Consider the following 56,167-nt stretch of genomic DNA (forward strand, 5'->3'; position numbering starts at 1 on the left):
TTGGCGCATCGGGACAAATCAATAAACACCTAAGTGCCCATATTGATTATTCTTATGCGAAAGGACCTGTCATAGAGAAGCCATACATGATCGATGCAGGGCTTCGTTATCAATGGTGATATATTTTTGATTGAAATATTTGAAAATATTACTAGCTGTTTTATACGTAAAGACTTGGATTTTATCTGAAAGTTAGAACTTGCCGAGAGATGGGGTTGCCCGTTCGTAGAGATGAGAATATTTCTTGGACCGCGTACAAGCGCAGGAGTAACCCCATGGTAAGTTTGGACCAGAGGGTGTCAGAAACCTCGACATGCCTGGGCTCTGCCACCTTGGCGGCCTAAAGTCGATCAGCCGGTACTTCGACTGGCTGGTCGGCCACCGTTTTTAATCAAAGCGAGAGTAAGAATTCTTGTCCTGAAGCGGCTGTATAACCTATTCAACGAAAAAAAAGAATATCAACGGCTCGACCGGATGAGCTACCAGCGTTTCTACCGGCCAAGCCAGACAGTCAATATCCCCAACCATACCACAATCTGGACCTTAGAAAACCAGATTGGCGAAGTCGGTGCTGAGTCGTTGACAGTTTCTCATTGAGGGGCTATATCGCACGCTGCGGTCGGAATCATCGACGCTAGTGCCTATGCCAAAGCAGCTCAGAAACAGAGATAAGAAGGATGTGTTCGATCAGGGCACAAGTCCCACCGATTAGAAACCCGCCAAGCGGCGTCTGAAGGGCCTGGTTACAACCTGAAGCGATTGGAATTTTTCCGAAAAACCAGAATCGTGGCCTTCTGAGCCCGAAAATGGGTAGGGACCACGGCTTTAAGCGGCGGCCCGTCGCAAAATACGAAGTGAACGCGATCTACGCGCGTGCTCGATCAAAACCGGAGAACCTCGTGCAGCAGCTCCCTGCCCACCGCAAAGTTAGCGCCACCCAAGGCTGGCGCTGGTTCATCAACGCCTTGCAAATCGTGCGTCAGCAACCGTTGGCCTGGGGAGCAATGACTCTGTTCTATCTGTTGATCCTGGGTGCACTCAGCGTGATACCAGTGTTCGGTGATCTGGTCAGCGCACTGATCACCCCGCTGTTCGCCGCCGGCTTTGTGTTGGCCGCTGACAAATCCGAGCGTGGCAATAAGCTGGAGTTGTCTGATCTGTTCACCGCCTTCGGGCAGATACCGGGGCCGCTATTGTTACTGGGTGCGATGATCTCCGGCCTGATGCTGATTTTGATCGTGTTTGCCGTGGCGATGGGTGTATCCGGCGCCCTGATAGGCGGCCTGTTTGGCAAGGCGCTCGGGACGACCGCATCGGTCACCGCAAGTGGTGGAGGCGTCGTTAGTCTGGGCGTACTGGCTCTTATCGGGGGAGTATTGGTGGGCATGGCCTACTGGTTTGCGCCGACGTTGATTACGTTGAATTGCATCACTCCCTGGCAGGGGCTGTGCCTCAGTTTGAAGGCTTGCCTAAGCAACTGGCTGCCGCTCTTGGTAGTTAGCTTAGTGTTGGGCGTTAGCTGCCTGGTAGCGTTGCTACCGCTAGGTTTGGGGCTGCTGCTATGGATTCCGGTGGCCTTTGTTACCGTTTATACCGGCTGGCGAGACGTGTTCGCTGAGCGGCAGTAAGTCGCTTATATGGTTCACAAGTAAGCGTCCGCCCGCCTTCTCAAACAGCTTAATTGTAACGACTTGCATACCTGCTTTCCAGGCGATTTCCGGCCAGGAATCATTGCAAGCAACCTGCCAGGCCAGCATTAGCTGCAACTGAGACTGCATTTCACCGCACAGGACTGCATTCCATTGCGGCTGGCCAGGATTATCTGAAACTATCCCGGCTGGCTTCGATTAAGTGTGAATGTGTAGTGGTCTAATAAATCCGGACACCAACTTAGGTGGTACAGTCACCACCTCAACCAAGGTGATCCATGAGCAGAGCACGTCGTACTTTCAGCCCCGAATTCAAACTTGAAGCCGCCCGCCTCGTTCTCGAGCAAGGCCACTCCGTTCGCCAGGCCTGCCAGGCCATTGGCGTTGGCGAAACGGTTCTGCGTCGCTGGATTGCGCAACTGCAGCAGGAGACGCAAGGCATCACGCCACGCAGCAAAGCCTTGACGCCCGATCAACAGCGCATTCAGGAGTCGGAGGCCCGCGTCCGGCGGCTGGAGCTGGAGAAGTCGCTGTTATTAATCCGGCAGTAATAATCCGTACAGATTGTATACTTCCGGCATGGAAAAAATCGATGTGCGCAAGCTTGAACTGGCCGCCCGTGAGCAGCTGAGGCGTACCGCTATCCGGATGTACAAGCGAGGCCGGTCTCAAGCCAGTATTGCCGAAGAACTCGGGCTGCGCCGCCCCACCATTTCCGCCTGGGTGGTGCGTGAGGCAGCACTAGGTGCGCAGGGATTCAAAGAACAGAAGCGCGGTCGCGCCGAAGGCACCGGCCGTCGGCTGACCGAGGCGCAGGAAGCCCGGATCAAGCAGGACATCGTGGATCGCACGCCAGACCAGATGAAGCTGAGGTTTGCCCTGTGGAGTGCTCAGGCGGTCAAGGCTGTAATCAAGCAGATGTTTCTGATCGATCTGCCGATCCGTACTGTCCGTCTGTACTTGGCCCGCTGGGGCTTTACGCCGCAGCGCCCGCTCAAACGCGCTTATGAGCAGCGACCGGCAGCAGTCGAGAAATGGCTCAAGGAGGAATACCCGGCTATCGTCGCGCGTGCCAAAGCGGAAATGGCTGAAATCAGCTGGGGCGACGAATCGGCGGTGTCGAGTGTTGAGCACTTTCCGCGTGGCTACGCCCCAAAAGGCCAAACCCCAGTTCTGGTGTTATCCCAATCGAAAAGAGCGCGCATCAACTTGATTTCGGCCATTACCAACCAAGGCAAGATGCGCTTCATGCTGTACCGGGAGACCTTGACGGCCCGGGTGCTGATCAAGTTTCTGATGCGGCTGATCCGTGATGCTGGCGGCAAGAAGGTGTTCTTGATCCTCGACAACTTGCGCGTGCATCACAGCAAGCTGGTGCAAGCATGGTTGGAGGAGGAAGAGAACAAGAAGGCGATTGAGTTGTTCTTCCTGCCCAGCTACTCACCGGAACTGAACCCGGATGAATACTTGAACGGCGACCTGAAGGCCAGAATGAGCGCAGGTGAGCCGGTTCGATCAGACGGTCAACTTCAAGGGAAAGTGCTGTCCCATTTACGCTCATTGCAGAAGCAGCCGGCCAGAATCCGGTCGTACTTCCGGCATGAAAAAATCCGCTACGCGGCATGAGCTTTCTGTACGGTATTTGACTGCCGGATTAATAAAAAAGGCTACGGCGCTCTTAATGTCCGACGACGTCAAACTTACGCGTTGGTAGACCAGTTAAGCGAGCAAGCGCCTGTTGATGTGGTCTGTGGCCTATTTGGCATCAGTCGTTCCGCTTTCTATGACTGGAAGCGCCGCCCTCGGCGCGTCGATGTCGCCAGGCTCAAACTCCGCAGCACATTACGCGAACTGTTCGTTGCAAGCCGGGAGTCGGCAGGCAGCTGCTCGCTTGTCACCTTGCTGGCCCAGGCGGGATGGAAGGCGGGACGCTATCTCGTCAGAAAGCTGATGCGGGAATGCCATCTGCGCAGCAAGCAACCCGGGCACAGCAAGCGAGTGTTGAGCGAGGAGAAACCCGACATTCCAAACCGCCTGAATCGGCAGTTTTATCCGGATGCGCCGAATCAAATCTGGTGCGGCGACATCACGTATATCTGGGCCGGTGGCCGTTGGTGTTACCTGGCGGTAGTGCTGGATTTGTTCGCTCGCCGGGTGGTGGGCTGGGCGATGAGCGAGAGACCAGATGCAGACCTAGTCATTCGCGCGCTTGAGCATGCCTATGAACAACGTGGCCGCCCCCATCGGGTGCTGTTTCACTCCGATCAGGGCAGCCAATATGGCAGCGTGAAATTCCGTCAGCGGCTTTGGCGTTATCAGATGGAGCAAAGTATGAGCCGTCGGGGCAATTGCTGGGACAACTCCCCGATGGAGCGGCTGTTTCGGAGTGTGAAGACTGAGAGGATGCCAGAGGCAGGTTACGGGTCACTGACGGCCGCGCGACGGGACGTCGGCGACTATCTGATGAACTGGTACAACTGGCGGCGTCCCCATCGTCACAATGCTGGTTTGCCGCCGGCAGTCCGGGAAGCGCAACTTAACAAACTGTCCGGGAATGGTTGACCACTACAGGAGGCGTCCATACCATCTAACAAAATTCAGTTTTACGTCTGAGGCAAGTCGGCCAGCGCAGCATCAAGATTTTTGTTAGCCACTCTAATTACTGGCATTTATCCCTGTATACAACGGCTACCGGCAGAGTCTGGTCCTCCATGGTCAGGACCAGAGGGGCTGTCGTTGGCGTGCTTCTCTTTTTCATGTTGACATACCAGCAATAGTCAGGGCGACCTTCTTTGATACTGACCGTTACAGACTCCCCTTTCATGTAACGATAGGCTACCCCCCCAGCAGCCTTCCCCTGAGGGGCAGCAGACGTGGTTATATTGCGACTCGATATTTCAATGCTCCCTTTATCGTATTTTTCATCGCCGCTCATTGGGTCAGACATGACCAGATCAAATTCATTCGACAGAGGAGCAGGATAACGGTAATGCGGGTTAGAAAAATACTCAAGATTGTGGGTCGTAGCATTCTGTTTAAAGGCCCCTTTTATATATTCTGCCCGAACCCCTCCAGGGAAGACAATCGTGTCGTGGCCCTTTTTTTGAATATCTTGTGGAGCCGTGGTATCTGGTAGGTGATGGAGGCTTCCGTTGTTTACGGTTTTATTTGCAGGGTCAAAAATTATCAGACCCTGATTGATACCACCTGGAGCATCAATGATAAAACCAACGCCTCCTCCGGCAACACCATAACCTTTACCAAAAATATAATATGCATTATATCCTGTATTAACGAGTCCAGAATTATGATTGCTGATGCCACTGAATGCCAGTAGCTCCCCATCATACTTCCAGGGATAAATTCCCTCAACAAAGATATCGCTAACGTCTCTGCCCTTACCGGCACTGCCGCCACGGAACTGTGGCCTGCTGTCGGTTCGCCAGTAAATATTGGTTGTATTCAGTTTTCCGTCGTTAAAGCGTCGCCCGTCTATCTCGCTCAGATCCGTGCAGGTGCTGAGCGTTGTGCTTAGCCAGTCTTTGTACCAGAACTGATTGACATAACTGCTGGCGGAAACATGTCCCTGTTGTATCAGCCTGTTTAGCCAGGACGGCACAGTGCCTCTGGATGGCTGACACTCCACCGGATACTGTTCAGGCTTAAGGCTGTCTTCCGCTACTGTTCCGCCAGCGACAAAACACAATGCGAAGCCACAGAGCATTTTTATACACTTACTTTTCATTTATCACCTCATCTCATGAATAAACTGAACATTCAAGCAGTGACCCCATTCCCAGGGCCCTCAGAGACAAAATTTTGGCGACTTCCCGCTTACAACCCCATATTGACCCTAGCCTATCAAGTCCGGCAGATGCAAGATGTTCGACAAGACGACGCTGGCGAGCTTGGTCTGTCCCACTCCCCATGGACAGAGGGTTAAGCGCTAAGCTCTGAGCGGCGGCGTTCGAACTCAACCGGGGTCAGATACCCCAGGGTCGAATGACGTCGTTGGTGATTGTAAAAACGGATGTAATCAAACACATCTGTACGCGCCTCCTCGTAGCTCCGGTAGTGGGTCAGATAAACACGTTCCGATTTCAGTGAACGGAAGAAGCTCTCCATCGCTGCATTATCCCAGCAGTTCCCGGCGCGGGAGTGGCTCGGTACTATCCCATGCCGTTTCAGCAACGCCTGGTAGTCAAAGGCACAGTACTGACTCCCGCGGTCCGAATGCAGAATTACCTCTCCTGAAGGCTGGCGACGCGCCACTGCCATCGTCAGGGCAGCATGCACCAGTTCTTGCTGCATTCGATGATGCATGGCCCAGCCCACTATCGCCCGGGAGTACAGGTCGAGTACCACCGCCAAGTACAGCCACCCTTCACCGGTTCGGATGGGCACCTCGAAAAACCCCGGGGTGCCCTCAGCTGGTAAAATTATACCGTCCAGACTCTTGCCGAGCTTGAGCCCGATGAAACCACGCAACGCCATCAAGAAAGACCTGTTCGCCGCCGACCACCACCGGCAGAAGATCGACCACCTGGGCGACCCTCTGGTCGAGATCGAGAAGCACATCAACTTTGCCGCCTTGGCGGCCGAGGTCGATCGGGTCGCGCCTCGGCCAGTCAGCCAGCAGGGCGGCCGCCCGCCGTTTCCGACCGAAACGATGGTGCGGATTCTGGTCCTCAAGCGGCTGTACAACCTGTCCGATGAACAAATGGAGTATCAACTGCTCGACCGGATGAGTTATCAGCGTTTCTGTGGGCTGGGCCAGGCGGTCAACATCCCTGACCGCACCACGATTTGGACCTTCGAGAATCGGATCGGCGAAACCGGGGCCCGTGCACTGTTCGATGGCGTGTCAGCACAATTGCTCAAGCAAGGCTATATCGCGCGCGGCGGCCAAATCATCGACGCGACGTTGGTGCCAGCGCCGAAGCAGCACAACAGCAGCGACGAGAAGATGCTGCTCGATCAGGGCGCAACGCCGGCCGATTGGAAACCCGCGAAGCGGCGCCAGAAGGACCAGGATGCCAGCTGGACCAAAAAGCACGGCAAATCCTACTTTGGCTACAAACTGTCGGTGAACGTCGACAACAAATACAAGCTGATCCGCAAGTTCAAAACTGATACGGCCAGTACGCATGACAGCCAGCATTTCGACAACGTCTTCGATACCAGCAATACAAGCCGGGATGTTTACGCCGACCGAGGCTATCCGTCCGAGGCCCGTGGAGCGCAGCTTGCCCAAGACAGATTTCGGAATCGGATTCAGCGAAAGGGGCACGCCAACAAGCCGCTGTCCGAGTGCCAGCAGCAGCGCAACCACCGCATCGCCAAGGTTCGTGCCCGTGTCGAACACGTGTTCGCCATGATTGATCAGATGGGAGGCAAGTTGGTCCGCACAATTGGCCAACCGCGCGCGAACTTTGCGCTGACGATGATGGCGACCTGTTACAACCTAAAGCGCTTGGTGTTCCTCCGGAAAGCCGGAATCGTGGCCTTCTGACGCCCGAAATGGGCTGAATCGCTGCGTTGAGCGGTGATCCGTTGCAGAAAACGATCCGAATATGGCCGCAAGCGTCATGCTGTTGTTAGGCTTGCTGAAAAGCTTGGGTTATTCGAGATGCCCGGATATAGGTCATGTCCGACACCCAGCGCTGATTGATGTCGCCGCCAGCAGCAAAGTGTCGCTGCAGCAAATTGGGCGCCACGGGTAGAAGGTGTTGACCACCGCTCGCGGGTCTCCAACGTTTACGCGCTCTAACCCTGATACCGTTTCGCCGCATCAAGTCCGCGATGCGATGTCGCCCGCAGACGAAGCCCTGTGCAAGAAGTTCGGCATGGATACGCCGATGGCCATAAATACCGTTGACCTCGGCATGCACCAGCCGGATTTCGCGCAGTAGTTGTCGGTTCGCCATCTCTCGCGCCGAAGGTGGGCGGTGTAGCCACGCATAGTAGCCACTGCGGGACACACGAAACAGTTGGCACATCGGGGCTACCGGGTAGCGGCCCGACAGAGCGTGAATCGCGCGGAATTTCACTTCGTGGGTTGCGAGAAGATGGCAAGCGCCTTTTTTAGGACATCGCGCTCCATGGTAACGCGGGCCAGCTCATCCCGCAGTCGCTTGAGCTCGGCGGCTTCACCGGTCTGTTTGCCTCGGCCAGGGAAGGCATCTGGTCCGGCGTCTTGGAGCTGACGCTTCCACTTGCCCAGCAGCGACTCGGTAATGTCGAAGGCTTGGGCAACATGCCGTAACGGGGTGCCGGCAAGTACCTGCTCAACCGCTTCGCGCTTGAGGGCCTCCGGGAAAGTACGTCTGGTCTTGGTCATGAACACTGCTCCTTGGTGGGGATTATCCACCTTAAGTTAGTGTCCACGGGGAATGGGACAGACCAAGTTGCTGATGCTGGCATCCGGACCGCAGTCGTGTCGCGAGCAGGCGCAAGCGGTATTCGACGCGATCAGCCGTCGCACCATCTGGGTGTCGGAGCAGCCGGGCGACGCCAGCCGGCTGAAGCTGGCTTTGAACAGCTGGGCGTTGGCCTTGACCCACGGCGCGGCGGAAAGTCTGGCGCTGGCGCGCGGCTTGGGCCTGGATCCGGCGCTGGTGCTGGACGCGGTGGCCGGCGGCCCGCTTGACAGTCTCTATTTGCAAGCCAAGGGCAAGGCGATGCTGGCTGGCGATTACACGGTCAGCTTCACCGTGGACAACGCGGCTAAGGATGCGGAGCTGATCCTGGCGGCGGCGGCCGAGGCCGGGGTGGAGCTGGATTGTGCGGCGGCGGGCCTGCGGCGCTTCCAGCGCGCGATGGACGCCGGCCACGGCGACAAGGACATGGCGGCGTCCTTCCTGGTCTGAGTGTGAAAAGCCGCCGGGGCTGACGGCGCGGCGGCGACGCTCAGTTGTCTCCATCGTCGGCCTCTTCGTCCACATGATCGAGCCGGCTGGTGTCGCGCTGCTCGATCTTCTGCTTCAGCGGGTCCGCTTTGACCGCCGACTGCTGCAACCTGGCTGCCGAGCGACGGTTCCGGCAGGCCGTCGATGCGTACCGGATCCTCCTTGATCGCGGTGGAGGTCGGCTCGGTGATGTTTTGGGGGCGCCGACCTCTTTGTCCTTTCCCGCCGGACCAGCCCGGGCGGCGAAGGGGCCAGGCATGCGGTGTGCCGGCCCTGTTGGCATCCCGTCGCGCGGGCAGTTTTCCCCGCGGGGGACTTTCGTTCTGGTTGAAATAATTCAATTTCAACTGTTTCAATCATTTCGTTCAAGTGCTATGCTGTTGGCCATCTGCTGTCGGCGCATGGTTTTGTCAAACGTCTCTTGCCGAGAGCGACACTGCGGCGAGCCGCTTTGGGCGCCCTGCATCCGGCAGAAAACGGCCGATGCCGCAAAAGATCGTGAACAGGCTCTAAGAGCCGCTAACAAAACCTCGCAGAGAACCTGAGCCAAGGCGCGCCGACGCAGGCAGTACCAGTCGTACGACAAGGAGGCGCAACGCAGGATCAGGGGTTTTGTTAGCGGGTCTAAGCGCCTGCAATCGTCGAGGTGACCATGAGCATTTCCCAAGCCTCTCAGCAATCATCTGTCGGCCTTGTCGCCGGGCGCGCCTTGCTGGCGCTGTTGTTCCTGGTCGCCGGCCTGCTCAAGCTGGCCAATTTCGCCGGCGTCGCAGGCAGGCTGGCCGCGATGGGCCTGCCTTTCGCGTCGCTGTTCACCGTCGCGGCCATCTGTCTCGAGATAGGTTGCGGCAGCGCGCTGGCATACGGCTGGCGCGTGTCCTGGGCCGCGCGCCTGCTCGCCTTGTTCCTGATTCCCGCCACCGTGATGTTCCACGCCTTCTGGTCGGCGGAGTCTCCGGCCGAGTTCAGCAATCAGCTGAATCATTTCCTGAAGAATCTCGCGCTGATCGGCGCCTTGTGGTTCGTCGCGTCGAGTTCCGCGGCGCAGGCGAGCCGTTCCGCCGACGCGGGGGTGCGGCCGATGTGAAACGCGCGCTGCGGCGCCGGCTTCCGCGCGGTCTCCGCCGAGCGGTTCCGTTAGCTTTCAGGAGGGACGCATGATGAAAGTCGATCATATCCACCACGTGGCCTACCGATGCCGCGACGCCAGGGAGACCGTACTGTGGTACCGGCGGATGCTGAACATGGATTTCGTGCTGGCGGTGGCGGGGGACGCGGTGCCGTCTACCGGAGAGAACGATCCGTACATCCATGTCTTTCTCGACGCCGGCGACGGCAATATGCTGGCCTTTTTCGAGTTGCCGGGCCGCCCGGCGAGCGCGCCGGATCAGCACACGCCAAATTGGGTCCAGCACATCGCTTTCAGGGTCCGGGACCGCGCCGAATTGATCGCGTGCAAGGCGCATCTGCAAAGCAACGGTGTCGATGTGCTCGGCGTGGTCGACCACCGGATGTTCCACTCGATCTACTTCTTCGATCCGAGCGGCCATCGAATTGAATTGACGTGCCCGGATGCCAAGGAGGCGGAAATTCTCACGCGGCTGGATGCCGTCAAATGGGAAATGCTGGACGAGTGGTCCCGGACCCGGCGAGCGCCCGGCCATGCCGACTTCCTGTACCAGCGCGGCTTCGAGGACGCGATTGAATGAAGCGCGTCCGGCGCGGCGGAGCTTACGACGGCGCCAGCCTGTCGGCCGGCAATTCCCCGCGCTGCTCCAATAGCGGGTAGGCGGTGCCGGTCAGGTAGGAGTCTATCCGCTTGAGCACGCGCAGTGTCTCCAGATACAGATTGCTGCTTTCCAGATCGCCGGTATGGCCGGCCCGGATCTGATTGAACTGGCGCTCGGCGGCGTTCATCTCCATTTCGCGCATGCCGGCCTTCTCTTTCAGCAGCTGATGCGCCGAGCTCGCGTCGCCGAACATCAGGATGGTGACCGCCAGGTGCAGATGGCCCAGCAGCCGGCCCAGCGCCTCGTCGATATCGGACAGCTCGTCTTCCGACAGCGTCAGCTGCTGCTTCAGCAACCGGTTGGCGCTGGCCATCAGATTGCGGTCCACCATTTCGCTGATATGCTGGAGCACGCTGGCGAAATGGAGGATTTCGCCGATCCGCTGCAGCTTTTCCTGATCGAGGGAGTAGGGGCTGAGCGCCGCCAGATAGCGCTGGACGGCGCCGTGCAGCTGGCTCAGCTGATGGTCCATCGCGCGCACCTGGCCCACCATATTGCGGTCCTCCTCGCGGAAGACGGCCTGGGAGTTGCGCAGCATCAGCGTCAGCATGTCGGCCATCCGCAGCACCTCGCGCGCCGCATTGGTCAGCGCCAGCGTCGGCCTGCCCAGCATGGCCGGGTCCAGATACATCGGCCGGGACGGCTCGTCCTGCGCGGCGTGGGCCGGCAGCCATTTGACCAGCTGCCTGGACAGCGCCGGCAGCAGGCCGACGAACAGCGCCGACATCGCCAGATTGAACAGCAGGTGGAAATGCGCCGCCAGGCGGCCCGGGTCCGGATCGACGCTGAGAATGGCGTGCTGGATGTCGCCGAGAAAGGGCAGCGCCAGCGCGCAGCCGGCCAGCCGGTTCAGCAGATTGCCTATCGGCATGCGCAGCTGGGCCGGGTCGTCGCGATTGCCCTCCAGCACCGGATTGAGCGCGCTGCCGAGATTGGCGCCGAGCACCATGGCGACGGTGATGGTCGGCGACAGCACGCCGGCGCCGGCCAGCGACATGATGAACAGCATCGACGCGACGCTGGAGTGGGCGGCCAGCGAGAACAGCGCCGCGATCAGCAGATTCAGCGCCGGATCGCTGGTGATGCCTCCCAGCAGCGTTCTGAGCGTGCGCGAGGCCTCGATCGGCTGCACCGTCTCCAGTATCAGGTGCAGGGCCAGCAACATCAGGCCCAGGCCTATGCCCACCCGTCCCAGATCCCGGGTGCGGGTGCGCGCGCTGCGCCGGAAGGCGGTGACGCCGACCAGGATCAAGATCGGGAAGACCAGGGTGATGTTGAACGACAGAGCCTGCACGATCAGCGTCGTGCCGACATTGGCGCCCAGCATGACGGCCAGCGACGGGGCCAGGTCGACGATGCCGCCGGCGGTGAAGGCGCTCAGCATCAGCGCGGTGGCGGTGCTGCTTTGCAACAGGGTGGTAATGCCGAGGCCGGACAGAAATGCCCGCAGCGGATTGCGCAGGCTTCTGCCGAGAAACTGGCGCAGCTGGCTGCCGAATACGCGCAGGATTCCGGTATGCACCATGTGGATGCCCCACATCAGCAGGGCAACCTCGCCAAACAGATCGATGAGTATCTGCGTTGCCATATGGCTTGGCCTCTTTGTTTATCAAAGGCTCTCAGGTCGATGGGACCTGTGGCGGCGGTGGCGGATAATCGATGTCGATTCGGCGCTTGTCCGCCAAGGCAAAGATAATGGGCCCGGTGACCGATGTCGGGGGTGATCTCGCAAGCGGCCCTGTTCTTTGCGAGGGGGGCAAAATATTCGCCTCTGTTTTTGTATCATAAGCTGAAAAGCGCAAACTTCCATAAGAGCGCTTGTCGCCGCAATTTGTGATTTCAAATCGGGGGGCTGCGCGAATATATTCGTCTCTCATCGGCTTGCGCCGGATAAAGTCCGCCGCATTCGGGAAAAAAGAAGGGGCCGTCGGCCCCTTCTTTATATTGGCGCTATCGGTGTGGCCGAATCGGGCCGGATCAGTGGCTCAGCATGAACGGCGGCGCCGCGACCAGATTGGAGGCGTTGCCGCCGACGCTGCATTGCGCCACCTGCTGCGCCTGCAGCTTCAGCTGGTACATCAGGCCCAATGCCTTGTCCAGCATCGCCGGCTGGCCGTTGAACGTCTTGTTCAGGCTGTTCAGCAGCAACAGATAGGCGTCGTAGAAGCGCTGGGCGGCCAGCGAGGCCGGCGTGCCGGGGATGTAGTCGCTGACCGCCGCGTTGGCCAGGAAGTTGTAGATGCGTTCGCTGTCCAGCGGCACCGGCTCGCCGCGGTAGGACCAGCCGGAAACGGCTTCCGGATCGCGTTTCAACGTGCGACCGTGGTAGATCTCGCCGAACTTGAAATAGTGGGCGTAGCTGCCGTCGTCGTCGGTCGGCAGCGCGAGCTTGGCGAAGTCTATGCCCTCGCCCTGCAGCACGATGGTCTCTATCGCCTGGGCGGCGCTTTTCAGATCGACGATATAGCCGTTGGCCGGCGCGGTCTTGACCGGCGGAAACCATTTGCCGATATCGATCTGCTGCTCCTGGCGCGGATGGGCGAACAGTTCCGGGTCCAGTTCGACGGCCACGGCCAGCGCCGCCAGCACCGCCTGGTAGAACTTGCCTATCGAGGCGAACTCGCCGGGCACGTCCGGCGTCGGCTCCGATACCGTCTCGCCGGGCAGGATCTCCCCTTCTCGGGTGAACGGGCGCTCGATGGCCATCAGCACGTTCTTCAGCTGAGGTTTGGACAACGCCGCCAGCGTGACCTGCAGGTCGTTGTCTATCTTGGCCGGCAGCGGCCCCGGATAGCTCAGCGACTTGCCTATCGCGACGATGTCGGGGTTGCGGCCCAAGGCGATCAGGATATTGGCCGCCAGCGTCATGTGCAGCATTTCCTCGGTCACCACCGACTGGATCAGCGCCGCCGCGGCGCCGTTGCTGCCGGGCGCGATGGAAAACAGCGCGGTCAGATACGGCGGGATGGTGGCGAACTCCAGCTCGACCGCCGTGGTCAGCGCCTTTTTCAGCTCGGCGCTACAGGGATTGCTCTTCAGCTGGTCGATGACGCTTTGCTTGATGCGAAACATATGCTTGCCTTTCTCGAATGGGATGGGGGCGCGGCTCAGCGTTTGCCGCCCTTGGCGAAGTCGACGGCGTGGGCGCCCTGCAGCGCGTCGGTCCTGGCGCCGCCGCCGCGGGTCGGGCAGCGCTTGCCGAACATTTCCAGCATGCTTTTCGGCCGCCCCTGCTGTTGCAGCACCTGGTCGAAGTAGTCCACCAGCGCGCGCCGCTTGCTGCTGGACAGGTCGCGGGTGACCGGCATCTGGTCGGGATCGTCGTCGGGCTTGTCGAGCACGAATTTCAGGATGAAGGCGTTGGCGTCGGCCTGTTCACGTTGCGAGAAGTCGAACAGGCCCTGGCTCATCACCGGGTACAGATTGGCGTACTGCTGCAGGATGGGCTGGACGTCGCTCCAGTCGACCGGCGACGGTGCCGTGTAGCTGGAACGCACGACGATGGCGTACTGGTCGAATGTCTGCTGCACCGTCGGTTGGGGGGTGGTCAAGCCTCCGGCGAAGTTGTAGCTGTAGTTGAACAGCTGGCCGTCCAGATAGCCGCGCGGATAGCCCAGCGCCTTGGGGCCGGCGATGGTCAGGTCGATCCGGCCGTAGCCGTCGGTGCGCGGAGAAGCCTGTGTGAAGTGGATCTGCTCCTGCGGCAGATTGGTGGTCGGCGGCGCGGCCTTCGGCGTGGTCTGCGGCGGGTTGTCGGTCGGGCAGTCGCCGCTGTCCACCTGCGGCTTGGTCCAGGTCTCGACCAGCGTCACTTCGCCATTGGCCAGCGGCACGCCGTATTGCGCGACGAAGACGGTGGAAGTCAGCGTGTTGGCGTCGACACTGGCGTCGGGGTAGCCGCCGTTCGGGTCCAGGCGCAGCGCGAACTGATCGGCGCGCACTTCCCAGCCGTACTCGCCCTCGCAGCACAGCAGCAGCGCAAGGCCGTCGCCGCTGTCGTTGGCCGCGGTGACCAGCGCCAGCGGCAGAGAGTTGATCGTCGGCATCACCGCGTCCGAAATCGGCACCGCGACGATGCCGCTGCGGCTCAGCAGGCCGGCGTTGGAGATATCGATCGTGGCCAGCGGCCGGTACTGGGTCGGCTGCAGATAGGGGCTGTCCGGCAGGGTCCGCGGAGGTTTGCTCGGCGGATCGGGCGGAAGCAGCTGGGCGATGATGAACGGTTGTTGCCAGTATTGCTGGGTGTCGCCCTGCGTCGGCGCCTGCGCATTGGCGCTGCCGCTGCCGCATGTGACGTCGACCAGGTAGGAGGTTTCCAGCGTGGCGCCGGGCTGGTAGCGCAGCGGCAGCGCGTTGCTGAGGTCGGCATACAGGGTGCGGTCGACCAATTGGGCGCTGAACCAGCCGACATTGGGGATGTAGTCCTGCTGGTAGGACTGCGCCGGCAGCAGGCTGGCGGCCGGAATGAAGCGCCGGCCCAGCACGAAGGATTGCGGCTCGGTCGGGTAGGCGGGGCCGATGGCGCCCAGCAACAGACCGTAGGAGAAGAAGCTTTCACCGAGCCTGTCGTCATAGCCGTAGGTGGTCAGCCGCAGCGACAGCGTGTCGTTCTGCTGTTCGCAGATGGCCTTCAGCGCCTGCAGCAGCGGGCTGGCCACGCCGTCCAGATTCCATTCGACGCCGGTCAGCTGGGTCTGCCAGATCGCCGAGGCCGCCCTGTCGCCGCTGCTGTTGCCCACGCGGTTGAACCACAGGTCGCGGAAGGGGTTGGGCGCGTAGGCGCCGCGCATCAGGACCTGTCCGTTCGGGGCCTGCAGCGTGATGATCTGCCCGTAGATACAGGAGGCCAGCTGCCAGTCCGGGTCCAGGTCCACCATCTTGCCCGATGGCTGGTCGCCGGCGTTGCCGACGGTCAGGCCGATCGCGGCATCCTGCGCGTAGCGGGTGATCTCCTGGCCGTCCGGACCCAGCGCCGACTGCACCACGCAGTTTTTCAGGCTGAAGATGCCGGTGCCGAACGGATTCCACCAGCCGTTCCATTCGATCTCCTGGCTGTTGCCCGGCATCTCGACTTTGTTCGGCGCATAGGTCGGTTGCTGGAAATGCGGTTCGAAAGTGGAGATGTCGAAATGCCGCGGATCGTTGTTGACGGTGGAGACGTCCGATTGGAACAGGCCGGAAAACGCGAGGCGGGGGTACTGAAGATAGCTCATGCAACCGCTCCTTGGTCAGTTTGCAACAGTGTGGACAGGCACGTTGAACTGCGGGAACCGCTGGTGGTGCTTGGAATGGCGCGTCGGGTGACACCTGCACGAGATGTGGATCGCGAACGCGCGGGAACGGGCATGGAATATCCGTTGCAAGTCGTTCGTCATTTTGTTTGCTTTTCAATCTGGCAGAGGGCATACCCGATTGCAATGGCAAATCGGGGCGCTAAGGGAAAGCACCGAGTCGATCGCGGCGCCGGCTGCGAGGGGAGGGGACGGCGGCGGGACGGCGCCCGCCGCCTGTAGGCTAAGGCTGGCGGCGGTGCACGTCGTGGGTGACGAAGGGGTGGTCGGGCGACGGCATCCGCAGCCACTCCGGGTGGGACAGGCTGTCGCGGATGTCGGCCAGGCCGGCGGCCCAGTGCTCGCGCATCGTGCGGGCGCCGAACTGGTAGTCCTTGTAATGGCCCTCGCAGGGCTTGTCCTGGTAGATCAGGTGCACCACATTGAACAGCCGGTCGCAGGCCTGCTCGGCGGCGCGGCGATAGGCCGGCGAGTCGCGCGCCGCTTCCGGCACCAGTGCCAGCGCCTCGCGCAGCAGCAGGCGGAACTGCTGCGTCTCCCGCATATAGTCGGTGATCATCCGCGTGCGGCTGGAGAACTGGATGTCCTTCTGCCTGAGCGCGACGCGGGACAGATCCTCTGGCAGCGCGCCGCCGGCGTTCCACAGGTCCACCTGGAACACCAGCGCGTGCTTGCGCGGCCGCGCGGTCAGCACCTGCTGCAACGGCGTGTTGGACACCATGCCGCCGTCCCAGTAGTGCTCGCCGTCTATCTCCACCGCCGGAAAGCCCGGCGGCAGCGCGCCGGAAGCCATGAAGTGCTCGGCGCGCAGCCGTCTGCGCGTGTTGTCGAAGTAGACGAAGTTGCCGCTTTTGACATTGACGGCGCCGACCGACACCCGCATCTCGCCGCTGTCGTTCAGCCGATCGAAATCGACCAGCCGCTCCAGCGTGCTCTTCAGCGGCGAGGTGTCGTAGAAGCTGGCGGCGCCGGAGGCCAGCGGATGGCGCGGCACGAAGAAGCCGTTCTGGCCTTCGATCAGCGCGCGCCAGGCCTCCAGGCCGTTCAGCCAGCCCAGCAGCGGCGGCGGCAGCGTCTCTGCGTCGTCGAGCAGATTGTGCGGCGACGGCGGCAGCAGCGGCTGGCGGCTGATGGTCTGCCAGAATTGCTCCAGCCGCTCTGCGCGCTTGTCCGGCGGGTTGCCGGCGATGACGGCGGCGTTCAGCGCGCCTATCGAAATGCCGGCCACCCAGTTCGGGTGCAGCCGCTTCTCAGCCAGGCCCTGGTAGACGCCGGCCTGGTAGGCGCCCAGCGCGCCGCCGCCCTGCAGCACCAGCGCCACCACCTGGTAGCGGTGGTCCGGCGGCAGGGCCGGACTGCGGTAGGGGCCGGCGTCGGCATGGCAGGCCGAGTTCAGTTTGTCCGATGCCATGCGCGCCCCTTACTGCATGAACCAGCCGTGGCTGACGACGAAGGACTGGCCGGTCAGCGCGGCGCTGGGGAAGGCGGCCAGGAACAGCGCGGTCTGGGCGACATCGTCGACGGTGGTGAACACGCCGTCGACGGTATTGCCCAGCATCACGCGCTTGATCACTTCGTCCTCGCTGATGCCCAGCTCCTTCGCCTGCTCCGGAATCTGCTTGTCGACCAGCGGCGTGCGCACGAAACCGGGGCAGATCACGTGCGAGCGCACATTGTACGGCGCGCCTTCCTTGGCCAGCACGCGGGCCAGGCCCAGCAGCGCGTGCTTGGCGGCGACGTAGGCCGATTTCAGCGGCGAGGCCTCGTGCGAGTGCACCGAGCCCATATAGATCACCACGCCGCCGCGCTTGTCCTTGTACATGTGCTGCAGCGCGGCCTTGGTGGTCAGGAAGGCGCCGTCGACATGGATGGCCTGCATCTTCTTCCAGTCGGCGAAGCTGTAGTTGACGATGGGATTGACGATCTGGATGCCGGCGTTGGATATCAGGATGTCCAGATGGCCGAAGGCGTCCACCACCTGCTGGGTGCCCTGGTTGACGGCGGCCTCGTCGGTGACGTCCATCGCCACGCCTATGGCCTTGCCGCCGGCGGAGGCGATTTCGTCGGCGGCCTTGCGGGCGGCGTCGAGATTGATGTCGGCGATGGCCACCGCCGCGCCGGCGGCGGCGTAGACCCGGGCGATTTCCTTGCCGATGCCGCTGGCGGCGCCGGTGATCAGGGCGACTTTTCCATTCAATTGCATGGCGCTTCTCCTGTCGTTTCTTTCAAGGGAACAACTGGCGAACGGCGGACGGCGCGGAGCCGCCGCCGGTCTATCGGATGCATTCGGTACGAGGCCGGGAGGCGGGAGGAGTTCCCGCGGCGATGACGTTGTATTGTAGCTCGGCCGCCCGGCTACGTCCGGCCGGACTCGGCCAGTCAGCGGCAGAGCGCGGCGAGGCCATCGCGATCGCCGATCGGTGGCCGGCGTCTAGCCGGCCGGGCGCGGCTCCGGTAGGCTGGGCGGTCAAGCCGCGCGCGGCGGCCGGCTGCCGCCCGGCCTCAACTCGACAAGGAAACGCATCATGCAAATGCCGAAACTGGGAGTGGGCACCTTCCGCCTGAAGGACCGGCAGGCCGAGGACTCGGTGTCCATGGGCCTGGAGCTGGGCTATCGCCACATCGACACCGCGCAGATCTACCGCAACGAGGCCGACGTCGGCCGCGCGATCGCCAAAAGCGGCGTGCCGCGCGACGCGCTGTACGTCACCACCAAGATCTGGACCGACCAGTTCGGGCCCGGCCGCCTGATCCCCAGTCTGCGCGAGAGCCTGGACAAGCTGGGGCTGGACAGCGTGGACATGACGCTGATCCACTGGCCGTCGCCCAAGGACGAAGTGCCGATGGCGATCTATATGACGCAGCTGGCCGAGGCCAGGCAGCTGGGACTGACGCGCGAGATCGGCGTGTCCAACTTCACCGTCGCCCATCTGAAGCAGGCGGTGGACGCCGTCGGCGCCGACGCCATCGGCACCCATCAGCTGGAAGTGCATCCGTATCTGCAGAACCTGAAGGTCCGCGCCTTCTGCCGCGAGCACGGCATCGCGCTGACCGGCTACATGCCGCTGGCCTACGGCCGGGTGGTGGGCGATCCGACGCTGCGGGACATCGGCGCCAAGCACGGCGCGACGGCGGCACAGGTCGCGCTGGCCTGGCAGCTGCAGCAGGGCATCGCGGTGATTCCGTCGTCGACCCGGCGCGAGAATCTGGCGGCCAATCTGGGCGCGCTGTCCCTGCGGCTGGACGACGGGGACATGGCGCGGATCGCCGGTCTGGAGGACGGCGGCCGCATCGCCGACCCGGACTTCGCGCCGGCCTGGGACGTCTGAGCCATCCGCCGCCGCGCGGGTTACAATGCGGTTTTGTCGCCCGCGTGGGAAACAGCATGAACGAAGAGTTGAAGATCGAGGACCTGGTGGTCGGCGACGGCAAGGAGGCGGTACGCGGCGCGCTGATCACCACCCACTACACCGGCTGGCTGGAGGACGGCAGCAAGTTCGACTCCTCCGTGGACAAGGGCCGGCCGTTCCAGTGCGTGATCGGCACCGGCCGCGTGATCAAGGGCTGGGACCTGGGACTGATGGGCATGAAGGTGGGCGGTAGGCGCAAGCTGTCGGTGCCGGCGCATCTGGCCTATGGCGAGCGTCAGATCGGCGACCGCATCCCGGCCCATTCCAATCTGCTGTTCGAGATCGAATTGCTGGAGGTGTTGACGCGGGATTGAGCGGTGGACGGGGGCCGGACGGACCGGGCCGCGGCGGCGTGGCGCAGGGTGGATCAGCGGTAAAAATATCTCATATGAATAGTCTTGCTTGTGAATTCACTGATAATGAATTATTTTTATGCTTTTAGCATCTTTGTGTCATCGTAGTCCAGGCCTGCTCTGTCGTATGTCCCGCGCCGGCGTTTACATACTTTGCGGCTTCGGGTTTATCGGAGAGTGAAATGATTGACGATATCCGCTACCTCATCGTCTTTGCCAAGATTGCCGAAGTGGGATCGATGTCCGGCGCCGCGGAGGCGCTTGGCATCACCACCGCCACCATCAGCCAGCATCTGACCAAGCTGGAAAAGAACCTCGACACGGCGCTGCTGTACCGCAACACCCGCAAACAGGCCCTGACGCCGGATGGCGAAAACCTGCTGGAGACGGCCAGGGCGATGCTGGACCTGTACGAGAAGGGCATCATAGGTTTCAAGCAGCGCTCGACGCTGATGACCAGCAGCCTGCGCATCTCGATTCCGGCGATGTTCATCAACAGCAGCTTCATGGACGAGGTGGCGCGTTTCATCGGCGAGAATCCGGACATCCAGCTGAGCATCGTATGCAGCGACAACCGCCAGGACATCATCGGCGAAAACATCGATGTGGCGTTCCGCATCGGCGACATGCCGGACAGCTCGCTGAAGTCCAAGCCCATTTTTTCCTTCCCGCGCAGAGTGGTGGCCTCGCCGGAATTTCTCGCGCGCCACGGGCCGATCCGGCATCCGCGCGATCTGGCCGCGGTGCCGTGGATAGGCCTGACGATGCGGGCCGACAACCGCCATTTCCGCCACCCGTCCGGCGAGGAATGCGGCATCCGCTACACGCCGTGCACCCGGGTGGACAATGTCGCCGCCGCCTATCAGCTGGCCCTGCGCGGCGTCGGCCTGGCCGCCCCGCCGGAATTCATGGTTGAGCGCGACGTCGCCGACGGCGCGCTGGAATGGGTCTTGCCGGAATGGTCGCAGGAGCCGATGCGGGTGTACGCGGTATGGCCGTCCAATGTGTCCAGCAGCAGCGTCGCCTACCGGCTGATCCACGTCATCTGCAACGCCTTGCAGCACGTCAGGGCGATGGCGGCCTGACGGCGCCGGGCCGGTCCCGGGAGGGACCGCCCGGCCGGTTCTCAGTGCAGATACTGCCGTATCTGCAGGTAGATCAGGTAGCCGGCCGACAGGATCAGCATGCCGCCCATCAGCATATTGAAGGCCCGTATCCGCGTCCGGGTGTTCAGCAGCACCGAGACCCGGTCCCCCAGCACCGCCCAGGCGGCCAGCGACAGGTAGCAGATCAGGAAGTAGATGACGACGAAGGCGATCAGCGGCTTGTGGCTGCTGGGGCTGGAGAACAGCACGACGCCGGAGGCGCAGGAGATCCAGGCCTTGGGGTTTAGCCACTGCAGCAGGAAGCCCTGGCTGAAGGTTGGGATGGCCCGCTTGTCCAGCGAGATTTCCGGCGACGACATCGCGATCTTGTAGCCGACGTAGATGATGAAGGCCGAGCCGGCCAGCTCCAGATACATCAGAAAGCTCGGGTAGGCGCTGATCATCTGCTGGAACCAGAAGCCGACGAAGATCAGCAGCAGCGTGAAGCCTATGGTGGCGCCGGAAACGAAGGGGATGGTGCGGCGCACGCCGTGATTGGCGCCGGAGGAGACGATCACCATGTTCACCGGGCCCGGGGAAATGGACATCGTCAGCGAGAACACCATCATCGCGATTAGCAGGTTGATCATTGTTTCTTTGTCCTATGGTTGTGCGGAATCCGTATCGATCGAATATCCATTTAACATGAAAATCGGCGGCAAGGAACTAGCCGGCCGGCGCCAGATGCTTGTCCAGGCGGCTGAAGTGCTTTTCCAGCGGCGGGCGGCTGACGGGCGCCGCGCGTTTTTCCGGATCGAGCTGGCGGCCCAGTCCGAGGAAGCCGGTGATCAGCGTGTGTTCGCCCAGGCCCAGCTTTTCGCGCAGCGCCGGGTTGTAGGCCCACTCGCCGGTGCGCCAGAAGCAGTGGTAGCCGAGCGCCTCGGCGGCGACGACCATGTTCTGGATCGACGCGCCGGCCGACAGCACCTGCTCGATCTCCGGCACCGGAGCGGTCCGGTTCACGTCGAGCAGGCAGATGACGATGTGCGGCGTCGCCAGCAGCTTGCGCTCGGCCTTGTCCCGGTAGGACGCCGCGCTCAGGCCGCTGTCCTCCGGGCGGGAGGAGGCGATCAGCTCGATCAGCATCGCCTTGTGCTCGGGATGGCAGACGATGAAGCGCCAGGGGCGCAGCCGCTTGTGGTCCGGCGCGGTCAGCGCGCACTGGAAGATGTCCTGCAGATCGGACGGCGGGATTTCGCCGTCTATCAGCGGTTGGGATTTGCGTTGCAATATCGTGTTGACGAGGCTCACCGGCGTTCTCCTGTGGTGGTCAGTCGGGGATGATCACGTGGGCGTCGCCGAGCAGCAGCGACGAGCAGGACAGCACATGGCCCTTTTCCAGCACGTGTTTTTGGGGGTGAAGCTCGCCGCTGGCCAGCTGTACCCGGCAGGAGCCGCACAGGCCTCTGCGGCAGGAGCTGGGTATCGGCAACAGCATCTCCTCGATGTTTTCCAGTATCGATTTGTCCGGGTCGGCGTCGCCGACGTAGTCGGTGCCGCGGAAGGTGACCCGCAGCGACAGGGACGGGGGTGTGGCGTTCATTGGCGGTTCTCGATCAGGAAGCAGGCGGCGCTGCGGTCGGCGAGCGCGCGCATGGCGGGCCGCTCGGCCGAGCAGCGGGGCTGGGCCTGCGCGCAGCGCGGGGCGAAGGCGCAGGCGGACGCGCCTGCGGCGGCGGTCTGCAGCTCGCCTGGCGGTGGCGGCACGCGTTTCGCGTCCTGCCGGCCGGGCATGCTGGCGACCAGCGCCTGGGTGTACGGATGGCGCGGCGAGTCGATGACGGTGCCGGCCTCGCCGTATTCCAGCAGCTGTCCGGCATACATCACCGCCACGTCGTCGGCGATGTGGCGGACGACGGACAGGTCGTGCGAGATGAAGACGAAGGTCAGTCGCAGTCTTTGCTGCAATTCCAGCAGCAGATTGAGGATCTGGGCCTGGACCGAGATGTCCAGCGCCGACAGCGGCTCGTCCAGCACCAGGATCTCCGGCTGGCTGGCCAGGGCCCGGGCGATGCCGACCCGCTGGCGCTGTCCGCCGCTGAGGGCGCCGGGCAGCACGTGCAGGAACTGGCTGCCCAGCCCGACGGCCTGCAGCTGCTGCTCGGCGATCCGCATCCGCTCCTCGCGCGACGGTCCGCCGCGGCGGGCCAGCGCGGTGGTGACGATCTGCCAGATCGGCTTGCGCGGGTTCAGCGAGGAATACGGATCCTGGAAGACCATCTGCACGCGGTGGTAATAGTCGCGCAGCGGGATGTCGGCGATGTCGGCGCTGTCGTTCCGGCCGGCGATGCGGATCGCGCCGGCGCTGGGCCGTTCCAGCTGCAGCAGCAGGCGGGCCAGCGTGCTCTTGCCGCTGCCGGATTCGCCGACCACGGCCAGGGTGCGGCCCTGGCGCAGCGGCAGCGAGACCTGGTCCAGCGCCTGGGTGTGGCCGGGTCGCAGCCACGAGCCGCCGGAGCGGAAGCGCTTGGAGAGCCGTTCGATGGTGATGATGTCGTGTGACATTGGCGGTCCTCAGAGATGGCAGCGGTAGGTTGCCGCGCCATGGCCGACGCGCGGCTTCAGCGCCGGCGGCTGCGCGCAGCCGGCCTCGGCGCGCGGGCAGCGCGAGGAGAAGCGACAGCCGGCGATGGCCTGGCCTATCGGCGGCACCGTGCCCGGTATCGTCGGCAGGACGGTCTTTGGCGGCAAGGCGTGTGTCGGGCGGGCCGCCAGCAGGCCCTGGGTGTACGGGTGGGCGGGCAGGCCGGTCAGCATCGCCGCGCTGCCGGTCTCGACGATCTCGCCGGAATACATGACCTGGATGCGGTCGGTGTATTCCCCGATCACGCCGATATCGTGCGAGACCAGCAGGATGGACATGCCGCGCTGACGGCGCGCTTCCAGCAGCAGGTCCAGGATCTGGCGCTGGATGGTGACGTCCAGCGCGGTGGTCGGCTCGTCGGCGATCAACAGCTCGGGCCGGCAGGCCAGCGCCATCGCGATCATCGCGCGCTGCGCCATGCCGCCGGACAGCTGGTGCGGATAGCTGGCCAGCCGCGCGCCGGGCGAGGCGATGCCCACCTGCTCCAGCAGTTCGGCGCCGCGCCGCGCGAGGCCGCGCCTGTCCAGACCGGGTTCGGTCCGGCGCAGGGTTTCCGCCAGCTGGCTGCCTATGGTCAGCGACGGGTTCAGCGCGCTCATCGGATTCTGGAAAATCATCGTCGCCCGGCGGCCGCGCACGACCGACCAGTCGCGCTTGCGCAGCGTCAGCAAGTCGTGGCCGCACAGCTGGAGCCGCCTGGCCTCGACGCCGGCGCCGGGCGGCAGCAGGCCCATCAGCGCCAGATTGGTGACGCTCTTGCCGCAGCCGGATTCGCCGACCACACCCAGGACTTCCCCGCGTTCCAGCTGGAAGCTGATGTCGCGGATCACGGTTTTGGGGCCGTCGGCCGACGGCAGCCGGACCGTCAGGTTCTGCACGTCGATGATCATGGCTGGCCTCCCAGTTTCGGATCCAGTTTTTCCTGCAGGGCGTCGCCGAGCAGATTGAAGGTCAGCACGGTGGCCAGGATGCACATGCCCGGCAGCACCAAGAGATACGGGCTGGACTCGATGAAGGGGCGGGCGTCGGCCAGCATCGTCCCCCATTCCGCGAGCGGCGGCCTGGCGCCCAGGCCGAGGAAGCCCAGCGCGGCGATTTCCAGGATGGCGTCGCTGAAGCCCAGCGAGGCCTGGACGATGATCGGTCCCCAGCAATTGGGCAGCACTTCCGACCACAGGATGGTGAAGCGGGACGAGCCGCAGGTGTGGGCGGCCTGCACGTATTGCTTTTTCATCTCCAGCGAGGCCACCGAGCGGACGATGCGGATGAAGCGCGGCACCGCCACCAGCGTGATGGCGACAGTCATGTTCAGCAGGCCCGGTCCCAGTACCGCCACCACCACGATGGCGAGCAGGATGCTGGGCAGGGTCATGACGATGTCGGTCAGGCGGGTGATCACGGTGTCGATCCAGCCGCCGTACACGCCGGCGAGCAGGCCGAGCAGCGAGCCGGTCAGCATCGATACCGTCACCACGCCGAAGCCGATGCCCATCGAGCTGCGCGCGCCGTAGACCAAGCGCGCCAGCAGGTCGCGGCCCAGGTCGTCGGTGCCCAGCAGCGGGCCGCCGGCGAGGCCGGGGGCGGACCGCAGGCGGTCGCTGAGGCCGTAGGGGTCGAGGTGGACGATGAGCGGCGCGAGCAGGCCGAGGGCCATCAGCGCCAGCGTGCCGTACAGCGCCATCCGTCCCGTCGCGAGGCGCCAGGGGCGGTAAGGCCAAAATGGCTGTTTTGACATGATCAGACTCGCATTCTGGGGTTGGCGACGCGATAGAGCAGATCGACGCCGGCATTGGTCAGGATCACCAGCACGCCGATCAGCAGGATGCTGCCCTGGATCACCGGGTAGTCGCGGGCGTAGACGCTGTTGACGATGTAGCTGCCGACGCCGGGCCAGCCGAAGATGGTCTCGGTCAGAATGGCGCCGGCTATCGCCGAGCTGACGAAGAACAGTCCGCCGACGGTGATCACCGGCAGCAGGGCGTTGCGCAGCGCGTGCAGCCAGATGATGCGCAGCGCGGCCAGGCCCTTGGCGCGCGCGGTGCGGATATAGTCTTCGCCCAGCACCTCGCTCATGCTGGCCCGCGTCATGCGGGCGAAGACGGCGATAGGCGTCGCGGCCATCGTCAGCGTCGGCAGCAGCAGGTGGTGCAGCGCGCTGAAAAAGGCGTCCAGGCCGTAGCGGGCGGTCGCCTCGGGCAGCAGGGTGTCGATCAGCATGAAGCCGGTCGCCGGCCGGATGTCGAAGGCGATGTCCAGCCGGCCGGAAACCGGCGTCAGGCCCAGCATCTCGGAGAACACCAGGATCAGCACCAGGCCCAGCCAGAACACCGGCATCGAATAGCCTATCAGCGAGCCGACGGTGATCAGCTTGTCGACGACGCTGCGGCGGCGGATGGCGGCGATCACGCCGGCGGGCACGCCCACCAGCAGCGACAGCAGGATCACCGCGACGCCGAGCTCGATGGTGGCCGGCCAGCGCGCTAGCAACTCGGTCTGCACCGAGCGGCCGGAGACGATGGACGAGCCGAAGTCGCCGCCGGAAGCCCGGCCGACAAAGCCGAGATACTGCTCGAACAGCGGCCTGTCCAGGCTCAGCCGGTGCAGCGCCTCCTGGTATTGCCTGGGGTCGGCGCCTCGCTCGCCTATCATCAGCAGCACCGGGTTGCCCGGCGCCAGCCGGATCACGAAGAACGCGATCAGCGTGATGCCGAGCAGGGTGCAGAGTAAGGTCCCTAACTTGATCATGCGCTCGGCTCTCAGCGGTTCTGATACGACAGGGGCGCGAAGTAGTCCATGTCGAACGGATTCACGACGAAGCCGTTCACGCGCGCGCTCAGCACGCGGTAGACCTTGGAGTGCGCGATCGGGATGATGGGCTCGTCCTTGCTCAGCTGCTGCAGCGCCTGCTGGTAGAGCTTGCTGCGGACCTTGGCGTCGTCGGTGCGGCGGGCGTCGCTGATCAGCTTGTTGAACGTCGGCTGGCAGTAGCGAGAGTTGTTGGAGCCCCGGGTGACGGAGTCGCAGCTGAGCAGCGTGTACAGGAAGTTGTCCGGATCGCCGTTGTCGCCGGACCAGCCCAGCTGCACCATCTGGTGCTCGCCGCGCTTGACCTTGTCCAGATAGGTGGCCCAGTCGAACGTCGCCAGCTCGACCTTGATGCCCACCTTGGCCAGATCGGCCTGCATCATTTCCCCCATCTTGCGGCCGTTGGGGTTGTAGGGGCGGCTGACCGGCAGCGTCCACAAGGTGGTGCTGAAGCCCTTGGCGTAGCCGGCCTGGGCCAGCAGCGCGCGCGCCTTGACCGGGTCGTAGCCATAGGTCTGCACCTTGTCGGTGTAGGACCACATGGTCGGCGGGTACGGGTTGATCGCGACCTTGGCGTTGCCCAGGTAGACCGCGTTGACATAGGCCTGCTTGTTCAGCGCGTAGGCGACGGCGCGGCGTACCAGCACATTGTTGAACGGCGGCTTCTCGACGTTCATCGCCAGGTAGCCGATGTTCATGCTGTCCTGCTCGCTGAGCCGCAGTTGCCGGTTGTCGCGAATGATCTGCAGATCGGCCGGGGACGGCGACACCGCGATCTGGCATTCGCCCTTTTTCATTTTCTGCAGTCGCACGCTGGCGTCGGGCGTGATCGCGAACACCAGATTGCGGATCTTGGGCTTGGCGCCCCAGTACTGCGGATTGGCGGCGTAGCGTATCGTGCTGTCCTTCAGATAGCTGCTGAAGGCGTAGGGGCCGGTGCCGACCGGCAGGATGTCGATGTCGGCCGGCCGGCCGGCCTTCTGCAGGCGGCCGCCGTATTCGGCGGACAGGATGGACATGAAGGGCATGGCCAGATCGGTCAGGAACGGCGCTTCCGGCCGGGTCAGCACGATGCGCACGCTGTAGTCGTCTATCTTGCCGACCGAGGCGATCAGCTTGTCCATGCCCATGCCCTGGAAGTACTGGTAGTTGCCGCCGCCGACCGCGTGGAACGGATGGTCGGCCTTCAGTTGGCGGTTGAACGAGAACAGCACGTCGTCGGCGTTGAAGTCGCGGCTGGGCGTGAAGAAGGCGGTCTTGTGGAATTTGACGCCGCGGCGCAGCTTGAAGACATAGGTTTTCTGATCGGCGGACACGGTCCAGCTTTCCGCCAGCGCCGGCGCGACGCGGGAGCCGCCGGGGGCGAAATCCACCAGGCGGTCGTACAGCGTGGTGGTGGTGGCGTTGCGGGCGGTGCCGGACAGCGTGATCTGCGGGTTCAGCGATTCGGGGCTGCCCTCGGAGCAATACACCAGGGTGTCGTCGGCCGGGGCCGCGTGCGACAGTTGCGGCGCGGCGCCGAGCAGCGCCGCCAGCAGGGGAGCGATTTTCTTGTTCATTTTGCGTGGAATCCGGATGGGGGCGGTAAAGGCCGGGCGGGCGGCGGCGGTGGGGCCACGCCCGGCGTCGCGTGTGGCGCGGGCTTAGGACCAGAGGCCCAGGCTGCCGTCCTGTTTCAGGCCGATGAAGGAGGTCTGGGAGATGCGGTGGCCGTCGGTATTGCCCAGGATCTCGTGGAAGTTCTGCGTGTTGAACAGGATCAGGTCGCCCACTTTCGGACGGATGCGCAGGTGGTCCTCGCGCTCCAGCACCTCGTAGGGGAAGTAGTACTCGCCCGGCACCTTCATGTGGTCGTTGGCGGCGGTGTGGATGGTGTCGTAGATCACCAGTTCGCCGCCGGTGTTCAGCATGCTGTAGTAGATGTTCCAGGTCATCTGGCGGCTGATCTCGGTGACGGACCACGGCTGCTTGATGTGGCTGGGCGCGTGGTCGGCGTGCAGGCGGCCGTGGCCGCGGAAGCTGCGGAAGGCGCCGGCGAAGTACTGGCCGAAGCCGGGCTCCTCGAACAGGCCGACCGGGCGGCCGGTCTGGGCAAGCGCGTCGATGACCATCGCCACCGGATCGATGTTCAGGCTGTCGTAGATCTCGTCTATCACTTGCTGGGCCTGATCCTTCTTGTCGAAGTAGATCGGCTTCTCCGAATGGGCCCATTGGTTGTGGCACAGGCCGATGTGATGGACCGGGATGTCCTTCAGGTGGTCGTAGTTGTCGAAGGCCGTCTCGCGCAGCCGCTGCGCCACCCGCTCACAGGTTTCGACCGGGATGAAGTTTTCGACGATGATGCCGGGGATCTTGAAATCCATCAGCAGGTTCAGGTTTTCTTCGGTCAGTGCGCACAGTTCGTTGCGAATCCAGTTAGCCATGATGCGATGCCTCGTTAAATGGTGATTGAATGGTTCTGCCGCCGGGCTCCGGCGGCCTCAATTCGATGAAAATGCCGGAACCGGCGATTTGTAGCTGGCGACGGCCAGGCTGATGATCAGCAGGTAGGCGGTCATCAGCGTCCCTATCATCAGCAGGTAGTCGTGGCCCAGGTGGTCGAGCAGCATGCCGACCGCGGTCGACAGCACGCTGGCGCACAGGCAGCCGACGGCGAAGGAGATGCCGAACACCGAGCCCAGCTGTCCCTTGGGCGCGAAGGCCACGATGCCGCTGAAACCCATCATCCAGACGAACTCGAACACGACGATCATCAGGGTGAAGAGCGCGGCGCTGGCCAGCGGCTGCCGCACGCAGACGGTGGCGACGTACAGCCCCGCCGCTACCAGCGACAGGCCGGCGGTCAACAGCTGGGTCTGGCCGAAGGGGCGCTCGAACAACCGGTATTTCTTGCAGAAGAACGAGAACGACGACGAGCCGGCGATGATGGCGACGCTGGCCAGGATGTAGGACGCCGACACCGCGCCGGAGCCCAGACCCAGCTTCTGGATCGGGAAGATCGGCTGCAGGGTGCTGTAGGTCCCCTGGAAGAAGGTCGCGGTCAGCGGCGGCAGCAGGGCGCAGATGAACAGGCGGCGGTCGCCGTTCAGCGCGTCGCGGTATTCCTTGACGCGGACGGCGAGCGTGCGCCGCTGCGGGCTGCCGGTGTCGCCGAGCTCTTCTATGCTGCGGGTCAGGAAGACCAGCAGCGCCGATACCACGAAGGTGACGGCGTCCAGCGCCACCACCAGGCGGATGTCGATCTTGTTGGCGACGAAGACGCCGAGCACCGCGGCCAGCCCGATCCCGACGTGATAGCTCGATTGCAGGAAGGACGCGTAGTGGGTCGCCTTCGCCTTCGGAAACAGCACGCGGCTGGCGACGGTCTTGTTGATCCGGTTGACGTGGTCGACCAGCCCGCGAACCAGCAGCAGGCCCGCTACCGCCAGATACTCGCCCTGCGAGACGAAGAGCAGGACCGGCAGGGTCATCACGGCCGACACCATGTCGAGCAGATACCATCGCGTCCGCGGGTTCATGCCGTGGTCCCAGTCGCTGCGGTACAGCACCACCAGCAAGGCCGGCAGCCATTGCAGCGAGATGAAGATCGACGTCATCAGCCCCGATTGCGTCTTGGCGTAGACGGTGACGGCGAGCACGATGTGCAGCAGCACGGAGCCGGCCGACGAAATGGTGAAGGCGGACGTGCTTAGCAGTAGGTTAAGCCTGCCCCTGTTGAGCTGGATCATGTGGGCGCCTTTATCCGATCACGGTCTGCGCTGCGACGAAGTCGATGGCGCGGGCGGCGTTCAGCTTGGCTTCCTGCTGATCCTTGCCGGTGCACATGACTTGCACGATCCAGCTGTAGTTGGAGTTCAGCTCCTGCAGCTCGTCGCCGACCTCGTGGTGCAGCCAGACTTCCTGCACGCCGGCGCGAAGCTTGATCTCCTCCGTCGACGGCATGCTGCGGATGACGCCGGCCTGCGGGCTGACGAAGCATTTCCACGCCGCGCCCTGCTTGAAGCGGTACAGCGGCTGACGCTCTTCCAGCGTGCCCAGGCAGAGGTCGACATAGTCGCCGACGATGGAGCGCGCGGTGGACAGGTCCAGCATGATGGAATGGCCGCTGCCGCCGACGCGGGTATTGACCTCGACCAGGTGCGGGCCGCTGTCGGTCACGATGATTTCGACGTGGGAGGCGCCGAAGTCGTAGCCGATGGCGTCCAGCGCCGCGCAGGCCATCGCCGCGACGGCGTCGCGGTCGGTGTCGTGCCAGGGGAAGGAGGCGCCGATCTCGATGCTGTCCTTGATCACGTCGCGGTCGGCGACGCCGACCACCTGGTGCTGGCCGGCGGCGGTGGTCAGGATTTCCACGCTGACCAGATGGCCGTCCAGATAGTCCTCGGCGACGAAGTCCGGCGAGATCCAGTCTTCCCGGATGCCGGCCAGCTCCTCGACGATGCGGCCGATGTCGGCGCGGTCGCGGCAGATGACGGCGCCGATGCTGGAGTGCCCCTGCAGCGGCTTGAGGAAGCAGGGGAAGTTCAGCTTGTCCTGTCGCGCCGGCAAGTCCTCGATGCGGTCCAGGCGCTCGCACTTCACGGTGTCGGCGCCCTTTTCCAGCAGGGTCTGGCGGAACTGGAACTTGTCCTGGGTGATGGCGACCGCCTCGGGATTGCTGCCGCGCAGGCCGAGCGCGCGGCACAGGCGGGCGGCGACCTGGGTGCGGATCTCGGCGAAGGTCAGCAAGGCGTCCACGACGCCCACCTGCTGTTTCAGCGCCGCCAGCACCTCGTCCAAATCATTGGAGTCCTTGACGGAGACGATCTGGTCCGCCAGGTCCAGCTTGTACAGGCAGGAGGCCGGGAACCATTTACGGAAGCGATCGAAGCTGTCGGTCACGAGCACGGCGCGGTAGCCTCTGGTCTTGCAGTAGAGGAGCGCGTCCAGGCCGCTGAAATTGGTTTCGATGAATACGACTGTCTTCATGCGGATGGTCTTTCTGGGCGAAGCCGTCCCCGCCGCCCCCGGTTTGCGGGGCGGTGGCGGCGAGGATGGGGAGGATTAGGCGCAGGCGCGCAGGTCGGCTTCCAGGTTGATCAGGCGCGAGCACTGATCCCAGAAGCGGTGCCAGAAGTCGATGCCTTCGTCGAAGGACTGCTGGAATTCCTGGCGTTGGGTCTCGGTGGTGCAGAAGCGCAGGAAGTTGGCGACCGAGTGGCGGATGTGCTCGGTCTCGTCCGCGCGGTGGATCTTGAAGAACGGCGTGGCGGACAGGATGTCGGCGCAGCGCTCGTCGTGGCACAGGTTCTCGAACAGCACCTCGATGTTTTCCTCGGCGATGATTTCGAAGCTCATCAACAGGCCGACGATGCCGTACTGGCTGGTGGTGTTGACCAGCGTGCGGTCCAGCACCTGGAGGATTTCCTTGATCGAGGAGCCGGAGGCGTTGGGGATGACCTGCACGCCGACTTCGTTGATCGCGTCCAGGAACAGCTTGGAGTGGATGTAGTTCTTGTCGCGGCCGCCCAGCTCGTCGTAGGCGATCTGGATCAGGTGGTGCTGGCGTTCCGGATCGTCGGTCTGCGCGACGGCCTTGGTGATGAAGGTCGGAACGTAACAGGTGAAGTCGTACCAGGCGGTGGCCATGGTGTCGGCGGAGATCAGCGAGCGCTTGCTTTTCAGCGTGGCCTTGATATTGGCGAATACATTGCGCTTGTTGGCTTCGGCCATGAAGTGATTGGTCCAGAATACCACTTCCGGATGATCGTAATCGTATTCCGCTTCCGGAATCAGATAGCGCGGGGCATTGACGGCTTTTTTCTCGATGGTGATGGCTTGTTGAGTCATGATCGTATTGCTTTTCAGGATAAAGTCGAGGTGGCTAAATCAACGCAATAAACCAAGGTCGCCGGTCAGTTGCGTTACGGTCTTCTTATCGCCAAACAGCGCGAGTCCGAAATATTCGATTTGCTCTTCGGGGCCCTGTTTCAGGACCGCGGCGTATTCTTCATAAGAGCGGGTGGTGCGGGTGGCGCTGATGACGTCGATCACCAATAGTTCTGGTTCGAACTCTTTCAGCTTGGCGCGCATGCTTTTCAACAGTTCGCCGTCGCCTTTCAATATCGGAATTCCGATGGTGGTAATGCCTTGATGCAGATGCCCGGCGCTGTCCGGCAAATCATGGCCTATCATTTCCGGGCGCAGTTTTCCGATGCTGGCGCCGAGTACCGCCGCCGTATTGGCGATGACGCCCAGCGGAAGGCTGCCATCAACAATCAGTACGCACTTTTTGTCTTGCATTTCTTTCTGTCCCTTCTTGGCATGGCTGTTATTTACACGGAAAAGCATCGTGCCTATTCATACTAGCGAGATGGCTCTGGCTTATGAATAGCAATATCTCTAACTGCGCTTTTAGATAAAACCGGGCCAATCCAGATAGTCTCGGACAATATATTGGATACATTTGGCGGCGCCGCGCGGGGGGCCAGGCGGACGGAAGAGAGGCGGGCAAGAAAAGAGGCCCGAACGGGCCTCCTGGACTGCGGTGTCGGTCGGCGAGGATCAGTAGCCGATATTCCTCACCGCCTGCGGCCCCAGCCGCTGGCACAGCTGCATCAGGTAGAGGCTGTCCGGGCCGACGCGGACATTGGCCGAATCGACGGCGCCGAGCGTGGGCGGCACCGGCACGCCCTGCGCGTCCGGCACATCGGGGTTCAGCGTGCCGCTGCTGCCTATCGCCCAGTTGGTGGCGCCCGGCGGCGCGGCGACGGCCAGCTGGTCCGCCTTGGCATTCCACACGACGCCTCAGCCGATGCTCCAGCCGTGGCCGCTGCCGTCGGCGCCGCGGTTGCCCAGCGCGATCGCGCCGCCGACGTCGGCGTTGTCGACCAAGAGGCCGGTGGCCCAGCGCTGATGCGGCTCGATATTGCCGCAGGCCTCGGCCCGGCCGCTGAAGTTCAGCAGCACATTGGGGCCGCCGGCCTGGGCCTGGGTGGCGTAGTAGAACGACTTCTTGCTGCCGTTGGACGCGCTGCGGTCCACCAGCACCTGGCTGCCGGCGATGCTGAATTCGAATTCCTTGGCGCCGGAGCAGTCGACATTGTTGTGGTCGTGGTTCAGCGCCACTTTTTCCAGCGTCAGCCGCCGCCCCTGCTTGCCGACGACGACGCCGCCGGTGAAGTTGTGCGCCTGGATGTCGTTGAGCCAGCCGTCGGCCAGATTGTCCAGCGTGGCCACCGAGTAGTCGGTTCCGCCGCCGCGCGGCTGGCCTTCCAGCGCCAGATGCTCGGCGCCGATCCGGCCGGCGATGCCGGAGGCCGAGTATTTCTGCACGCTGCCGCCGTTCGTCCCCAGATAGCCGCTGTCGAATGAGTCGGACAGCGGCGCGTCCAGCGTCAACGCCTTGCCGTCGACGGCGGCGACGACGCGCAGCCAGTACTCGTTGTTGTTGCCGGCGTTGATCCAGGTTTGCGGCTTGCCGTCGCGGACCAGCTGGTCCATGTCCATCAAGTGTATCCATTCGGCGCTGGCGCGGCGGCGCACCATCACCGCGTCTCCGGGCTTGAAGCCGGACGCGTCGGCAACGTGGATCACGCTGGCGCCGGACGGCAGGTAGCCGTCGGCGATCGCGGCGGCCGCGCCGACCGGCGTCAGGCTGGCGCTCGCGCCGCCCAGGCTCAGCATGACGTGGCCGGCGCCCTGTGCCTTCAGCACGGTGCCGCCGGCGCCGGAACCGCTGCCGCGTAGCACCACGCCGTCGCTGGCGAGCGTGATCGGCGCCTCGAGCAGGAAGGTGCCGGGGGCCAGCAGCACCGCGCCGCGCACGCCGTTCGCCGCCGGCAAGGCGGCCACCTTGGCGATGGTGGCCTGGATGTTGGCGAGGTCGCTGGCGGCGTTGCCGCTGGGCTTGACCGTGGCTTTGACCGGCGCCGCCGGCAGCGCGACGCCGCCGCCCATATAGCCGGCGCTGGAGAAGTCCATGATGTGGTCGCCGTTGCCGTTCAGCGGCGCATAGGCGAGGCCGCCCTGGCCGTCGTCCTTCACCCAGCGGCTGCGGGTGGCCGCCTTGCCCCACAGCGCCTGGCAGGACTGGGCGAAGGCGTCGTGGTGTATCGGCTGGAACGGCGCGGCCGAGGCGGCCTGGGCGGCGAGCGCGGCGGCGAGGGTCAGCGCCAGCCGCTTGATCGTATGGTTCATTGCTGAGGGTTTCCTGTCTGCGTTGAGTGGGGCGGAGGCGCTGCCGGCTGTGCCGGCCTGAATTATTTTTACGGCATATTGATAGCACGCGGCCTATGTAAACGTCTGTTACAAGATGGAGGCCGCATGTAAAGGCCGGCCTTCGAGACAGGGCGAAAAAAAGCCCCGGCCACAAGGGCGCGGGGCAAGCTGGTGAAACGGGGATGGAGAAACTCAGTGGGCCTGGCTGGTGTCGGCGACGCGGCCGGGCTTGGGCGCCAGCCAGATCGCGCAGGCGGCGACGATGAAGGACAGTCCGGCCAGCCAGAAGATCTGGTTGGTCGACAGCATGATGCTCTGCGCCTGCAGCGTCTGTTCGATCACGCCCCAGGCGGTGGCGTCGGACAGGCCGCCGCCTTGCAGCGCGCGCAGCGCGTCGCCGCCGCCGTCCACCATGCCGACCAGTTCGGCGTGGTTGTAGTTGGCCTTGTCGTCCCAGGCGGTGGTGACCAGCGAGGTGGCGAAGGCGCCGGACAGCGTGCGCATGAAGCTCATCAGGCCGGCGGCCGAGGCCACTTCGGCCGGCTCCACGCTGGACAGCGCCAGCCCGGTCAGCGGCACGAAGAAGAAGGGCATGCCCAGGCCCTGGAACAGCAGCGGCAGCGCCACCTGCCAGAAGCCCATGTCGGTGGTGGAGAAGCTGCGGTACAAGGTGACGCAGCCCAGCCACATCACGCCGCAGAACACCAGACGGCGCGGGTCCAGCCGGGTCGACAGCCTGGCGGCGATCGGCGCCACCATCACCGCCAGGATGCCGCTCATCGCCGTCGCGTAGCCGGCCTGGGTGGCGGTGTAGCCCATATAGGCCTGCAGCCATTGCGGCGTCAGCACCGTGGCGCCGAAGAACGATCCGAACGCCAGCGAGATGGTCAGCACGCTGGCCCAGAAGCCGCGGTGGCGGAACACCCTGAGGTTGACGATGGGCTGGGCCTCGGTCAGCTCCCAGATCAGAAAGGCGGCGAAGCCGACGACGGCGGCGATGGCCAGTCCGACGATGACGGGCGAGCCGAACCAGTCCAGTTCCTTGCCCTTGTCCAGCAGCAGTTGCAGCGAGGCCACCCACACCATCAGCAGCGCCAGTCCGACGACGTCTATGCGCAGCCTGGCCGTCTGGCTCTGGTAGCGCTTCAGCAGCCTCCAGCCGACGAAGCCGCAGCCCAGCGCGATTGGCACATTGATGTAGAAGATCCACGGCCAGCTGACCTGATCGCACAGCGTGCCGCCCAGTATCGGGCCCATGATGGGCGCCACCAGCGTGGTCATGCTCCACAAGCCTATCGCCGCGCCGGCCTTTTCCTTGGGGAAGATCTGCAGCAGCAGCGTCTGCGACATCGGCATCAGCGGGCCGCCGGCCAGGCCCTGCAGCACGCGGAACAGCACCAGCGTCTCCAGCGAACCGGCCAGGCCGCACAGCATCGAGAACAGGCCGAACAGCAGCATGGCGCCGACGAACAGCCGCACGGTGCCCAGGCGCGCCGCCAGCCAGCCGGTCAGCGGCACGATGATGGCCTCGGCCACCGCGTAGGAGGTGATGACATAGGTGCCCTGGCTGGACGACACCGCCAGGCCGCCGGCGATATTGGGCACCGAGACGTTGGCGATGGTGGTGTCCAGCACCACCATGAAGTTGGCGGCGGCCAGCACCAGCGCCGCCAGCCACAGCATATTGCCGGTCAGCGGCTGCTGGACGCCGCCGCCGACGGGATTCGCGCTAGACATGGGGGCCTCACTCGCTGACGTCTATCGTGGCTTCCATCGACAGGCCCACCTGCAACGGATGGGCCTTCAATTCGGCCGGGTCCAGCGCGACGCGCACCGGCAGCCGCTGCACCACCTTGATCCAGTTGCCGGTGGCGTTCTGCGCCGGAATCATCGCGAAGGCGGCGCCGGAGCCGCCGGACAGGCCGGCGACCTTGCCGTGGTAGACCACCTTGCCGCCGTACAGGTCGGCGGTCAGTTCCACCGGCTGGCCGACGCGGACCTTGTTCAGTTGCACTTCCTTGAAGTTGGCGTCGACGTGGGCGTTCTGCAGCGGCACCACCGACATCAGCGGCGTGCCGGACTGCACGCGCTGGCCGACCTGGGCCTGGCGCTTGGCCACCACGCCGTCGATCTGGGCGCGGATCACCGTGCGGGAGAGGTCCAGCCTGGCCTGGTCGCGCTTGGCGCGCGCCAGCGCCACTTCCGGATTGTCGGCCACCGTGGTGTCGGCGGTCAGCGTCTGGTTGGCCTTCAGGCTGCCGACGGCGGCGCGGTAGTTGGCCTCGCTCTGGCGGCTGGCGGCCTCGGCGGCCTTCAGGCTGGCCTGCGCGGTGGCGTAGGCGTTCTGCGCGTTGCTCAATTCCTCGCCGGACACCGAGCCGCTTTTCGCCAGCGCCTGGCGGCGCTGCAGGTCGAGCTTGGCGCGTTCGAGGTCGGCGCGGGCCGACGCCAGCTGGGCCGTCGAGCGGGCCTCGTCGGCGCTGCGCGCCTGGGCCTGGGCCGACAGGCCCTCGTCGTTGGCGAAGTAACCCTTCACCCGGCGCTCGGCGCGGGCGAGGTCGGCTTCGGCCTGGGCCAGCGCGAGGCGGGCGTCGCTGTCGTTCAGCACCACCAGCACGTCGCCGGCCTTGACCGGCTGGGTGTCGACGACCTGCACCGCCTTGACGGTGCCGGCCACCTCGGGCGTGACCTGGGCGATTTCGGCGGCGACATAGGCATTGTCGGTACTGACATGGCGGGAGCCGACCAGTGTCCAGTAGCCGCCGTAGGCGACGGCCGCCGTGGCGACGACGCCGAACAGCAGGGTGAACAGTTTCTTGCGTTGCAGCGGACGGCCCGCTGCGGCGGGGGCTGCGGGGGCGGCGGAGGCCGGCAGCGCTTGTGCGTTTTCGCTCATGGTGGGGATTCCTTGATGTGGGTTTGCCGGCGGCCTCAGCGGGCGGCTTCGGCTTGTCGGTAGCCGCCGCCCAGCGCCTTGATCAGCGCGACGTCCAGCGAGAAGCGGCGGGTTTGCAGATCGGCCAGGGCGCGGCGGCTGGCGATCACGCCGTCCTCGGCCGTCAGCACGTCCAGATAGTTGGCCAGCCCGCCCTGATAGCGGTCCCGGCTGACGCGGTAGGCTTCGCCGGCGGCGTCGAGCGCCGCCTGGCGCTGTTCCAGCTGCGGCGTCAGCGCGGCCTGGCTGGTGACGGCGTCGGCCACTTCGCGCAAGGCCTGGCCCAGCGTGGCGTCGTAGCTGGCGACGGCGGCGTCGTAGTCGCCGCGCGCCGAGCGGTACTGGCCTCGCAGCTGGCCGCCGCGGAAGATGGGCAGATTGATCGCCGGACCGACGCCGGCTATGCCGGAACCGGCCTTGTCGAACAGGCCCAGCCCCAGCGACTGGGCGCCGACGAAGGCGGTGAGGCTGACGTTGGGGTAGAACTGGGCCTCGGCGACGCCGATGCGGCGGGCCGCGGCCTCGGCGCGTAGCCGCGCGGCCGCCAGATCCGGTCGGCGGCCCAACAGCTCGGCCGCCAGCGTCGCCGGTAGCTTTTGTTCGCGAAACAGGTCGGCGGCCGGGCGGGCGATGGCCAGGCCGCGGTCCGGTCCGGCGCCGATCAGCGCCGCCAGGCTGTGGCGTTGCAGCGCGATGCTCTCGTCGGCGGCGGCCAGGTCGGCGCGGGCGGCGGCCTCGCGCGATTCGGCCTGGCGCACGCTGCCCAGCGTCTCCATGCCCTGGCTCTGGCGTTCGCGCATCAGCGTCGCGGTATGGACGCGCACGTCCAGCGCCTGGGCGGCGGCGTCGCGTTCGGCGAAGCCCTTCGCCAGCTCGGCGTAGCCGGCGGCCAGCGAGGCGGTCAACAGCAGCCTGGCCTGGGCCGCATCGGCGCGGGCGGCGGTCAATTCCGAGGTCGCGGCGGCGACCGACGCGCGGTTCTTGCCCCAGAAGTCCAGCTCGTAGCTGAAGTCCAGCGTGGCGCGGGCGCTGTTGGCGAAGCCGGACGGCACCGGCATGCCGTTGTTGTAGCTCTGCTTGTTGCGGCTCAGAGAGGCGTTCAGGTCCAAGCCGGGCAGCCGCGCGGCGCCGGCCTGTTCGGCCAGACCCTCGGCGCGTTCGACGCGGGCGCGGGCGGCGGCGAGGTCGGGCGCCTGGCTCAGCGCCTCGTCCATCAGCCGGTTCAGCTGCGGGTCCCGGTACTTCAGCCACCACTGGTCGTCGGTCCATTGATCGCCGGCAACGGGCAGGCTCTGCGTATTCTGGTATTGTTGCAGCGGTTTGATCTGCGGCGCCGGGCCCATGTCGGGCAGCGCGGCGCAGCCGCCCAGCAGCGCCAGCGACGCTGCCAGGCCGGCGGCAGGCAGCGGCCGCCAGCGGAAATATACGGTTCTCATCGTCTCTGTCCCATTGCGATTTGATTTAACTGTACGGTACGGTATAGTTATATGGCGAGGTGAGATTATCTGTCAAGAAAATTTGAACCGTACAGTTCAGTTTATGGATAAACATGCGTACAAAAAGCGAAAACAAGCGCCAGGCCCTGGTGGTGGCGGCGACCGAGGTCTTCGTCGAGCGCGGCTACGAGGCCGCGTCGATGTCGGAGATTTCGGCCCGGGCCGGCGGCTCCAAGGCCACGCTGTACAACTACTTTTCGTCGAAGGAGGCCTTGTTCCTCGACGTGATGGGCGAACTGACGGCCGAGCTGTCCTCTTCCTACGTCAAATTGCAGCCGGGCGGCGATCTGGCGGCGACGCTGCGCGATTTCGGCCTGGCCTTCGTCGACAATCTGTTCAGCCCGCAGCTGCGCGCGCTGCACGCCATCGTGATGGGCGGCGGCAGCCGCAGCGAGGTGGGCAAGCTGTTCTACGAGAACGGCCCGAAGACCGGATGGACCCGCTTGTCGGCCTTCATGGCCGTCGAGATCGGCGCCGGCCGGCTGCGTGAAGCCGACCCGTGGACGGCAGCGATGCATTTTCACGGCCTCTTGATGTCGGAATGCCAGGCGGCGATGATGACCGGCCTGATCGACGAGTACGCGCCGAAGGCCGAGCGTCCGGGCCGGGTGGCGGAAGCGGTCAGGGTGTTCCTGGCGGCCTACGGGCGCTGAAACCGATATGTCGACGGTATGGTGGCGGCGGCGCGGCGGTGCGATAATCGGCCGCGTGTCCAAAACGACCGGCAGGGGAGTCCGACGATGAGCACCGAACTGTTCGCCTCGCTGTTCCGCTACAAGGCCTGGGCCGACGAGGAACTGCACGCGATGGTGGCGGCGCTGGACCCGGCGGCGCACGCCGAGCAGCGGCACGCCGCGATCCGCATCCTCAACCACATCCATGTGGTCGACCGCATCTTCGCCGGCAATCTGCGGCGGCTGCCGCACGGCTACGCCGCCACCAACACGCCGGAAACGCCGGAGGCGGCCGCGCTGCTGGCCGCGGTGCGCGAGACCGACGACTGGTACGTCGGCTACGCGGCCAGCCTGTCCGCGGCCGAGCTGGCCGAGATTGTCGATTTCACCTTCACCGACGGCGACCGCGGTCGGATGAGCCGCGCCGAGATGCTGATGCAGGTGATCACCCACGGCGGCTACCACCGCGGCGCCGCCGGCCGCGTGCTGTTCCAGTGCGGCGTCCAGCCGCCGCGCGACCTGTACACCCGCTTCCTGCACGACAGCGAGCCGGCGCGCCGCCGGCCCGGCTGAGGCGAAAAAATCCCCGCCGGCGGACGCGGGCGGGGACGATAGACGGCGGCGCCGGTCTTGCCGGCGCGTCGCGCGATCAGTAGCTGACGCTGTAGCTCAGGCCGTAAGTGCGGCCGCGGCCCTGGTAGTAGACCGTCTGCGGCGTGACGATGCTGCCGTAGTAGATGGCGGCGCGCTGGCTCCACAGCGTCTGGTAGGTCTTGTTGAACAGGTTCTGCACGCCGAAGCTCAGCGTGCCGACCGGCAGCTTGTAGCTGCCCAAGAGGTCGGCGGTGGCGTAGCCGTTCAGCTTGTTGCCGCTGGCGTCGTCCAGATCGAAGATCTTCTGGCCCTGCAGCCGCAGCGTGGCGTTGCCCTGGTTCCAGTCGACGAACAGACCGGTCTTGGACGGGCTGGCGCTGGTGACCGTCTGCTTGCCCCAGCCGCCGTTCGCGTTCTGTTGCTCGGACTTGATCGCCAGCAGATTGCCGCCCAGGCGCCAGTGCTCGCTGAAGTTGTACGCCACTTGGCCCTCGAGGCCGTAGGTGCGGACTTTCTGCGACAGCTCCTGGATCAGCAGCGTGGTCTTGTCGTAGCTGAGCGCCTTGTCCGACCAGGCGTAGAACGGCGCGGCCTGGATTTCCCAGTTGTTGCGGTTGAAGCGCCAGCCCAGCTCGATCTGGCGGGTCTTGATGCCGTCCAGCGCCGAGTTGGCGACGCTGACGCCCTGGATCAGCTGGCCGCCGGCGGTGTAATTGCCCTGGCCGTAGTATTTGGCGCCGTCCGGCAGGTCGAAGCCTTCCGAGTAATTGGCCCACAGCTGGCTGCCCGGCATCAGCTTGTACACCACGCCGATATTCGGCAGCGTGACGTCGTAGCTCTTGTTGCCGCCCGGCACCGCGGCAGCCGACTTCAGCACGCCGGTGGCGAGATAGACCTGTTGGTTGAAGGCGACGAAGTCGTCGACCGAGGTCTTCATCTGCTGCTGGCGCAGGCCGGCGTTCAGGCTCAGCTTGTCGGTCAGGTTCCACTTGCCCTGGGCGAAGGCGGACAGGCCGGTGGTTTCCACATTCGGGTAGCGGCCGATCTGGGCGATCTGCCTCAGCTGCATGCCGCCGCTTTGCAGCGCGGTGTTCAGATCGAACAGCATCTGGTTGGCGTCGAAGTTCTCGCGGCTGGCTTCCAGGCCGTAGCTGAGGCTGAAGGTCTTGTTCCAGTCCTTGGTCAGCACCGCCTTAAGACTCTGCTGGCTGGTGTTTTGCTGCGAGGCGCCGAAATAGACCACGGTCGGCTTGGTCGAGGTATTGCCGGGGAAGGGGAAGAAATCCACCTTCTCCTGGCGCGCCGAGCCTTGCAGGTAGAAGTCCTGGCCGCCCAGCACGTCGGGGCTGAAATAGCTGAACTGCGCCATCCAGCGCTTGGTCTGCGGCGTGCGGTCGCTGTCGAAGCCGTCCCGCATCTGCAGCTGGCTGGGGTCGGACTTGTTCTTGTTCAGCGACGGCAGCGCGCCGATCAGGTTCTTGCCCATGTACAGGCCGCGATCGCCGTCGTAGCCGGAGTCGTAGTACTGCGCCATCAGGCTGAGCTTCTGCCGGCCGGGCAGCTTGACGTCCAGATTGCCCATCAGGTCCAGCGAGCGGTTGTACTGCAGGTCGGTCTGGGTGATGTCGGTGAAGATCTGCTTGCCGTCGCCGCCGTAGGCGCCGCCGTTCTGCTGGTAGGCGAGCCCCAGACGGCCGGCCACGATGTCGTTGCCGCCGCTGACCGACTGGGCGATGCGCAGGTCGTGGTCGTCGCTGGCCTGGAAGCCGCTGCGGGCGCCGATCTCGGTGGTGAAGCGCGCCGGGCCGCTCTCGCCGTGCTTGGTGATGATGTTGATGATGCCGCCGCTGGCGCCGCCGCCGTACAGCGCGCTGGCGCCGGACAGCACTTCGATGCGCTCGATGTTGAACGGATCGATGGCGTCGAACTGGCGGCTGAGGCTGCGCGAGGCGTTCAGCGACACGCCGTCTATCATCACCAGCATGCTGCGGCCGCGCAGGTTCTGGTCATTGTTGCTGCGGCCTTCGGAGCCGATGTCCAGGCCGGGCACCAGCTTGCCCAGCGCCTCCTTCAGCGGCACGCCGGCCTTGGCCTGCTGCTGGATCTCCTCGGCGCCGACCACCCAGGCGGTGCCGGGCAGTTCGCTGATCCTGGTCGGTTGCGCGCTGGGCGCGGTGACGATGACGCGGTCCAGGGTGGCCGGGTCCTCGGCTTGGGCGTAGGCGGCCAGCATGGCCAGCGGCAGGGCTGCGAGTGCGTATTTTTTCATGTCGTTTTGCGGTGATATATGAGCCGGAATCCCACCGCGCGGTGGGAAAGCGGGCTCATCTTAATTAACGAATGAGAATTAATACCATTCTTATTTGAACAAATGGCAAGGGATTGGCGCAAATACAACTAAACGCTAATCACTATCATCAAATGGCTTGAAATGCCGTCAGGTTTATGGCCGCCGCGGCGCTACAGTTTCAGCAGCGCCTGGCTCAGCCGCCCGGCCAGCCGCGCGGCCGATTCCGGGCCGCCGAAGGTCCAGCTGTCAGGCGGCAGCCGCGCGGCGCGGCGCTCGGCCAGCGCCGGCACCCGCGACCACAGCGCGCCCTGCGTGAAGTCGGCGCGCGGATCGGCGATGACGGCGAGGTCGGCCCGCTCGTTCAGCAGCGTCTCGACGCCGACGGCGACGATGCCCTGGGTGGCGTCGTCCTGCGGCCAGGCGTTTCGCATGCCCAGCGCGCCGACGATGCCGCCGGGCAGGCTGTTGGCGGCGAAGGCCCAGCAGGTCGGCGAGCCGGCCAGGCCCTGCAGCACGCCGAGCCGGCGGCCGGCGCGGGCGGCCAGCGCCCGGCGCGCGCCGGCAAGCTCGCCGTCCAGCCTGGCCAGCGCCCGGTCCGCCTCGGCCTGGCGGCCGCACCAGCCGGCGAGTTGCAGGAAGTCGACGCGCATATTGGCGAGGCCGTCGCCGCGGTGCTGGCTGGCCATCAGCCGCGTCGGCGCGATGCGCTGCAATAGCGGTAGCAACGGCGCGTGGCGGAAATCGACGCCGACGATCAGGTCCGGCCGCAGCGCGACGATGGCTTCCAGCGACGGCTGCTGGCGGCTGCCGACCGACGCGGCGGACGCCAGCCGCTCGCCGCCGATGCCGACCCAGCGCCGGTAGCCCTTCAGGTCGGCGGCGCCGATGGGCGCCAGGCCCAGCGTCAGCAGCATCTCGATCAGATTGTATTCCAGCGCCACCACCCGCAGCGGGCGGGAGGCGGCCAGCGCCGGCGCGGCCAGCGCCAGCGCGGCGAGGCCGGCGAGGCAGCGGCGGCGCTCAGGATTCGGCGGCGCGCCAGCGGCGGAGCAGGGCATGCAGTTCTTCCTCGGATTTATTGGGCAGCAGCGGGCAGGTGGCGCAGCACACCTCGCCCGGCAGTTCGTAGCGCAGGCAGCACAGCCGGCGCAGCCGTACCGGCGACGGCACCGGCGGCAGGAACGATTCGACGTAGCGCACCGGCTGCCACAGCAGATTGTGGCCGCCGTCGTCGCGGCGGCGTGGCTGGAACAGCCAGTCGGCGTGGATGGCGGCGGCTTCCAGGCCGTCGTCGCGCCAGTGCTGCAGCAGGTGCTCGATCAGATTGCCGGCGCTGTTCCACAGCACGCGGCGGCTGAGCTTGCCGTAGTCGGCCAGCCGCTCCAGCAGCGGCGGCAGATGATCGACCAGCAGCGGCCGGTAGCGTTCGGCGAGGTCGGCGTCCGCCAGCGGCAGTCCCAGATGGTCCACCTCCAGCGCCGCCGGCAGGCCGTCGTCGCCGAGGCGCAGGCCGACGCGGGCCGGGGACAGCGGCATCACCAGGCCGGCGACGGCGCCGGCCACCGCCATCGGCAGCAGCAGGCGCAGATAGTGCTTGGCCCATTGCGATACCTGGGCGCGGCGCGGCGCGCCCGGATGGCTGCGCTCCAGCGCCGCCAGCGCTTCCGGCAGCCGCGAGCCGTCGATCAAGGCGGACAGCGGCAGCGCGTCGGCGTGGCGTTCGACGCGCCAGGCTTCCCGGTACGGCGCCAGCTCGCCGGACAGCAGCGCGTTCAGTTCCATGGCGAGCGGCGGCGCTGGCGCGCCAGCAGGATCAGCAGGTACGGCGCGCCTATCGCGGCGGTGGCCAGGCCCAGCGGGACGTCCAGCGGCGCCAGCAGGCTGCGGCCGAGCACGTCGGCGGCGCCGGCCAGCAGCGCGCCGGCCAGCATCGCGGTGGCCAGGCGCCAGCGCGGCGCCTTGCCGGTCAGCAGGCCGGCCAGATGCGGCGCGGCCAGGCCGACGAAGCCGACCGGCCCGACCGCCGCGACGGCGGCGGCGGCGGCCAGCGCGCTCAGCGCCAGCGCGGCCAGTCGCAGCCTGGCCACCGGCACGCCCAGCGCCCGCGCCTGTTCGTCGCCCAGCGCCAGAAAGCCCAGCGCGCGCGCCAGCCACAGGCCGGGCAAGGCCAGCGCCAGCCAGGGCAGCAGCGCCCGCGCGCTGTCCATGCCCTTGCCGTAGCTGCTGCCGGCCAGCCAGACCACCGCCTGGGCCGCCTGCACCTTGGCCGATACCACCAGCATCGTCGACAGCGCCGCCAGCAGCGCCGACAGCGCGATGCCGGTCAGCGCCAGCCGCAGCGGCTGGTAATCGTGGCGGCGGTTCAGCAGCAGCGCCACGGCCAGCACCAGCAGGGCGCCCAGCAGCGCCGCCAGCCATTGCGCCGGCAGCGGCGCGGCCGGCCAGGCCAGCAGCAGCGCCAGCGCGGACAGGCCGGCGCCCTGGGAGACGCCCATCAGCTCCGGGCCGGCCAGCGGATTGTTGACCACCTGTTGCAGCAGCTGGCCGGACAGCGCCAGCAGGGCGCCGGCGGCCAGCGCCAGCAGCAGCCGGGGCAGGCGCAGCTCGACCAGCAGCTCGCCGGGGCCGGGGCGGCCGGCCAGCCAGTCGGCCAGCGCGCCGGCCGGCAGCGGGCGGGCGCCGTGGTGCAGGCCGAACCACAACAGCAGCGGCACGGCCAGCGCCAGCAGCAGCAAGGGCCAGCGGCGGACCGGGGACTGCAGCGCGGCGCCGTCTGTCTGCGGCGGCAGCAGCCGGTCCTGGCGCTGGATCAGCCACAGCAGCAGCGGCGTGCCGATCAGCGCGGCGGCCACGCCCAGCGGCAGGCCGCCGCCGCTGCCGGCCTCTTGCACCAGCGCGTCGGCCAGCGCCAGCAGCAGCGCGCCGGCGGCGGCGGCGGCCGGTACCAGGCGGCGCGGATGCCAGGCGCCGCACAGCCGCGCCGCGTTCGGGGCGATCAGGCCGATAAAGGCGATAGGGCCGGCCAGCGACACCGCCGCCGCCGACAGCAGCGTGGCGATGGGCAATACGCGGCGGCGCAGCCGGTCCGGCGGCAGGCCCAGGCTGGCGGCGGCCTCGTCGCCCAGGCCCAGCACCGCCAGCGGCTGGCGCAGCCACCAGGCGCCGGCCGCGGCCAGCAGCAGCCACGGCAGCGCCTGGCGCACGCCGCCCCAGCCGTTCTGGAACAGGCTGCCGGCGTTCCACAGCGCGGCGCCGGCGATGTGTTGCTCGTTCAGGATCAGCAGCAGCGAGCACAGCGCCGCCAGCAGCATGCCGGTGGCGGTGCCGGCCAGCACCAGGCGCAGTGGCGACGCGCGCCAGCCGCCGGCGACGGCGAAGGTCAGCAGCGCGGCCAGCAGGCCGCCGGCGAAGATGGCGGGCACGCCGATGAATTTGAGGCCGGCCGGCAACAGCAGGCTGAGCAGCAGGCCCAGCTGGGCGCCGGCGGTGACGCCGAGCACGCTGGGCGCGGCCAGCGGATTGCGGGTGGACAGCTGCAGCAGCGCGCCGGCGAGACCGAGGGCGGAACCGGCCAGCAGCGTGGCGACCAGCCGCGGCAGTTTCAGCTGCCACAGCACCGCGTCGGCGGTGGCCGCGTCGGCGTAGCCGGCCGGATACAGGCGCAGCAGCAGCCAGCCGAGCAGCAGCGCCGCGGCCAGCGGAACCAGCCGTCGCGGCAGCGGCATCGCCGCGCTCAGGCCGACGGCTGCCATGCGGCCTCCGTCCGGTAACGGGGCAGGCAGACCGGCGGGTGGCTGTCGGGCAGCCGCCACATGTCGACGTCGAACACTTCCTTCAACAGCTCGGGCCGCATGATCTCGTCCGGTGTGCCGCGCGCGCGCAGACGGCCGGCCTTCATCAGCAGCAGCTCGTCGCTGAAGGCGGCGGCCTGGTTCAGGTCGTGCAGCACCCAGACCACGGTCAGGCCGTGCTCGCGGTTCAGGCCGCGGACGGTGGACAGCATTTCCAGCTGGTGGTGGACGTCGAGATAGGTGGTCGGCTCGTCCAGCAGCAGCACCTCGCCGCCCTGGGCCAGCGCCATCGCCAGCCAGGCGCGCTGGCGCTGGCCGCCGGACAGCGTCGAGAGCTCGCGGCCGGCCAGTTCGGCCAGTCCGGTCAGCGCCAGTGCGCGTTCTATCGCCTGCCTGTCGTCGGCGTTCAGCCTGTGGTTGAAGCCGCCGTGGGCGAAGCGGCCGCAGGCGACCAGTTCGGCGACGCTGAGGCCCGGCGGCTGCGTGTGGCTTTGTGCCAGCAGCGCCAGCCGCTTGGCGCGGGCGCGCGCCGGCATCGCCGCCAGCGGCTCGCCGGCCAGCCGCACTTCGCCGGCGCTGGGCGCGATCAGCCCGGCCAGGCTGCGCAGCAGCGTGCTCTTGCCGCAGCCGTTGGGGCCGCACAGCGCGTAGACGCCGCCGGGCGCGAAGCTGAGCGACAGCGAATCGAGTATGGGAGTGCCGGACAGCGAGACGCTGAGCGCGTCGGCCTGCAGCAGCGGGGTGTGGGGTGCGTTCATTGAAAACTGCGGGCCACCGCTTTGCGATGGCCCGGCCGGGAATGACATGTCGCCATTCTAATGAAAACGATAATAATTATCTATGCGTTTCAGGCGGCTACGATGGTTGAGGCCGGCGCGGCCTGCGGCGCGGTCCAGTTCAGCGGGGTGGCGGCGTCGCTGTCGTTGTAATGGCGGCGTCCCAGCAGGCTGTTGACGATGACGGCGCTGCGCCAGGCGGCCAGCGACAGCTGCGGGTCGGCGATGCCGTGGCTGAGGCGGCCGGCGTTCTGGAAGAACAGTCGCTGATCGGCCGGGCCGTCCCATTCGGCCGAGAAGTCCTCGCGCAGCGCCAGCCGGCCGTGGCGGTCGCGCCGCAGCCGCTCGGACAGCGGCGCCAGGCAGGACGGCAGCACGCTGCGGTAGCCGGTGGCGAAGATGACCAGGTCGGCGTCCATCTGCTCGTCCTGGCCGTCGAAGCCGTTGTGCATGGTCAGCCGCAGCGTCTTGCCGTCGCGGCGCATCGCGCAGACTTCGCGGAACGGCAGCAGTGACGGCCGGCTGTTGTCCGGCGACAGGAAGTCGGCGACGTAGATCGCCTGGGTCAGCTGGCGCAGCGTGTCCGGCGAGATGCCGTCGCTGGCCAGCTTCTGCCGTTCGACGATGGCGGCCTTGCGCTCCTGCGGCAGCTGGTGGAAGGCGCCTACGTATTCCGGCGTGAAGAATTCGTTGGTGAACGGGCTCTCGTCCAGCGGCTCCAGCGTCGGACGGCGGCTGAGCAGCGTGATCGACGCCGCCTCGCCGCGGTTGCCGGCCATCAGGTCCAGCACGATCTCGGCGCCGCTCTGGCCGCCGCCGACGACGACGACCCGCTTGCCCTTGGCGCTGAACGGCGTGGTCATGTACTGGCTGGCGTGCAGCGCCTGCTCGCCGAGGTGGGGCGCGCCCCAGTCCGGCACGTGCGGCACGTTGCCGGTGGCGACGACCAGCTGCTCGGCCTCCACCGTCTGGTCGGCGAACTGCAGCACGAAGCACTCGCCATTGTGGCGCACTTCGCGGATTTCGCTGCCGAAGCGCAGATTGGGCAGCTGCTCGGCGACCCAGCGCAGGTAGTCGGCGAACTCGCGGCGCTCGATGCGCGGGAATTCGGCGTTGATGAAGCGGTAGAAGCGGCCCTGCGCCACCAGGTAGGCGAGGAAGGAGTAGCGGCTGGTCGGATCGGCCGAGGTCACCAGGTCCTTCAGGAAGGAGGTCTGCAGCCGGGTGCCGGCCAGCATCATGCCGGGGTGCCAGTTGAAGGCCGGGCGGCGTTCGAAGAAGGCGGTTTTCAGCTCGGACAGCGGGGCCAGCAGCGCGGCGACGCTGAGGTTGAACGGACCGACGCCGATGCCGGCGACGTCAAGACGGGTATTCATGCGATTTCCTTTCGCGGGGCCGGCGCGGCGTGAGCGGCGAGCGGATTGATCAGGGCGGGGCCCATCGCGTGGATGGGGCGTTCGGCGCTGTCGCCGTAGCCGGCGACAAAACGGGCGCGGTTCAGCGACAACCGCGGCATTTCCGGCGTGAACGGATCGAAGCGGGCGTAGCGGTCCGCCAGCTCGGGGTGGGCGGCCTGGTAGCCGCGCAGCCGTTCGGCCAGCAGGCGCCAGAACGCGGTCTCGTCGAACAGGCCGGCGTCTTCCAGCAGGCCGGCCATGAAGCGGAACACGCTGCCGAACAGCGCGGTCCACAGATTGTGGATCAGGTAGTGCGGCGGCATCGTCGGCAGCGCGGCGCGGACCGCGGCCGGCATGCTCTCCAGCTCCGGCAGCGGCAGGTCGGCCAGGAACAGGTCGCCCTGGAAGTCCTTCAGCGCGACGCCGACCGGCCGCGCGTCCCGCAGGATCAGCGTCAGGTTCTGGCCGTGGGCGATGAAGCCGAGGCCGTAGCGGCATTGCAGGTGGTAGAGCGGCAGCACGCAGCGGTCGAACAGCTGGATCAGCCAGTCGCGCGGCGCCAGGCCGGAGCGACGGATCAGCTCGGCCGCCAGCGGCCGACCCTGCTCGTCGCATTGCTGCAGCATCGCGAACATCGGCGCGCGCTCGCCGTCGGCCAGCAGCGCGGCCGGGCTGTCGCGCCACACGGCGCCCAGCATTTCGTTCAGATGGTAGGGCGCGCCGGCGAGGCCGGCGTAGAACGGATGCGGCACATGGCCGCCGGCCGGCTCCTCCAGCACCAACACCCGGCTGTCCGCCAGCGCCGGATCGGCGGCGACGGCGGCGCTGAGCCAGCGCGACAGCGCCGGGCCTATCGCCAGGTATTTGCCGGGCAGGCCGCGGTAGCTGGAGGTGTTCAGCACGGTCAGCGGCAGCTTCAGATGGGCGGCGGCCGGCCTGTCGTGGTTGGACAGCGTGCGCAGCGACGGCTGCGGCGTGTAGCGGTCGCCAAACTCGCCCAGGTGGATCAGGCGGCCGTCGGCCAGCAGGCCGGCGTACTGGGCGGCGATGTGCTGATGCCATTGCCACGGGTGCACCGGCAGCAGCCAGTGGCTGGCGGCGTCGGCGCCGAAGTCGGCCAGCCGGGCCAGCAGCCGGGCGCGCTCGGCCTCGTCGCAGCTCTCGGCCAGCAGCGCCGCCTCGTCCAGGCCGTCGGCCAGATGCAGCGGCGCGACGCCGCGCGAGACCGCCAGCCAGTGCAGGCGGAACGGGCGGGCGCTTTCGGTGCCGTAGTCGTGGTGTTCTGTCATGCCCCAGCCGACGCGGCCCTTGTTCGGCACCGCTTTCGGATGGCCGTCGAGCAGGCTGTTCAGCTTGTCGTCGGGCAGCGCCAGCAGCGCGGCGGCGTCAAGGCCGGCGCGCGCGCGCAGCAATTGCAGATCGGCCAGCAGCGTCTGCTGCATCTCGCTGGCGTATTGCGCCAGCGTCAGGGCCGGCGCCGGCAGCGACGGGGCCAGCTCGGCGAAGGCCTGCATCGCGTCCCAGGCCGGTTCGCGCCGTCCGTCGGCCTCGCGGTGCAGCGTGTCGGCCGCTATCAGCGGCTGTCCCCACAGATTGAGCCGGCCGCGCCAGTCGTAGCGGGCGTCGCCCAGGCTCAGCGAGAAGGCGCCGGGCGCGGTTTCGACCGGTGAGATCAGGCCCTCGTAGGCGAATTCGGACAGCAGCTTGGCCAGCAGCCGGCGGTTGGCCAGCCGCCACAGCGCCGGATCGGCCTGGGCGGTCAACGGTGCGTGTTCGCTCATCGCGTCGTCCTCACAGTCCGAACTGGTCGAAGAAGACGTCGCGCTCCATCACCACCAGCGCGGCGCGCTTGTGCGGGAAGTCGAATTCCTTGCGCTTGACGAAGCCGTGGTTCTGCAGGTGCTCGATGAAGCGGACGTTGTCGACGCGCGGCTCGCCGACGATGCGGCGGCAGCGCGGCTCGTCGACGAACAGGTAGTGGACGATGCCGCGTATCCACAGCGGGAAGCGGCCGGGACCGCGGTAGCGGGTTTCGCCGACCAGCACGTGGCAGCCGCGGTCGTAGTCGTCGGCGTCGTAGAACGGCGAGATGCGGTCCTCCTTGGCCCAATAGGCCTCGAAGTAGCCGAAGGGCACGTCGTCGAAGCAGCCTATCAGCGGATGGCTGTGCGGATCGGCCAGCAGCTTGCGCAGATAGTCGGCGTGCGCCTCCTTGTCGCCGGCCATTTCCCAGAAATGGTCGACGCGCTGCTGGTTCATCCAGTCGTGGAACACGTCGAGGTCGGCCTCGGGGTCGACGGTGCGGAAGGACAGCGTCTCGCCGATTTCCGGCAGATAGCGGCGGTAGACCTCGCCGCGCGGCTTCGGCGGACGCAGCGGATGCTGGTGGTGGTTGCTGACGGTCAGGCTGGCCGGGAACAGGCCGGAGGCCGGCGCGCTGAGGAAGTTACCCGGCAGCTGCCAGAAGGCGGCGCGCGTGGCGACGGCGTCGCCGGCCGCGTCCAGCGTCTGGAACAGGCCCAGGCGGTGGGCGTCGGCGGCCAGCCGCGGCGCGGCGGCCAGCGCCAGCGACACGCGGCGGACGTCGCCGTCGCTGCGGAAGGCCTCGGCCAGCAGCGCGTACAGCGCGGCCGCCGGCAGCAGCGGCGAGATCTCGCCCTGCGGCGCCAGCGACAGCCGGTCCTGGTCGCGGATGGCGGCGAAGCGGGCGGCCGGCACGCCGTCCAGCAGCAGGGTCAGGCTGTCGGTTTCAGCCAGGCAGACGGCCTGGCGGCCGTCGGACAGGGTATGCGGGGGCAGAGTGTTCATGGCGCGCAGTGGTATATCGGGTTGCTGACGGGAACGTAGGAGCGGAAGGAGCCGTCCGGTTCGGTGGTTTCGTTGACGTTGCGCAGGCAGATCATGAAATTGCCCTTGGATTCGATTTCCGGCGCGTCCAGCAGGTAGTCGACGAAGGCCGGCTCGGCCAGGCCCTCGTCCTTCAGCGCGACGAGGAAGCCGCGCATCCGCGCCGCCAGCCGCATCTCGTCGGCGGCGCCGGCCGCGCCCAGCGCGCTGATCACGTTGAACACATTGTTGACGATCAGGTAGTAGCCGCACAGGCGGTTGATCTCGGCCTGGCTGAACTGCAGCTCGCGCGCGGCCTCGATGCCGGGCACGTGCGGCTCCAGCTGGCGTATCGTGGCCTCGCTGAAGGTGGTGCCCTGGCAGTCGCGGAAATGCACGCGCGACGGGTAGCCGTCGGCCAGCTCCAGCACCATGTTCTGCTGGTGGGCGCTGAACAGGAAGCCGAAGTCGGACATCGCGATCAGGAACGGCCGCAGCGCCACTTCCAGGAAGGCGGCGAACCAGCGCTCGGCGGCGTCGGCGACCGGGCGGCCCTCGCGCTCGGCCAGCGCGGCGACCAGCTTGCCCAGCATGCCCGGCGTCCCGTCCGGGCCGTCCTGGCACAGCGTGGCCATCACATAGGCGGTGTCGCGCTCGGCGAACGGATTGTCGCGCAGCAGCACGAAGCTCTCGGCTAGCGGGCCGCCGCCCGGCAGCGCGATGGCGAAGGCGGCGCGCTCGTGCATGATGGACAGCGTCGGGCAGCGTTCGCTGAGCCGGCGGCCCAGCGGGCTGACGAAGGCGCCGTGCACCAGCGCGCCGCGCGCCACCTCGGCCGGTTGCAAGACGCGGCGCGAGTTGGTCAGCCGCACGCTCAAGGAGTGCTTCAGCATATAGCGCTGGCCCGGCGCGTACAGCGTGCGCAGCGACGAGGTCGGGTGCCAGTCGGCGCCCAGCGCGCCCAGCTCCTTCAGCTTGCCGGCCTTGAGCCAGTGCTCGTAGGCCGGGTGGCTGCGCAGCGTGCGCATCTGCCACGGGTGCACCGGCAGCGGCAGCCAGCCTTCGGGCAGGCCGATGGCGGCCAGCGCGGCGTCGTCGGCGACCAGGCCGGCCAGCCGTTCGGCCGGCGCCTGGCCGTCGCAATCGACGCTCCACATCGCTTCCGGCGCCAGCGCCAGCCATTCCAGCGCGAAACGCGAGGCGAACTCGGGGCTGTAGGCGCGCACGTCGTCGGCGGAGAATTCGTCGCGGCTCTTCGGCGTCGGATGGACGGCGTGGCCGTAGACCAGGCCCTGCTCGGCGTCCAGATAGCCGGCGGCCGGCCAGGCCAGCCGCTTCAACTCGTCCAGCCGCGCCGCCTCGGCGTCGGCCAGGTTCAAGGCGCTGTCGGCCACCCGCTTGACGAACAGCCAGCCGCGGCGGTTGGCGTCGCGCGGGCCGACGATGGCCGGCTCGCCGGCGATCAGCGTCGCCAGTTCCAGCAGGCCGCAGCGGCGCCACGGGCCGCCTTCCGGCGACAGCCACAAGGGCAGCGCGAACAGGTGGCGGCCGGCGGCCGACCAGTGCGCCAGCGGCAGCCACAGCGACAGGCCGTGGCCGGGCAGCGGCAGCAGCACGCCGCCGTCGGCATGCGAGTCGGCGGCGTCTATGGTGGAGGGAGCCTGTTGCTGGCGGCTCCACTGCGGCCATTCGCGCAGCAGGGCGTTCAGGAAAGCATTGGCCGAGGCGAGTTCGCCGGGGGTGCGCCCGGATTCCGGCGCGGCGTGGGACAGCGGCATGGTGGCTGGCGTCCTGGGGGTGGGTTTGAGAATGATTATCATATTAGCAATAAACAAGAATCATTTGCAATATTACATTTGCAAGACGATAATAAAAGGTTTGCCCACCATTAATTCTTCCGCCGCCCATGACCGTTTCCGTCCCCGCCTCCAGGCTTCCGTCCATCGTGCCCGCGCTGGCGCTCAGCTGCGTGGTGATGGGCCTGGGCCAGGCCGCGCTGTTCACCTTCCAACCCTTGCTGGTGGCGGCCAGCGGCCTGGGCCTGGCCAGGATCAACAGCGCCTTCGCGATAGGCAGCGCGCTGTTCCTGATCGGCGCGCCGCTGTGGGCGCTGCTTGGCGACCGCATCGGCCGCCGTCCGGTGTTGCTGGTGGCCTTGTCGGGCTTCGCGCTCAGCCATCTGGCGCTGCTGGCGCTGACGCTGGCGGCGCGGCGCGGCGGCCTGTCCGCCGACGCGGTCTGGGGCTGGCTGCTGGCCAGCCGGGTCCTGTACGGCCTGACGGTGTCCGGCCTGGTGTCGTCCAGCCAAGCCTGGGTCGGCGCGACGCTGAGCGGCGACGCGCGGCTGGCCGGGCTGTCGCGGCTGTCGGCCGGTCTCAGCGCCGGCCGGCTGCTGGGGCCGGTGCTGGCGTCGGCGACGCTGGCGCTCGATCCGCTGGGCCCGCTGTGGCTGGTGGCGCTGGCGGCCTGGCCGGCCTTGCTGGCCGCCGCCAGGCTGCGCGAGCCGGCTCATCAGGCCGGCGCCCGGACGGCGCCGCTGCCGCGCGGCGAGCTGTTCCGCCTGCTGTGGCGCTTCTGGCCGCTGGCCTTCGCCAGCCAGTGCGCGCTGGGCCTGGTGCAATACGTCGCCGGCATGTGGCTGGCGGCCCGCTTCGGCTGGAGCCCGACCCACGCCGCCGCGGCGCTGGGAGGCATGCTGACCGCCGCCGGCGTGTCGGCGCTGCTGGTGCAGCTGTGGCTGTTGCCGCGCTACCGGCTGCCGCCGCGCGCGCTGCCGGCGGCAGGCCTGCTGCTGGCGCTGTCCATCGCGCTGATGCCGCTGTGGCACCATCCGGCGGCGCCGTGGCTGGCCTTCGTCGGCCTGTCGCTGGCGCTGGCGGTGATGGTGCCGGCCTACAGCAACCAGGCGGCGCGCGCGGTGCCGCCGGCGCAGCAGGGGCGGGTCAGCGGCTCGATCGCCGCGGCGCACACCGTCGGCTACACCGTCAGCGCGGCGCTGGCCGGCTGGCTGTTCGAGCGCGGCGCCGACTGGCCGCTGTGGCTGGCGGTGGGCTGCGCGCTGGCGTCGGCGGCGATGCTGGCCGGGCTGGCGCGGCCGCGTCCGGACGGTCGGTGTGGCGTCGATTCGTCAGCGTGAAGATGTTTGGATAAAAATATTCATCTTTCCTCTGCACATGCTTGTTACAATTGCGCCCGGTATTCCAGTGGTATGGCTTGAAGGTTGACGTCTTCGTCGCTGACAGGCCTTATTCATGCGCCTTGTTTTCAATTGAAAAACAAGGCCTTGTCAGTCGGTCGGCGCGATTCTGAGCGGCGCCGGCCCTTGTCTCGCCCGGACGCCGTCCGGACGTGTTCCGTCCTTTTATCGGGAAACCAGCAAGCATGTTCAAGAACTGGTCAGTCAAACAGAAAATCCTGGTCAGCGTCGCGCTGATCCTGCTCGTCGCGCTGGCCATCGCCGGCGCGGTGTCCACCAGCATGTTCAAGGCGGCGCTGACCGACCGGCTGGAGCGGCACGAACTGAAGGCGACGGTGGAGGGCATACGCAATGAGCTGGACGCCTCCATCGCGCTGCCCTTGAGTCAGACCCGCCAGCTGGCCGCCAACACCTATCTGCTGGACTGGACCGCCGCCGGCGAGCCGGAGTCCGGCGTCGGCCCCTGGCAGCGTTACGCCAAGGCGCTGATGCAGACCTCGGGCGCGTCCATCATATCGTGGACCTCCGAGGCCACGCTGAACATCTACATCGACCACGGCACGGTCAAGGCCGATCCGAACGGCAACGACAAGTGGCTGAAGGACTTCCTCGACGCCGGCCGCGACAGCCAGTTCACGCTGGGCTCCGAGACCGGCAAGCAGCAGGTGATGATGTTCGTCAACGTGCTGGCCAACAAGGGCATGACCGGCCACCGCGCGGTGGCGGCGCTGGGCTTCGACGTCACGGCCATGGCCGAGCGCGTCCGCAAGATGGCGGTCGGCGAGCGCGGCCAGGTCTATGTGGTGGACGCCACCGGCCAGGTGCGCCTGCACCGGGATCCGGCGGTGATGCAGAAGAAGACCGCGTTGGCCGATCTGCCCGGCCTCGCGGCGATCGCGCCACAGCTGTTGAGCAAGTCCGGTTTCAATCTGGCGCATTTCGACGGCCCGAACGGTCCGACTATCGCCGCCTCCAGCTATATGCCGAACGCCGACTGGTTCGTCGTCGTCGAAATGGACGAGAACGAGGTCTACGGCGCGGTGACCCGCACGATTTGGTGGGTGCTGGCGGTGGACGCGGTGGTGCTGCTGCTGTCGCTGCTGGTGATCTGGTGGGTGTCGGGCTTCATCAGCCGGCCGCTGGTCCAGCTGCGCAACGCGATGCAGGCCTTGAGTTCCGGCCACGGCGACCTGACGATACGGCTGCCGGCCGACAGCCGCGACGAGACCGGCCAGGTGGCGGCGGCCTTCAACCAGTTCATGGAGCAGCTGCGCGGCATGTTCCAGCAGGTGCGGACCCAGAGCGGCCAGCTGCACCACAGCGCCGGCGAGCTGGCGCGGATGACCGAGCGGCTGGCGGCGGGCTCGCGCCACAACGCCGATCTGAGCGAAACCACCGCGGCGACGATCGAGCAGTTGTCGGTCAGCGTCAGCCACATCGCCGGCAACTGCCACGGCACGGCCGAGGCGGTGGAGCAGGCCGGCGCGCTGTCCGAGCAGAGCGCCGACGCGGTCGGCAAGGTCAGCGTCGAGATCGGCTCGGTCGCCGAATCGATGGACCAGGTCAAGGCGGTGATGGAGGAGCTGGAGCGCCGTTCGGCCCAGGTCGGCAGCATCGCCGGCGTGATCAAGGACATCGCCGACCAGACCAATCTGTTGGCCTTGAACGCGGCGATCGAGGCGGCGCGCGCCGGCGAGCAGGGCCGCGGCTTCGCCGTCGTCGCAGACGAGGTGCGGAAGCTGGCCGAGCGCACCAGCCAGGCGACGGTGGAGATCGACGACATGGTCGGCGGCATGCAGCAGGGCTCCGGCCAGGCGCGCGAGCGCGTCGGCGAGACCTATGGCGCGGTGCAGGGCGGCGTCAAGCTGGCCGACGAGGCGCAGCGGCAGATCGCCGAGATCCGCAGCAGCATGCAGGTGGTGGTGCGCCAGGCGGCCGAAATCCGCGACGCCGCCAGCGAGCAGTCCAAGGCCACCGAGGACATGGCGCGCACCGCCGAGCAGATGTCGTCGCAGGCCCTGCAGTCCGACGCCGAGATCACCCGCGCCGGCGAAGTGG

General features: G+C 66.1%; 51 protein-coding genes and 2 pseudogenes (2 of these 53 only partly in view). 17 read left to right on the forward strand and 36 right to left on the reverse strand.

The annotated features are described in order from the left end of the window. From CXB49_RS00235 to CXB49_RS00260, 6 genes and pseudogenes are all read left to right on the forward strand, one after another. Positions 1 to 119, forward strand: the 3' portion of a protein-coding gene (locus CXB49_RS00235) for an autotransporter outer membrane beta-barrel domain-containing protein (protein WP_101706545.1). The gene continues 2,458 nt to the left of window position 1, outside the view; 119 of the gene's 2,577 nt are visible here — the last part of the coding sequence; the start codon falls outside the window, past its left edge; its stop codon occupies positions 117 to 119. 247 nt (positions 120 to 366) lie between these two features. Continuing rightward, positions 367 to 597, forward strand: coding sequence for a transposase (locus CXB49_RS24385; protein ID WP_369826588.1), 231 nt, complete (start codon positions 367 to 369; stop codon positions 595 to 597). Positions 598 to 854: 257 nt separating this feature from the next. Then, entirely contained in the window at positions 855 to 1,628 is a 774-nt protein-coding gene (locus CXB49_RS00245; protein WP_158300556.1) for a BPSS1780 family membrane protein, read from the forward strand. 299 nt (positions 1,629 to 1,927) lie between these two features. Then, positions 1,928 to 2,185 (forward strand): annotated as a pseudogene (locus tag CXB49_RS00250) (transposase); the annotation flags it as partial. Between the two features lie 43 nt (positions 2,186 to 2,228). After that, positions 2,229 to 3,275, forward strand: a complete 1,047-nt coding sequence (locus tag CXB49_RS00255; protein WP_101706528.1) for an IS630 family transposase — start codon at positions 2,229 to 2,231, stop codon at positions 3,273 to 3,275. Positions 3,276 to 3,302: 27 nt separating this feature from the next. After that, positions 3,303 to 4,211, forward strand: a pseudogene (locus CXB49_RS00260) (IS3 family transposase); the annotation flags it as partial. A gap of 97 nt (positions 4,212 to 4,308) precedes the next feature. Here the strand turns inward: CXB49_RS00260 and CXB49_RS23160 are convergent. Both CXB49_RS23160 and CXB49_RS00265 read right to left on the reverse strand, forming a co-directional pair. Next, positions 4,309 to 5,394 carry a hypothetical protein gene (locus CXB49_RS23160; RefSeq protein ID WP_158300545.1) on the reverse strand — a complete coding sequence of 362 codons (1,086 nt, stop codon included), beginning with the start codon at positions 5,392 to 5,394 and terminating at the stop codon, positions 4,309 to 4,311. A gap of 194 nt (positions 5,395 to 5,588) precedes the next feature. Further along, the gene (locus CXB49_RS00265; RefSeq protein ID WP_158300557.1) at positions 5,589 to 6,143 is read right to left on the reverse strand and encodes an IS3 family transposase; all 555 of its coding nucleotides are present in this window, start codon (positions 6,141 to 6,143) and stop codon (positions 5,589 to 5,591) included. Between CXB49_RS00265 and CXB49_RS00270 the strand changes: the two genes are divergently transcribed. Then, complete coding sequence (locus CXB49_RS00270; RefSeq protein ID WP_101706533.1) at positions 6,124 to 7,161, forward strand: IS5 family transposase; 1,038 nt, start codon at positions 6,124 to 6,126, stop codon at positions 7,159 to 7,161. The genes CXB49_RS00265 and CXB49_RS00270 overlap by 20 nt on opposite strands. Before the next feature lie 85 nt (positions 7,162 to 7,246). Here the strand turns inward: CXB49_RS00270 and CXB49_RS00275 are convergent, their stop codons facing one another. Together CXB49_RS00275 and CXB49_RS00280 are read right to left on the reverse strand one after the other, a co-directional pair. After that, positions 7,247 to 7,576 carry an IS3 family transposase gene (locus tag CXB49_RS00275; RefSeq protein ID WP_158300558.1) on the reverse strand — a complete coding sequence of 110 codons (330 nt, stop codon included), beginning with the start codon at positions 7,574 to 7,576 and terminating at the stop codon, positions 7,247 to 7,249. Between the two features lie 119 nt (positions 7,577 to 7,695). Further along, positions 7,696 to 7,989 carry a transposase gene (locus tag CXB49_RS00280; protein ID WP_046158739.1) on the reverse strand — a complete coding sequence of 98 codons (294 nt, stop codon included), beginning with the start codon at positions 7,987 to 7,989 and terminating at the stop codon, positions 7,696 to 7,698. A 52-nt stretch (positions 7,990 to 8,041) separates the two neighbouring features. Here CXB49_RS00280 and CXB49_RS00285 point away from each other — a divergent pair, with 52 nt between their 5' ends. From CXB49_RS00285 to CXB49_RS00295, 3 genes are all read left to right on the forward strand, one after another. Next, positions 8,042 to 8,518, forward strand: coding sequence for an NAD-binding protein (locus CXB49_RS00285; protein ID WP_101706551.1), 477 nt, complete (start codon positions 8,042 to 8,044; stop codon positions 8,516 to 8,518). 691 nt (positions 8,519 to 9,209) lie between these two features. Beyond that, complete coding sequence (locus CXB49_RS00290) at positions 9,210 to 9,644, forward strand: DoxX family membrane protein (RefSeq protein WP_101706552.1); 435 nt, start codon at positions 9,210 to 9,212, stop codon at positions 9,642 to 9,644. Between the two features lie 70 nt (positions 9,645 to 9,714). Beyond that, the gene (locus CXB49_RS00295) at positions 9,715 to 10,266 is read left to right on the forward strand and encodes a VOC family protein (protein ID WP_199406746.1); all 552 of its coding nucleotides are present in this window, start codon (positions 9,715 to 9,717) and stop codon (positions 10,264 to 10,266) included. 22 nt (positions 10,267 to 10,288) lie between these two features. Here CXB49_RS00295 and CXB49_RS00300 read toward each other — a convergent pair whose 3' ends face one another. The 5 genes from CXB49_RS00300 to CXB49_RS00320 form a co-directional block, all read right to left on the reverse strand. Further along, entirely contained in the window at positions 10,289 to 11,935 is a 1,647-nt protein-coding gene (locus tag CXB49_RS00300) for a Na/Pi cotransporter family protein (RefSeq protein WP_101706553.1), read from the reverse strand. A gap of 389 nt (positions 11,936 to 12,324) precedes the next feature. Further along, positions 12,325 to 13,419: a ferritin-like protein gene (locus CXB49_RS00305; RefSeq protein ID WP_101706554.1), complete on the reverse strand. Its 1,095-nt coding sequence runs from the start codon at positions 13,417 to 13,419 to the stop codon at positions 12,325 to 12,327. A 35-nt stretch (positions 13,420 to 13,454) separates the two neighbouring features. Continuing rightward, on the reverse strand, positions 13,455 to 15,560 hold the full coding sequence (locus tag CXB49_RS00310) for a hypothetical protein (RefSeq protein ID WP_101706555.1): 2,106 nt from the start codon (positions 15,558 to 15,560) through the stop codon (positions 13,455 to 13,457). Between the two features lie 301 nt (positions 15,561 to 15,861). Continuing rightward, positions 15,862 to 17,049, reverse strand: coding sequence for a patatin-like phospholipase family protein (locus CXB49_RS00315; protein WP_101706556.1), 1,188 nt, complete (start codon positions 17,047 to 17,049; stop codon positions 15,862 to 15,864). A 9-nt stretch (positions 17,050 to 17,058) separates the two neighbouring features. Then, positions 17,059 to 17,841: a 3-hydroxybutyrate dehydrogenase gene (locus CXB49_RS00320; protein ID WP_101706557.1), complete on the reverse strand. Its 783-nt coding sequence runs from the start codon at positions 17,839 to 17,841 to the stop codon at positions 17,059 to 17,061. Positions 17,842 to 18,163: 322 nt separating this feature from the next. Between CXB49_RS00320 and dkgB the strand changes: the two genes are divergently transcribed. From dkgB to CXB49_RS00335, 3 genes are all read left to right on the forward strand, one after another. Then, positions 18,164 to 18,967: a 2,5-didehydrogluconate reductase DkgB gene (gene dkgB, locus CXB49_RS00325; protein ID WP_101706558.1), complete on the forward strand. Its 804-nt coding sequence runs from the start codon at positions 18,164 to 18,166 to the stop codon at positions 18,965 to 18,967. A 56-nt stretch (positions 18,968 to 19,023) separates the two neighbouring features. Then, positions 19,024 to 19,362, forward strand: coding sequence for an FKBP-type peptidyl-prolyl cis-trans isomerase (locus CXB49_RS00330; protein WP_101706559.1), 339 nt, complete (start codon positions 19,024 to 19,026; stop codon positions 19,360 to 19,362). Between the two features lie 221 nt (positions 19,363 to 19,583). Continuing rightward, positions 19,584 to 20,486, forward strand: coding sequence for a LysR family transcriptional regulator (locus CXB49_RS00335; RefSeq protein ID WP_101706560.1), 903 nt, complete (start codon positions 19,584 to 19,586; stop codon positions 20,484 to 20,486). Between the two features lie 41 nt (positions 20,487 to 20,527). Here the strand turns inward: CXB49_RS00335 and CXB49_RS00340 are convergent, their stop codons facing one another. The 18 genes from CXB49_RS00340 to CXB49_RS00425 all read right to left on the reverse strand — a co-directional run bounded on the left by CXB49_RS00340 (position 20,528) and on the right by CXB49_RS00425 (position 38,505). Beyond that, positions 20,528 to 21,136, reverse strand: a complete 609-nt coding sequence (locus CXB49_RS00340; protein WP_101706561.1) for a LysE family translocator — start codon at positions 21,134 to 21,136, stop codon at positions 20,528 to 20,530. A 76-nt stretch (positions 21,137 to 21,212) separates the two neighbouring features. Beyond that, entirely contained in the window at positions 21,213 to 21,797 is a 585-nt protein-coding gene (locus CXB49_RS00345; RefSeq protein ID WP_101706562.1) for a nitroreductase, read from the reverse strand. A 19-nt stretch (positions 21,798 to 21,816) separates the two neighbouring features. Further along, positions 21,817 to 22,089 (reverse strand): 2Fe-2S iron-sulfur cluster binding domain-containing protein, encoded by a 273-nt coding sequence (locus CXB49_RS00350; RefSeq protein WP_101706563.1) that lies wholly within the window; start codon positions 22,087 to 22,089, stop codon positions 21,817 to 21,819. After that, positions 22,086 to 23,051, reverse strand: coding sequence for an oligopeptide/dipeptide ABC transporter ATP-binding protein (locus CXB49_RS00355; RefSeq protein ID WP_101706564.1), 966 nt, complete (start codon positions 23,049 to 23,051; stop codon positions 22,086 to 22,088). Before CXB49_RS00355 ends, CXB49_RS00350 begins: the two co-directional genes overlap by 4 nt. Positions 23,052 to 23,060: 9 nt before the next feature. Next, a complete protein-coding gene (locus tag CXB49_RS00360; protein WP_101706565.1) occupies positions 23,061 to 24,020 on the reverse strand; it encodes an ABC transporter ATP-binding protein in 960 nt (319 codons plus the stop codon). Further along, positions 24,017 to 24,865: an ABC transporter permease gene (locus CXB49_RS00365; protein ID WP_101706566.1), complete on the reverse strand. Its 849-nt coding sequence runs from the start codon at positions 24,863 to 24,865 to the stop codon at positions 24,017 to 24,019. Before CXB49_RS00365 ends, CXB49_RS00360 begins: the two co-directional genes overlap by 4 nt. Before the next feature lie 2 nt (positions 24,866 to 24,867). Further along, on the reverse strand, positions 24,868 to 25,875 hold the full coding sequence (locus CXB49_RS00370) for an ABC transporter permease (RefSeq protein ID WP_101706567.1): 1,008 nt from the start codon (positions 25,873 to 25,875) through the stop codon (positions 24,868 to 24,870). Positions 25,876 to 25,886: 11 nt separating this feature from the next. Further along, positions 25,887 to 27,494: an ABC transporter substrate-binding protein gene (locus tag CXB49_RS00375; RefSeq protein ID WP_101706568.1), complete on the reverse strand. Its 1,608-nt coding sequence runs from the start codon at positions 27,492 to 27,494 to the stop codon at positions 25,887 to 25,889. 84 nt (positions 27,495 to 27,578) lie between these two features. Then, entirely contained in the window at positions 27,579 to 28,358 is a 780-nt protein-coding gene (locus CXB49_RS00380) for a 2OG-Fe(II) oxygenase (protein ID WP_101706569.1), read from the reverse strand. A 57-nt stretch (positions 28,359 to 28,415) separates the two neighbouring features. Then, on the reverse strand, positions 28,416 to 29,663 hold the full coding sequence (locus tag CXB49_RS00385; RefSeq protein ID WP_101706570.1) for an MFS transporter: 1,248 nt from the start codon (positions 29,661 to 29,663) through the stop codon (positions 28,416 to 28,418). A gap of 10 nt (positions 29,664 to 29,673) precedes the next feature. Further along, entirely contained in the window at positions 29,674 to 30,903 is a 1,230-nt protein-coding gene (locus tag CXB49_RS00390) for an ATP-grasp domain-containing protein (protein ID WP_101706571.1), read from the reverse strand. Between the two features lie 75 nt (positions 30,904 to 30,978). Next, complete coding sequence (locus CXB49_RS00395; protein ID WP_101706572.1) at positions 30,979 to 31,764, reverse strand: iron-containing redox enzyme family protein; 786 nt, start codon at positions 31,762 to 31,764, stop codon at positions 30,979 to 30,981. Between the two features lie 39 nt (positions 31,765 to 31,803). After that, positions 31,804 to 32,265 (reverse strand): DUF2000 domain-containing protein, encoded by a 462-nt coding sequence (locus CXB49_RS00400; RefSeq protein ID WP_233492900.1) that lies wholly within the window; start codon positions 32,263 to 32,265, stop codon positions 31,804 to 31,806. 213 nt (positions 32,266 to 32,478) lie between these two features. Next, positions 32,479 to 32,715 (reverse strand): hypothetical protein, encoded by a 237-nt coding sequence (locus tag CXB49_RS00405; RefSeq protein WP_101706573.1) that lies wholly within the window; start codon positions 32,713 to 32,715, stop codon positions 32,479 to 32,481. A gap of 6 nt (positions 32,716 to 32,721) precedes the next feature. Further along, a complete protein-coding gene (locus tag CXB49_RS00410; RefSeq protein ID WP_101706574.1) occupies positions 32,722 to 34,113 on the reverse strand; it encodes a hypothetical protein in 1,392 nt (463 codons plus the stop codon). 213 nt (positions 34,114 to 34,326) lie between these two features. Next, complete coding sequence (locus CXB49_RS00415; RefSeq protein ID WP_101706575.1) at positions 34,327 to 35,871, reverse strand: DHA2 family efflux MFS transporter permease subunit; 1,545 nt, start codon at positions 35,869 to 35,871, stop codon at positions 34,327 to 34,329. 7 nt (positions 35,872 to 35,878) lie between these two features. After that, the gene (locus CXB49_RS00420) at positions 35,879 to 37,030 is read right to left on the reverse strand and encodes an HlyD family secretion protein (protein WP_199406747.1); all 1,152 of its coding nucleotides are present in this window, start codon (positions 37,028 to 37,030) and stop codon (positions 35,879 to 35,881) included. 35 nt (positions 37,031 to 37,065) lie between these two features. After that, positions 37,066 to 38,505, reverse strand: coding sequence for an efflux transporter outer membrane subunit (locus tag CXB49_RS00425; protein ID WP_101706576.1), 1,440 nt, complete (start codon positions 38,503 to 38,505; stop codon positions 37,066 to 37,068). 113 nt (positions 38,506 to 38,618) lie between these two features. On the opposite strand from CXB49_RS00425, the gene CXB49_RS00430 reads away from it, so the two are divergent. After that, the gene (locus CXB49_RS00430; protein WP_101706577.1) at positions 38,619 to 39,218 is read left to right on the forward strand and encodes a TetR/AcrR family transcriptional regulator; all 600 of its coding nucleotides are present in this window, start codon (positions 38,619 to 38,621) and stop codon (positions 39,216 to 39,218) included. 87 nt (positions 39,219 to 39,305) lie between these two features. Then, on the forward strand, positions 39,306 to 39,812 hold the full coding sequence (locus CXB49_RS00435; RefSeq protein WP_101706578.1) for a DinB family protein: 507 nt from the start codon (positions 39,306 to 39,308) through the stop codon (positions 39,810 to 39,812). A gap of 76 nt (positions 39,813 to 39,888) precedes the next feature. Here CXB49_RS00435 and CXB49_RS00440 read toward each other — a convergent pair whose 3' ends face one another. From CXB49_RS00440 to CXB49_RS00480, 9 genes are all read right to left on the reverse strand, one after another. Continuing rightward, on the reverse strand, positions 39,889 to 42,102 hold the full coding sequence (locus tag CXB49_RS00440; protein ID WP_101706579.1) for a TonB-dependent receptor: 2,214 nt from the start codon (positions 42,100 to 42,102) through the stop codon (positions 39,889 to 39,891). A 191-nt stretch (positions 42,103 to 42,293) separates the two neighbouring features. Then, positions 42,294 to 43,181: an iron-siderophore ABC transporter substrate-binding protein gene (locus tag CXB49_RS00445; protein WP_101706580.1), complete on the reverse strand. Its 888-nt coding sequence runs from the start codon at positions 43,179 to 43,181 to the stop codon at positions 42,294 to 42,296. Then, positions 43,144 to 43,905 (reverse strand): siderophore-iron reductase FhuF, encoded by a 762-nt coding sequence (gene fhuF / locus CXB49_RS00450; RefSeq protein WP_101706581.1) that lies wholly within the window; start codon positions 43,903 to 43,905, stop codon positions 43,144 to 43,146. Before fhuF ends, CXB49_RS00445 begins: the two co-directional genes overlap by 38 nt. After that, positions 43,896 to 45,875 (reverse strand): iron chelate uptake ABC transporter family permease subunit, encoded by a 1,980-nt coding sequence (locus CXB49_RS00455; protein ID WP_101706582.1) that lies wholly within the window; start codon positions 45,873 to 45,875, stop codon positions 43,896 to 43,898. Before CXB49_RS00455 ends, fhuF begins: the two co-directional genes overlap by 10 nt. Beyond that, positions 45,857 to 46,672, reverse strand: coding sequence for an ABC transporter ATP-binding protein (locus tag CXB49_RS00460; RefSeq protein ID WP_101706583.1), 816 nt, complete (start codon positions 46,670 to 46,672; stop codon positions 45,857 to 45,859). Before CXB49_RS00460 ends, CXB49_RS00455 begins: the two co-directional genes overlap by 19 nt. Before the next feature lie 89 nt (positions 46,673 to 46,761). Beyond that, on the reverse strand, positions 46,762 to 48,066 hold the full coding sequence (locus tag CXB49_RS00465) for a lysine N(6)-hydroxylase/L-ornithine N(5)-oxygenase family protein (RefSeq protein ID WP_101706584.1): 1,305 nt from the start codon (positions 48,064 to 48,066) through the stop codon (positions 46,762 to 46,764). Further along, positions 48,063 to 49,868, reverse strand: coding sequence for an IucA/IucC family siderophore biosynthesis protein (locus CXB49_RS00470; protein WP_101706585.1), 1,806 nt, complete (start codon positions 49,866 to 49,868; stop codon positions 48,063 to 48,065). The genes CXB49_RS00465 and CXB49_RS00470 overlap by 4 nt, the downstream gene beginning before the upstream one ends. A gap of 10 nt (positions 49,869 to 49,878) precedes the next feature. Further along, positions 49,879 to 50,895 carry a GNAT family N-acetyltransferase gene (locus tag CXB49_RS00475; protein ID WP_101706586.1) on the reverse strand — a complete coding sequence of 339 codons (1,017 nt, stop codon included), beginning with the start codon at positions 50,893 to 50,895 and terminating at the stop codon, positions 49,879 to 49,881. After that, on the reverse strand, positions 50,892 to 52,691 hold the full coding sequence (locus tag CXB49_RS00480) for an IucA/IucC family siderophore biosynthesis protein (protein WP_158300559.1): 1,800 nt from the start codon (positions 52,689 to 52,691) through the stop codon (positions 50,892 to 50,894). Before CXB49_RS00480 ends, CXB49_RS00475 begins: the two co-directional genes overlap by 4 nt. A gap of 128 nt (positions 52,692 to 52,819) precedes the next feature. Between CXB49_RS00480 and CXB49_RS00485 the strand changes: the two genes are divergently transcribed. Both CXB49_RS00485 and CXB49_RS00490 read left to right on the forward strand, forming a co-directional pair. Beyond that, positions 52,820 to 54,049: an MFS transporter gene (locus CXB49_RS00485; RefSeq protein WP_101706588.1), complete on the forward strand. Its 1,230-nt coding sequence runs from the start codon at positions 52,820 to 52,822 to the stop codon at positions 54,047 to 54,049. A gap of 245 nt (positions 54,050 to 54,294) precedes the next feature. After that, on the forward strand, positions 54,295 to 56,167 hold the 5' portion of the coding sequence (locus tag CXB49_RS00490) for a methyl-accepting chemotaxis protein (RefSeq protein WP_101706589.1). The gene runs 62 nt beyond the window's last position; only the first 1,873 of its 1,935 coding nucleotides appear in the window; its start codon is at positions 54,295 to 54,297; its stop codon lies beyond the right edge, outside the window.

It is taken from the genome of Chromobacterium sp. ATCC 53434 (assembly GCF_002848345.1).
In the GTDB taxonomy this organism is placed as follows: Bacteria; Pseudomonadota; Gammaproteobacteria; order Burkholderiales; family Chromobacteriaceae; genus Chromobacterium.

Coding starts and splice junctions, on each gene's coding strand:
- CXB49_RS00255 (WP_101706528.1), top strand. CDS start 2,229: ATGGAAAAAATCGATGTGCGCAAGCTTGAACTGGCCGCCCGTGAGCAG.
- CXB49_RS23160 (WP_158300545.1), bottom strand. CDS start 5,394: ATGAAAAGTAAGTGTATAAAAATGCTCTGTGGCTTCGCATTGTGTTTT.
- CXB49_RS00270 (WP_101706533.1), top strand. CDS start 6,124: ATGAAACCACGCAACGCCATCAAGAAAGACCTGTTCGCCGCCGACCAC.
- CXB49_RS00265 (WP_158300557.1), bottom strand. CDS start 6,143: ATGGCGTTGCGTGGTTTCATCGGGCTCAAGCTCGGCAAGAGTCTGGAC.
- CXB49_RS00275 (WP_158300558.1), bottom strand. CDS start 7,576: ATGGCGAACCGACAACTACTGCGCGAAATCCGGCTGGTGCATGCCGAG.
- CXB49_RS00280 (WP_046158739.1), bottom strand. CDS start 7,989: ATGACCAAGACCAGACGTACTTTCCCGGAGGCCCTCAAGCGCGAAGCG.
- CXB49_RS00285 (WP_101706551.1), top strand. CDS start 8,042: ATGGGACAGACCAAGTTGCTGATGCTGGCATCCGGACCGCAGTCGTGT.
- CXB49_RS00290 (WP_101706552.1), top strand. CDS start 9,210: ATGAGCATTTCCCAAGCCTCTCAGCAATCATCTGTCGGCCTTGTCGCC.
- CXB49_RS00295 (WP_199406746.1), top strand. CDS start 9,715: ATGATGAAAGTCGATCATATCCACCACGTGGCCTACCGATGCCGCGAC.
- CXB49_RS00300 (WP_101706553.1), bottom strand. CDS start 11,935: ATGGCAACGCAGATACTCATCGATCTGTTTGGCGAGGTTGCCCTGCTG.
- CXB49_RS00305 (WP_101706554.1), bottom strand. CDS start 13,419: ATGTTTCGCATCAAGCAAAGCGTCATCGACCAGCTGAAGAGCAATCCC.
- CXB49_RS00310 (WP_101706555.1), bottom strand. CDS start 15,560: ATGAGCTATCTTCAGTACCCCCGCCTCGCGTTTTCCGGCCTGTTCCAA.
- CXB49_RS00315 (WP_101706556.1), bottom strand. CDS start 17,049: ATGGCATCGGACAAACTGAACTCGGCCTGCCATGCCGACGCCGGCCCC.
- CXB49_RS00320 (WP_101706557.1), bottom strand. CDS start 17,841: ATGCAATTGAATGGAAAAGTCGCCCTGATCACCGGCGCCGCCAGCGGC.
- dkgB (WP_101706558.1), top strand. CDS start 18,164: ATGCAAATGCCGAAACTGGGAGTGGGCACCTTCCGCCTGAAGGACCGG.
- CXB49_RS00330 (WP_101706559.1), top strand. CDS start 19,024: ATGAACGAAGAGTTGAAGATCGAGGACCTGGTGGTCGGCGACGGCAAG.
- CXB49_RS00335 (WP_101706560.1), top strand. CDS start 19,584: ATGATTGACGATATCCGCTACCTCATCGTCTTTGCCAAGATTGCCGAA.
- CXB49_RS00340 (WP_101706561.1), bottom strand. CDS start 21,136: ATGATCAACCTGCTAATCGCGATGATGGTGTTCTCGCTGACGATGTCC.
- CXB49_RS00350 (WP_101706563.1), bottom strand. CDS start 22,089: ATGAACGCCACACCCCCGTCCCTGTCGCTGCGGGTCACCTTCCGCGGC.
- CXB49_RS00355 (WP_101706564.1), bottom strand. CDS start 23,051: ATGTCACACGACATCATCACCATCGAACGGCTCTCCAAGCGCTTCCGC.
- CXB49_RS00360 (WP_101706565.1), bottom strand. CDS start 24,020: ATGATCATCGACGTGCAGAACCTGACGGTCCGGCTGCCGTCGGCCGAC.
- CXB49_RS00365 (WP_101706566.1), bottom strand. CDS start 24,865: ATGTCAAAACAGCCATTTTGGCCTTACCGCCCCTGGCGCCTCGCGACG.
- CXB49_RS00370 (WP_101706567.1), bottom strand. CDS start 25,875: ATGATCAAGTTAGGGACCTTACTCTGCACCCTGCTCGGCATCACGCTG.
- CXB49_RS00375 (WP_101706568.1), bottom strand. CDS start 27,494: ATGAACAAGAAAATCGCTCCCCTGCTGGCGGCGCTGCTCGGCGCCGCG.
- CXB49_RS00380 (WP_101706569.1), bottom strand. CDS start 28,358: ATGGCTAACTGGATTCGCAACGAACTGTGCGCACTGACCGAAGAAAAC.
- CXB49_RS00385 (WP_101706570.1), bottom strand. CDS start 29,663: ATGATCCAGCTCAACAGGGGCAGGCTTAACCTACTGCTAAGCACGTCC.
- CXB49_RS00390 (WP_101706571.1), bottom strand. CDS start 30,903: ATGAAGACAGTCGTATTCATCGAAACCAATTTCAGCGGCCTGGACGCG.
- CXB49_RS00395 (WP_101706572.1), bottom strand. CDS start 31,764: ATGACTCAACAAGCCATCACCATCGAGAAAAAAGCCGTCAATGCCCCG.
- CXB49_RS00400 (WP_233492900.1), bottom strand. CDS start 32,265: ATGCTTTTCCGTGTAAATAACAGCCATGCCAAGAAGGGACAGAAAGAA.
- CXB49_RS00410 (WP_101706574.1), bottom strand. CDS start 34,113: ATGAACCATACGATCAAGCGGCTGGCGCTGACCCTCGCCGCCGCGCTC.
- CXB49_RS00415 (WP_101706575.1), bottom strand. CDS start 35,871: ATGTCTAGCGCGAATCCCGTCGGCGGCGGCGTCCAGCAGCCGCTGACC.
- CXB49_RS00420 (WP_199406747.1), bottom strand. CDS start 37,030: ATGAGCGAAAACGCACAAGCGCTGCCGGCCTCCGCCGCCCCCGCAGCC.
- CXB49_RS00425 (WP_101706576.1), bottom strand. CDS start 38,505: ATGAGAACCGTATATTTCCGCTGGCGGCCGCTGCCTGCCGCCGGCCTG.
- CXB49_RS00430 (WP_101706577.1), top strand. CDS start 38,619: ATGCGTACAAAAAGCGAAAACAAGCGCCAGGCCCTGGTGGTGGCGGCG.
- CXB49_RS00435 (WP_101706578.1), top strand. CDS start 39,306: ATGAGCACCGAACTGTTCGCCTCGCTGTTCCGCTACAAGGCCTGGGCC.
- CXB49_RS00440 (WP_101706579.1), bottom strand. CDS start 42,102: ATGAAAAAATACGCACTCGCAGCCCTGCCGCTGGCCATGCTGGCCGCC.
- CXB49_RS00445 (WP_101706580.1), bottom strand. CDS start 43,181: ATGCCCTGCTCCGCCGCTGGCGCGCCGCCGAATCCTGAGCGCCGCCGC.
- fhuF (WP_101706581.1), bottom strand. CDS start 43,905: ATGGAACTGAACGCGCTGCTGTCCGGCGAGCTGGCGCCGTACCGGGAA.
- CXB49_RS00455 (WP_101706582.1), bottom strand. CDS start 45,875: ATGGCAGCCGTCGGCCTGAGCGCGGCGATGCCGCTGCCGCGACGGCTG.
- CXB49_RS00460 (WP_101706583.1), bottom strand. CDS start 46,672: ATGAACGCACCCCACACCCCGCTGCTGCAGGCCGACGCGCTCAGCGTC.
- CXB49_RS00465 (WP_101706584.1), bottom strand. CDS start 48,066: ATGAATACCCGTCTTGACGTCGCCGGCATCGGCGTCGGTCCGTTCAAC.
- CXB49_RS00470 (WP_101706585.1), bottom strand. CDS start 49,868: ATGAGCGAACACGCACCGTTGACCGCCCAGGCCGATCCGGCGCTGTGG.
- CXB49_RS00475 (WP_101706586.1), bottom strand. CDS start 50,895: ATGAACACTCTGCCCCCGCATACCCTGTCCGACGGCCGCCAGGCCGTC.
- CXB49_RS00480 (WP_158300559.1), bottom strand. CDS start 52,691: ATGCCGCTGTCCCACGCCGCGCCGGAATCCGGGCGCACCCCCGGCGAA.
- CXB49_RS00485 (WP_101706588.1), top strand. CDS start 52,820: ATGACCGTTTCCGTCCCCGCCTCCAGGCTTCCGTCCATCGTGCCCGCG.